Genomic DNA, 55,443 nt, shown 5'->3' on the forward strand with positions numbered 1-55,443 from the left:
GCGATGTTCCACCAGTCGAAGTGGCGCAGGGTGGTGGCGCCATAGGAGCCGTTGCTGGGGATGGCGTTCACCGCGGCGAAGAGCGCCTCCAGGGGGCGGCTCAGGGTGGCGGAGTTGCGGATGTTGCGGAAGCTCACGTCACCGATGCCCGCCGTGTCCGCGATCTGCTGCGCGGTGGTGAAGGGGCGGGTGTTGAGCAGGTTCACGGCGCCGTTCCACGCGTCCGGCAGGACGTCGTGCAGCTCCGAGTCGTCGATGCTGTTCACCAGCGCCACGATGGCGGTCTGGTCGTCACGGGAGATGGCGATGCCGTCCAGGATGCCGACGCAGTCCGCGTCGATGTAGTCCAGGGTCCGGGCGCCGCCTTCAATCTGCTTGAGCCGGGTCGGGCCGACGAGCGACACGGAGGACAGGTCCGCCAGCGACGTGAACGGCGCGGTGGCGCGACGGTTCACGATGTTGGTGACCACGTTGCTGGGCAGGTAGCGGTCCAGGACCGCGTACGTCGCCGTGTTCGCGAACTCGAGGATGCCGGAGCACTCGATGGCCACGTCGACGTTCGTCTGGGTGAGGATGGGCGCCTGCTGCTGCTCGACGGCCGGGGTGGAGGGGGCGGACTCGGAGGGAGTCTCCGCCTGGGTACCGGGACCGCAAGCGGCGAGCATGCTCACGGCAAGAAGGGCTGTGCCAAGACGACGCATCAGGAACTCCTGAATGGGGGGAGGTGCTGCGATGAGACGCGGCTCAATACACCAAATCCGTCTGACACACCCCGCCCGTCGCGCGACTTGTTCATGTCACATTTCAGTCACCGCCGATTGATTCCGCTGGGAGCATTCCGCGCGGGCACCAGGGTGAGACTTCCTGACGTGAGAGCACATGCCGAGGGGGTTCCGTCCCGTGTCCGGATGGAGTGACCTTCCAGGTCGAGTGGACTTCATGCGACCCTCTGGGTCCATGAGTCCGGAAGGGTCACAGGTGTTCCCGGCGGCGCTCCAGCCCGGCGCGGTGGTGGGGTGCTGGCGCGTGCTGGGGGCGTTGGGGGTGGGCGGGTACGGCGCGGTCTACCGGGTGGAGCCGCTGGACGCGCCGGGGCGGAGCTTCGCGCTCAAGCTGTCGCTGCATCCGGATCCCGCCCGGGCGCTGCGGGAGATGGCGCTGCTGCTGGACCGGGCGTGGCACCCGAACGTCGTGCGGGTGCATGCCACGGGGCGGTGGCCGGATCCGGTGGAGGGGCTGCCGTACTTCGTCATGGACTGGGTGGAGGGGCTGGCGCTCCACGTCTGGGCGGAGACGGTCAACCCCACGTTCCGGCAGGTGGCCATGGTGGGGGGCTCGGTGGCGATGACGCTGGGGGTGTTGCACGCACGGGGCGTGCTGCACCGGGACCTCAAGCCGGAGCACCTGTTGATCCGCACGCGGGGGCAGGTGCCGGTGCTCATCGACTTCGGCGCGGGGGACCAGGCGGGGGCCATGACGCTCACGACCACCACCCTGCCCCCGGGCACGCTGCACCTGCGCAGCCCGGAGGCCATCCGCTTCCAGCAGCGCCACTGGAGGCAGCCGGAGCTGCGCTATCCGTACAGCGCGGCGGATGACCTGTATGCCCTGGGGGTGTGCCTGTACCGGGCGGTCACCGGGCACTACCCGTTCCCGCCGGGGCAGGAGCCGGAGTTGCTGTCGGTGGCCATCACGGAGCGGCTGCCGCCGTCGCCCCGGGACATCAACCCGCAGGTGCCGGAGCCCCTGTCGCGGGCCATCCTGGGGCTGCTGGAGAAGGAGCCGGAGCAGCGGCCCCGCACGGGAGAGGCGGCGCATTCGGAGCTGATGCGGGGGCTGCTCTCCGGTGGGGCGGCGGCGTTCGAGGCGCACCTCTTCGATGAGATTCCGGGCAAGCCGAATCAGATTCGCCGTCCGGCCTGGCCGGAGCAGCCGTACCTGACGCCCGCGCCCCGGCCCCGGGCCGCGCCGGTGGTGGCGTCGGCCCCGCGCCGGTTGCCGGCCTGGGGCTGGGTGGGGGTGGCGGTGTGCCTGGGGTTGCTGCTGGCGGGACCTGGGACCTGGGAGGTCCTTCTTCGGGGCTGGACTCGCCATACAACCCCACGGGTCCCAGAGAGTGTTTCCGCCCCGGTTGGTCATAAACTGGCCAGCGCACCGGACAGCCCGCACAGTGTTCCTGTCGCCGCCCAGCCGCTCGCGAGCCCTTCCCCGGCGACCGCTACCTCCATGGTGGCACTTCCCAAGGAACACACTCTCGTGACGACAAAACCCTCTGTTCCACCGTCTCCGAAGACTGGTCGCACCCTCAAGACCGCGGCGATTGCGTCCTGCGTGGCGGGCATGGCCTGCGCCAGCGCGCCCCTGGTGGATCGCCCCACGCCTCCCGCCGAGGACTGTCCGCTGGATGCGCAGGAGGCCATGCAGAAGCTGAAAATCGAAGGCCTCCAGTGGTCCGCCATGTTCGAGCCGAGCACGCGCGCCGATGGATTCGTCACGGTCCGCGAGGGACGTGCCGCTGTGTACACGCAAGGCAGCGGGGGGCGTGTGCATTGGGGCTCCATGCTGACCGGTACGCTCTACGTCGGCTCAAAGCGGGTCTACGGTCGGTTCACCCAACTGCGGCAGAAGAAGACAGGTGAAACATTTCCCGTCTGTATCGAGCTCTGGTTCCTCGACGACAGCACTCGGGGCATTCCTCGCAGTGAAGGGGGAGACGAGAACACCGCGGTCGTTCCCAACATGATGTCCGTGCGTGGAGTGTGGCGATACGACGAATAGGAGGACACATGCTCCTGTTCTTGCTTCCGTTTCTGGCAGCCGCGGATGGAGGGGTGTCCGCCGATGCAGTCACGCCGCTTCCCGACCAGGTCTGTCCTGTTGTGGGATTGGCGGCGATGCTCTCCAAGACGACCCTGGATCAAAGGGGAGTCAAGGCATTGGAATTGAGGGGGCTCTCGGGCGTGGAATTCCAGGTCAGGAGCTTCCGCTCCGCCCGCCGGGTCTCGGTGCAGCTGGAATTCTCCGGGCCAATGCCACTGTCAGGCAAGGTCGCCAGGGCGAGCCTCATGGGTCCGAATCATCAGCCCTTGACGATCGTGGAAGTGATTGAGGTTGCGCCCGCCCCTGAAGACGGAATCGCCCGGATCATCGTGGAAGCCGAAGCCCAGCCCCGGGAGGCGCACGGTGTCTACACGCTGGAACTCCAGGACGCGGAAGGCACGCGACTGCTCGTCCAGCCAGGAGTGCGGTTCCCTTCCATCTGATCAACCCACGCCGGTCAGGGCATGACAGGCCGCATGAGACCGGCCTTGGCCAGCAGCGCGCTGACACGGTGGCCCTGCTCGACGTGCTCGGGGTTCCTCGCGGAGATGCGCTCTGGCGAGAGGATGATGAGAGCCCCCCTGTCCTCGACGGGCTCGATGCGGACCGGCGCCGGGAGCGGTGGCACCGTCCCCCGGCGTCGCGACTGGTACGTGACCCAACCCACGAACGCACCCGCGGTTGAGTCCGCGTTCATCTGCTTACGGTATTCATGGGATCCGGCAAAAGCCCAATCAGGGTCGAATGCGAGCGCCATGCTTCGAAGCACGCCGCTCAACACAGGCATTGAAAGCAGCCGCTCCGTATGAGGCCCCTTGTTCGGAAGGGACATGAGGCAGAGATTGGCGTTGACCTCGCTAAATGCCCCACAAACCGTGTTCAGGTCCACTCTGTCAGTCCCCAGTCCGCCATTCACAGACAAGAAACGAAAGCCGAGCGACTCAAAAACCGGCCCGCCCTTTTCTCGATTCACACCGCGCCGGAACAACTCGGCGAGCGTGGCGACATCGGGTGGCATCAGCGGGTACTTGCGCACGTCCTTGAGTGACCGGGTGGACTTGTACCAGGTCGTCAAGAGCGGGTCATATGGGGAGAGCAGGTTGAGGAAGTCCGCAGTGCGCCGGGCGCATTCCTCGGGAGACTCTTTGCGCGGTCCCCAATAGGCGCCTGCGTAATACGTCTCAGGCCAAGCAGTGGTTTCGGAGCTGGCGGTCACGCGGTTTCCTTGGCGCGCTGGGTAGCGATGTTCAGGACACGGACGGCGAGCAGTTCCTTATGCTGCTCGGAATACGTCGTCTGCGCGAAGGAAGCCTGAAGGAAGAGTTCAAAAGAGCTGTTACGTCGCTTGCTCGGGATGTACGGCCCTTCAATCATCCCCTGAAAGATGCGCGTGACCTCTTCGGCTTGCCTGAACGAAGCGGGATGTACGGCATCAGCGAGCGTGACCGGCGACTTGTCCCCTTGGGAGAAGAAGAGGCTCGCAGCCTTTCGCTTCTGGAACCCGCCGATGAATTGACGCGTGCCTACCATCGCTGGTGCGGGCGCAAGAAGCAGGGCGAAGATTGTCTGCGCCTTCTCGAAGAAGGCCCTCTGTTGGGAAGTGATGGCAAGTACACCCTGGCCATGGCCATCGCCATGGACTCCGTGTGGGCAGAGACCGCCGATGCCCTTGAAGGAATGGCCCATCCCACGGCCGTCCTCGCCACTATCACTTCGGCGGCGACGGTCTACATGCTCCTGTGGGCGCTTCCCGAGCCCTTGTCGAAGGGCCTGGCAGCCATCCTGACAGCGACCGCCATGGCGTACCTGGGCGTGGACACCGTGTGGCGGATTCTCGATGGCTGGATAACCCTGGTCCGCAGCGTTGATCAGGCCACTACCTTCGATGGAATCCGTGATGCGGGAGAAGCCTATGGCCAGGTCCTGGGGAAGAACGCTGCCCGCATCTTCGTCATGTTGGTGACCGCGGCGCTGGGCCAGACCGCTGGGGAATTGGCCATCCGAACCTCCTCACTGCCTGGATCCGCGCCAGCAGCACTCGCAGTCGAAGCCGAGGCAGGCATCCAGTTCTCCGCAATCAGTGGTGTGGAGTCCGTGGCGATGACAGCCGAGGGCTTCACCATCGCTCTGGCGCCGAACGCGGTAGCAATGTCATCGAGAGGCAATGGCGGGCGCCGCACCGAGAAACATCACATGGCGACCCTCCGCAATGAGAAGTCCACATTGCGCGGTGGCCCCTGGACACCTCGTTTCAGGGACCTCTTCAAGAAGGCAGGGATGGAACTGAAGGATCCGGAGAATGTCGTTCCCGTGCCCGGGCACCGGGGTCCGCATCCCGAGCAGTACCACCGGATTGTCTTCCGCGAGTTGGAAGGCGCCATGCGTGGGTGTCGGTCCGTTTCACAGTGTCAGGCCCTCCTTCAAGCGGTGCTCCGGACACTGGCCCGTGAAATCAAGCAGCCTGGGACCGAACTCAACCTGCTCGTCACGCAAGGCACACCGAACTAGAGATACCCCATGAGCCGCCGCTTCTTCGAACTCCATGACGACGTTCAGTGGCCTGGGCGTTGGCACCTCACCCATCCGACCCATCCGGACGGTTCGGAGTTGGCGGACCCCTGGCAGTTCACGGAGGGACGCACCATCGTCGTCCCTCCCAGGCTCCGGGTTCCCATCGACGTCCCAGGCCACGCACTTGATTTCTCCCTCGCGGGACTGAGCGTTCCCGTCGTCCACGTCCGGGTCGCCGACGTCTTCCTCGAAAGAGCCCCCCGGGACGTGCAGCTCCTACCCGTCGAGGTCCCCGGCCATCCCGACCAGTACTGCGTCCTCGTCGTGACCCGGCTCCTGGAGTGCATCGACGAGCACGCATCCCGAGTGCGGTTCTGGAGTGCGGAGGATGGCATCCCGGAGAAGGTGGGGCAGTACTCCTCCGTGCGGGATCTGCACGTCGATCCCGCTCGCATCGCGGATGCACGCGTCTTTCGAGCCAGGGGTTGGCCAGGTCCCCTCCTCATCTCCGAGGAGATCAAGCACGGCCTGGAGGCACTGAAGGCCACGGGCGTCCTGTTCACGCCGGTCTAGAACCCCGTCGATAGCGCGATCTGCTCCGTGCGCTCCACGTCCGCGGCCACCTGCGCCAGCTTCTCGCGGATGGCTCCGGGCGCGTCCGGCCCCAGGAAGAGCCGCAGCGTCGGGACTCCCGCGGCCACGGCGTCCACGATGGCCTTCGCGGCCTTCACGGGGTCGCCGGGCTGCGTTCCGGCGGACTGCGCCACGTAGGCGCGCATCGGGCCCACCGTCTCCGCGTAGGGCGCCAGCTCCGGCATCGGCCGGTAGGACGGCCCCAGCAGCTTCGTGCGGAACATGCCCGGCTCCACGATGAGCACCTTCACCCCGAATGACGCGACCTCCTTCGCGAGCGACTCCGACATCCCCTCCAGCGCGTGCTTGGCCGCGCTGTAGGCGCTCACGCCGGGATACGTGACCAGCCCGGCCAGGCTCGACACCTGCACGAGGGTGCCGGTCCTGCGCTCCCGCATGTGCGGCAGCACCGCGCGCGTCATCGCCACCGCACCGAAGAACAGCGGCTCGAACACCGCTCGCAGCTCCGCGTCGCTCGTCTCCTCCACCGCGCCCAGCGTCGAGTACCCCGCGTTGTTCACCAGCACGTCGATGGCGCCGAAGCGCTTCAGCGCCGCCGCGATGGACTCCTGGACCTGCTCCGCCTTCGTCACGTCCAACCGCACCGCGAGCACCCGGTCCGGGGCCCGGGCCACCAGGTCCTCCAGCGTGCGCGGATCCCTCGCCGTCGCCACCACGCGCTCCCCTCTCGCGATGACCTCCTCCACGATGCTGCGGCCAAACCCAGACGACGACCCCGTGACGAACCAGACCTTGCCTTGTGCGCTCATGACTGCCTCCGTGGCCCATGAAGTACGCCCGTGCCCTCCGCTCCGAAACGCGTCGTCTCTGGATGCACTTTGTAGCTACGCTAAGGAATGCGCGACGACCTCTCCGGCCTCATGGCGTTCCTCGCGGTGGCCCGCAGACGCAGCTTCACCGCCGCCGCGGCGGAGCTCCGGGTCACTCCCTCCGCAGTGAGCCAGAGCCTCCGGGCCCTCGAGGCACGCGTCGGGGTGCGGCTCCTCCAGCGCACCACCCGCAGCGTCGGGCTCACCGAAGCCGGCACGCGGTTCCTCTCCCAGCTCGAACCCGCGATGCACGGCGTGCAGGAGGCCTTCGAGTCCCTGGGCGAGCTGCGCGACCGGCCCTCCGGACTCCTGCGCCTGACCCTGCCTCGCTACGGCTACCAGGAGGTGCTCGGTCCGCGCCTCGCGGAGTTCCTCACCGCCCATCCCGACATCCGCGTGGACATCCAGCTGGACGACGCACTCGTCAACATCGTCCAGCAGGGCTTCGACGCGGGCTTCCGCTTCGGTGAGCTGGTGGAGCGCGAGATGATCGCCGTCCCCGTGAGCGGCGACATCCCCATGTTCGTGGTGGGCGCACCGTCGTACTTCGCGACGCGCGGCAAGCCGAAGCACCCTCGCGACCTGCGCGACCACGACTGCATCAACTACCGCAGCCGGACCACCGGCGGCATCCTCCCCTGGGGCCTCACCGACGGCGGCAAGCGCATTGACGTCGCCGTCGCGGGCCGCGTGGTGCTGAATGACGCGGAGCTGGTGTTGGAGGCCGCCGTCGCCGGGCTGGGGCTCGCCTATGTCCCGGAGAGCCGCGCCCGGAGGCTGCTCGCGGAGAAGCGCCTGGTGCGCGTGCTCGACGCGTACTCCCCCACCCTCCCCGGCTTCTTCCTCTACTACCCGAGCCGGACCCACGTGCCGCCCAAGCTCAAGGCGCTCATCGACTTCTTCAAGCTGAAGCGGCGGCGCTGAGTCCGGCCGACACCGGCGGCGCCAGCCACGGGGCCGCCAGCGCTTCGGCCTCCTCCAGCAACCGCAGGCGCCGGGCATCGTCGGGGAACGGCGCCACCGACGTCCCGGGCAGCGCGTCGTACGTGCGCCCATCCAGCACCCGCCCCGCCGCCGCCTTGCGCTTGCCGCCCCACTGCTTGAAGAAGAAGGCCACGCCCGCCGCGGCGCACTGCTCGCGCACGGAGCGCACCCACTCCGGGTCCAGCGGCCGGGCCTTCGCGCCGCTCTCGCCTCCGACGATGACGCCGTCCACGCCGGTGAAGTCCACCGTGCCCAGGTCCTCCAGCAGCGGTTCGATGGACAGGAACCGCACCCGCGCGGGCGCCGCCCGCAGGTGCTTCACGCGCGGCAGGCCGTACTTCCGGTCCTCCACGCTCACGCCCCACCACACGTTCGGCAGCCTCGCCGCGAACGCCAGCCGCGTGGACAACAGCCGCTGCATCCGCTCCGCGCGCTTCGTCAGCACCTGGAACGTGTGCCAGTCCGCCAGCGCCATCACCCGCGCCACCGCCTCGATGTACGCCTCCGGGACGTCGTCCAGGAACAGGTCGCTCATCGAGTTCACGAACACGCGCTTGGAGGCCTTCCAGCGCAGCGGCTCGGCGAGCTTCCCCGGAATCAGCTTCAGGTCGAAGCCCTGCTCATAGGGATGCCCGGGCACGCCCCGGAACCGCTCCGCGAATGTCTCCGCGTAGCAGTGCTTGCACCCGGGGCTCAGCTTCACGCAGCCGCGCACCGGGTTCCACGTCGCGTCCGTCCATTCAATCTTGGAGTTGTCAGCCATGGCGTCCGGAAGGAACACCCGGCCCGCCTGCTCCCATCCCCTCCGCCTCCAACCCCTACTTCGCCGGAGGCGTGTCCACGCTCAGCGACTTCGCGCGCTTCTCCACCGCGCGCAGCGTGTCCACCACCGCGTCCTTCTGCCCCACGTTGGCCAGGAACCCCGGGATGGACCCCGCGGGGTCCACCGTGAACTTGTAGACGACCGAGGACGTGCCCCCGTCCTTCGACTCCACCCTCCAGCTGCCCTCGTTCAGCCGCAGGCGCACCACGTCCCGCCTGGCGGGGAACGCGTCCGGCTCCGCCTTCCAGCGCTGCTGGTACACGCCCGTCCCGTCCGGCGCGACCTTCGACTCCGTCACCACGTGGCAGATGTAGTCGCGCGAGGACACCACCGGCAGGTCCAGCCGCGTGTACGTGAGCCGCCCGCCGTCATCCGTGGGCCGCACCACCCGCGACTCCTTCACGTACGGCATGAAGAGCCGGTACGACTCCTGGTCCTCCAGCGCCGCCTGCACCTGCGCCGCGCTCGCCTTGAGCTCCCCTTCCGCCCAGATGTCCTTCGCCTTCGTCCCCGGACGGGGCCGCACCTTGATCACATAGGGCGTCGTCGCCACCGTCTCCCACTCCTGAGCCCCCGCCACGCCCGCCGCCAGCACCACCGCCAGGGCCAGGCCCCAGCGCCGCGTCATTCCCGACATGTGTCTGCCCTTTGGTTCCGCGCGTGCCCGGCCTTCGCGGCGCGTGCGTCACCTGTATCCCATCTTTCCGACACCCGAACGCCCCGAGCCTGCCCACGAACCGACGTGGGCACACAGGCCGCTCGACTTTGCGTGCAAGCCTTGGCAAGCCTTGCTCCCATGCGTCCTCACTTCTCCGGTCCCCCGCCCGAACGCGGCCTGTTCTGCAACCGCACGCTCAACATGCGTGCCATCAAGGCCGTGGGCTACGACATGGACTACACGCTCATCCACTACCGCGTGGAGGCGTGGGAACGCCGCGCGTACGAATACATTCGCGACCGGCTGGTGGAACAGGGCTGGCCCGTGGCCGACCTGACCTTCGACCCGATGCTCGCCATCCGCGGCCTCATCATCGACACCGCCAAGGGCAACCTGCTCAAGGCCAACCGCTTCGGCTTCGTGAAGAAGGCCCTCCACGGCAGCCGCCCCATGGACTTCGAGTCCCAGCGCGAGGCCTACAACCGCACCGTCATCGACCTGGCGGACCGGCGCTGGGTGTTCCTCAACACGCTGTTCTCCCTCTCCGAGGCCTGCATCTACGCGCAGCTCGTGGATCGCCTGGACGCCGGCCAGCTCCCCGGCCCCATGGGCTACGCGGACCTCTACGAGCACGTGCGCAAGAACCTGGACGCCACGCACATGCAGGGGCGCCTCAAGGCCGAAATCATCGCGGACCCCGAGCGCTACGTCATCGACGACCCGGAGACGCCGCTCGCGCTGCTGGACCAGAAGAACGCGGGCAAGAAGCTGCTGCTCATCACCAACAGCGAGTGGGCCTACACGGAGCCCATGATGCACTTCGCCTTCGACCGGCACCTGCCCGAGGGCATGACCTGGCGCCAGCTCTTCGACGTCGTCATCGTCAGCGCGCGCAAGCCCGAGTTCTTCACCACCCGCTCCACCCTCTTCGAGGTGGTGGAGGCCAACGGCGAGGCGCTCCTGCGTCCGCACTCCGGGCCGCTCGACAAGAGCAAGCCCTACTTCGGCGGCAGCGCGCTGGAGCTGGAGCGGCACCTGGGCCTGTCCGGCGACGAAATCCTCTACGTGGGCGACCACATGTTCGGCGACGTGCACGTCACCAAGAACGTGCTGCGCTGGCGCACCGCGCTCATCCTGCGCGAGCTGGAGGACGAGGTGCGCGCCATCGCCGCCTTCCGCGCCACCGAGGTGCGCATCGGCGAGCGCATGCTCCAGAAGGAGCGCCTGGAGGCGGAGAGCTGCCAGGTGCGCCTGGAGCTCCAGCGCCGCCGCCACCAGTACGGCCCGCGCACGGACGCCGCCGAGGGCGACCTGGTGACGCGCCTCGCGGAGCTGCGCACGGAGCTGGAGGCGCTGGACGCGGAGCTGGGGCCCATGGCCCGCGCGGCCGGCGAGCTGTCCAACCCGCACTGGGGCCTGCTCACCCGCGCCGGCAACGACAAGAGCCACCTGGCGCGGCAGGTGGAGCGCTACGCGGACATCTACACGTCGCGCGTGAGCAACTTCCTCTTCGCCACGCCGTTCGTCTACCTGCGCAGCCCGCGCGGCAGCCTCCCGCACGACCCCAGCCTCCCCGGCGGCACCCCGGTGTTCACCACCGGGGATGGCGCGGGCAGCGGCCCCACGGAGTAGTCGCCGGCCGGCGGGCGCCTACTGCGTGAGGCGCCAGAGGGCCTGCAGGTCCGCGGGGAGGTTGCTGGCGACCTTGTCCGCCTCGCCTTCGGTGATCTGGTCCTGGAAGGCGCGCAGCACCGCGCGGACCACCAGCTCCGCCTGTTCCATGGGCAGCTGGAGGTCCTCCGCCACGGACGCGACGAACTCCTCGCGGCCGAAGCGGTGGGGGCGCGGGGGGCGCTCGTCCGGGGGCGGCAGGAATTCCACCAGCATCCGCGGCAGCTGGGACTCCAGGTTGCGCGCCCCGTTGGGCATGAGCCTGCGCTCCAGCGCGCTCAGCACCGACACGGCGGCGGACTCCGCGAGCGCGGGGGGCAGGGCGCTCAGCTCGCACAGGTGGCGGAGGAACGCCGCGTAGGTGGCGCGGACGTGGGCTTCGTGGCGCCGTGCGTGGCGCTCCTGCTTCTCGGTGTCGGTTTCGTGAGCCTGGGCCATGGGCACACCTCGGGCGATGGGGGGGACGGGACCTCTCCGGAAGGTGGCCACCCCGCCCCCCGCCAGCGCCGGGCAGGCAGGCGGGCCCCACCCCCAGACGCCCCACCCCCGCCCGGCCGCCGGGGGAATCCCCTGGAAATGCCAGGGGTTACTGAACACGTGTCCAGACCTCCGAACGGAGGGGGACCTGGCGACCCGGCGCGTGAACCGGGCATGTCAGACCCCTCGCGTAGAAATGATCGCGTGAGCCACTCGACCCCGCCATCGTCTCCGTCGCGAGTCCTGGAGCAGCGCAATCTCCTGGGAGGCCTGGACCTCCTGCCGGTGATGGGCCCGGGCAGCCGCAAGCGCGCGCGTCAGTTCCACGTGCCGACGGAGCGGAAGCTGGGGTTCGCCGCCGCGCTGGCGCTGGTGGTGGAGCACGGGCGGGAGAAGGCCAAGGAGACGGGCACCACGTCCATGACGCGCTGCCCGCGCTGCGGCCACGTGGGCCCCACGGAGCAGGACTTCGGCTTCCGCATCATGAGCCGGGGCCAGCGCCGTCCGCAGTCCTGGTGCCGAGGCTGCCGCGGCCAGCACGTGGAGCCGGTGAACGCCTCCCAGCCCCGCCCCGAGGACGGCTGGCTGTTCCCGCCGGAGCCCGCGAGCAAGCAGAAGGCGAAGGCGGGCAAGTCCGGCAAGCCCAAGGCGAAGAAGCGCGCCCGCCGCGACAACGAAGACCTCACCTGAGCGCCGCGCGGTACCCGCCGTGCCCGGGGTGATTCCCAGGCCGGGAATGCCGCCGCACGCGTGCCCCCTGTCATCCCGCGCCACCGGGCGCTCGCGTTCCGCATGCTCCCGGAGCGGCCCCTGTCCCGCCCGTCGCCAGGGATGGCATCACCCCGCCGGGGTCCCTACCTCTCTTCCAAGGAGGACCTCCATGTCCGTGCGGACCCGAGTGGCAGGCATCAAGAACAAGCGACGCGTGGATCCCCATGCGGCCCAAGCCAGTGTGCAGGCCAGCAAGGGGCGCAAGACGCTGCCTCATGACGACGCGGCGGCGCTGCTGCGGCAGAAGGAGCTGAAGCGCGTGACGCTGGGCCCCGCCGCCAGCGACCACGGCCCCAAGCGCAACAACCGGGGCACCGGGCTGCGGGGACGCAAGAAGGCGCCCAGCCAGATCCACATCAAGCGCGCGGGCGGCCCGCATGACCGCTCCCGGCTGCACGGGGGCTGAGCGCGAAGAGCCACGGAAAATGACGATGCCCCGCGTGGGAGACGGAAGTGCCCTCTTCGTGAGGGGACCGCCTTCCACCGCGGGGCGCGGTGCGTCTGGCCTTGAAGCGCCGGTCAGTAACCGACGTAGCCGCTGCCGCTGTTGAGGCCCTGGATGCCGGGGACGTTGGACACGGAGCCGTAGCGCTCGATGGAGTAGCGGACGCCGGCGATGATGTTGTCCACCGGGTTGCGGATGTTGTCGTGGCCGGGGAGCTTGTACGCGTCGAACGTCGGCTGGATGGTCTGCATCAGGCCGATGGACGGGGTGCCCTTCTGGGCGTTGGAGTCCCAGAGGTTGATGGCGTTCGGGTTCCCGCTGGACTCGTGCTGGATGATCTTCGCGATGTCCTGGGGGTTCATCTTGTCCGTCGGGACGCCGTTGGCCTTGAGGATGTCCATGGCCTGCTTGATCCAGTCGCCAACCTGGCCCGGGGGCACGTCACCCACGGCCTGCGAGCCCTGCGTCTGCTGCGTCCCGCCCGTCAGGTTCGGCCCGTTGGAGGCGCCCTGCGCCTGGAACTCATCCTTGCTGCCCGGGATGTTGAGCGTCGCCCCCGCGTAGATGAGGTCCTTGTTGGTGATGTTCGGGTTCGCCTTCACCAGCGAATCCACGTCCGTGTTGTAGCGCTTGGCCAGCGCGCTCAGCGTGTCACCAGACTTGATCTTGTAGTCCATGGGGGGAGGGACCTTTGCGATTGCCGAAAACGTCGATGCCTGATTCTCGGAAATTGGGTCCCGGAGTTTCGCCTACACTTGCGGTTTTGTAGGTGCTTTCACGCGGAGTCCAGCCCGGGACCGACTTCCTGGACGCCTCCGGTGGGACCGGCGCCAGAACAGCCCCAGCAGGACGGCGAGGGTCGCGCCCAGGCCTCCGGGGCCGCTGGCGCACCCGCTGTCCTCTCCGTCCTCCGGTGTCCGGGGGTCGGCGGTGGCCTCGCAGGGGGTGAAGCAGCGGCAGGCGTCGTCGCCGTCCACCTCCAGGCGGGCGCACACCCCCTGGGCGCCGCAGGCCGCGTCCTCCGTGCAGGCCGCGCCATAGGTCCCGGCCTGGAGCGCGGGCAGGAGGCACCGGGCGGGGGCGTCCCCGGCGCTGACGCACAGCAGCCCGGCGGGACAGTCCGCGTCGCTGGCGCAGGCCTCCTGGCAGAGAGCATCCAGGGGACGGGGAGAGGCCGGGGCCGGGGGCGGGGCCTCCTCCAGGAAGGGGCGGAGGAAGTCCCCCAGGGCGTCCACCCGCACCTGGACGGCCTCCGTCCGGCAGGCCACGTCGCCGCTGACGGTGAGGCCCTGGAGCACCTCGTTCCCGGGCGGGCCGCCCAGCACCGGGCCCCCGCTGTCCCCCACGCAGGTCATGGCCGGGGCGGGGCCGGCCTGGAACGCACTGGCGGTGACGCCGGTCACCTGGAGCAGCCCCTGGCGCCGCTGGCCCGAGGGCAGGGCCGCGTCCTTCGTGTCCCCGTAGCCCACCGCCCGCACCGGGTCTCCCGGCGCCACCGGGACGTCGCTCCCACCGGGGAGCCGGAAGGGCGCGACGTCCGTCACCGGCACCGCCAGCCGCAGGAGGGCGGCGTCCCAGGCGTGCGTGGCGGGGACGTAGTCCGGGTGGGCCACCGCCCGGGTGACCCGCACGAACCGCCCTCCGGGCCCCGGCTCCGGGAGCAGCGTGGGGCCCAGGAAGACCTCATAGGGGCCCGCCTCCCCGAAGACGGCCAGGCAGTGCGCCGCCGTCAGCACCACGTCCGGGGCGATGAGGGCGCCCGAGCACAGGAGCACCGGCGGCTCGCCTCCGCAGCGCGTGCGCCGGGCCACCAGCGCCACCGCCGCCCCGTCCCCGGGTGCGTCCGTCCCCTGGACGAGGCCCGGACTCCGGGTGCGGAGGGCTTGCCCGGGGGGCTGGGGGGCAGCCGGGCCACAGGCGGGCAGGCAGCCGAGCACCAGGGAGGCGCCGAGCGCAACCACCCCCGGGGGTCGGCATCCTGTCCGTTGCCGAGCGGACGCGGTGGACCGTTTCGCCATGGGGCGCATCATAGGCAACAGGGGTCATGGGAATGGGGGGGCCCCCGCGTTACCTTGCCCCCGGGGGACGTGAACCGGATAGAGTCCGTTGCACGTCTCCCTGCCCCGAGGGGCGGAAGGCTTGTCTGCCTGCCTTCTCCGCCGGAGGGGACTGCCACATCGAGTGGCCCGCCACATCTTCACGGGTGGTGGGTCTGCAACCCTTTTTGGAGGATGTTCACATCATTCGCGAACAGAGAAACAGCAGCCGGGGTCCCAACAGGGACCAGAGAACCAACCGCCGCATCCGCGCGCGGGAAGTCCGTGTCGTGGGCTCCGATGGCTCGCAGCTCGGGGTCATGACCATCGAGGCGGCGCTGGAAAAGGCCCGCTCGGAGTCGCTCGACCTGGTCGAAGTCAGCCCGATGGCCAAGCCGCCGGTCTGCAAGATCATGGACTACGGCAAGTTCAAGTACGAGGAGAAGAAGAAGGCCTCGGACGCGAAGCGCACGCAGGTGGTCATCCAGCTCAAGGAAGTGAAGCTCCGTCCCAAGACGGAGGAGCACGACTACGAGTTCAAGGTGCGCAACACCCGCCGGTTCATCGAAGAGGGCAACAAGGCCAAGGTCGTCATCCAGTTCCGCGGGCGTGAAATCACGCACAAGGAGTTGGGCAGCGCCATCCTCGATGACGTCATCAAGGACCTGAAGGACGTGGCCGTGGCGGAGCAGCTGCCGCGCATGGAAGGCCGGCAGATGTACATGATCCTGGCCCCCACGCCCAAGGTCGCGCAGAAGGCGCGCGAGCAGGCGCGGCAGGCCGCCGCGGCCGCCCGCAAGTCCCCGCCTCCTGGCACGGGCAAGAAGCCCCAGGCGGCCGGTGCGCCGGGTGCGGACGCTGCCTCCACGGCGCCGGTCGACGCCGACGGCGGTGGCGACAGCGACGCTGGCGACACGGACGAAGCGCCGGACGCCGCGCCCGCGACGACGTAGCCGCACGCACGCTCGCGTCTCCCCTCACCGGGAGACGCGCCCACGGGCGGTGCCCCTCGGGATGTGTCCCGGGGAGACCGCCCGCGTTCGTTTCCTCGGACCGCGCTGCCTGAGGGGAAGCCCCTGCCCCGCTAGCCGGGCAGGACCCGGGTGCGCCGGCGGCGGCCCCACTCCATCAGGATGAACGTCATGCCCACCGCGAGCATCGCGCTGGCACCGCCACACCCGGCGGCCATCGCCTGCTGGGAGGAGCTCGTCGCGGCGCTCGCCAGCGCGCCGGGGTCCTGTGGGGGCTCGAACCCGGAGCCGCCGGTGGCGGTGAACCGCTCGCGCTCCCGCGCGTCGTCGGACGGGGCCTGCTTCGCCGCGACGGCCTGGGACTTGAGCGACGACGCGCTGGTGGAGAAGAAGGACAGCCGGTAGCTGGAGCCGGAGGACGGCTCAATGCCGAAGAAGCACACCAGCGGCACGCCCGAGGGCAGCACGTCCGGCGCCGCCGGGTAGCCCGCGAAGCCGGACACCGACGCCAGCTCCTTGCCCGCCCCCGCCTTGCCGCTGGAGGACAGCGCGCGGACCCACAGCCGGTAGCCGGAGCCGTCGCTGCGCGGCTGGTTGTAGAAGAGGTACAGGCTGCTGCCCGCGCGCACGAGCGCGGGCTGCGTGGCCCAGTCCCCGTCCTCCAGCACCCTCACCGCGGAGCCGAAGCTGGAGCCGTTGAAGCGGCGGTACATCAGCCGTTCGGAGTTGTCCTTGTAGACCAGGTGCAGGCCGCCATTGCCGTCCGCCACCGCGCTCATCGCGGCGCCGTGGTAGATGCCGTCGGAGAAGGCCGTGCGCGTGGAGGACCAGGTGGACACGGCCGCGCTGTCGTCGCGGATCCGGTAGTGCGTGGTGTCGTGGCCGTCGTGCGAGCTCCACAGCATCATCAGCCGGCTGCCCAGGCTGATGAGCCGCCCGCCGCCGCGCTTGGAGATGTCACGCGCGAGCGCGGACTGCGTGCGGAAGGTGGAGCCGCCGTCGCTGCTCACGGAGATGGCCAGCGTGTTGCTGGCGTCCTTCTCCCGGAAGAAGGCCTGCACCCAGAAGCGGCCCTTGGAGTCGCGCGCCAGCTCCGCGCGGTAGTACGCGGTGCTGGAGCTGGTGGAGTCGAAGACGCGCACGGGCTTGTCCGGCAGCCAGTGGTTCCGGGACGCGCTGTAGCGCCACCACTGGAAGTACACGTCGCGGGACGTGGAGCCGCCGATGCCCTGGCTGTCCGGCGTCTCCACCGCGTAGACGAGCGCCACGTCCCTGCCCACCGCCACCAGGTCCGCGCGGTCGTAGGTGGAGCCGTCGTGGATGACGCCCTCCTGCTTCCAGCTGCCGCCGCCGTTGTCGCTGCGGAACAGGCGCAGGCCGTGCCCGTCCTGTCCGCCCTGCTGCACGGCCGCGAGCAGCACGGAGCCCTCACTGCGGGACACGCGCACGATGTGCCGGTGCGCGGGCAACGTCAGCGCGTTGCCTCCCCGCACCGGGATGGCCGTGGGCGGTGTCGCCGCCGTCATGCCCGCCAGCAAGAGCCCTGTGAGTGCTGCCCAACCCATTCCCACCCCCTCCGTTGGATTCCTCGCTGGGAAGCTGGTCGGCGGGGAGGGGGGAAAGAAGCTGGGAAAAAGAGGTGTTGCCTGCTCGCCTGCTCCTCGACGGGGGCTGACGCGGAAGCCTTGCCGCGGCGGGAGCGTCGTTTGCTGAACGTGGAGGGAGGCTTCAGCCGCGCGCCGCGGCCCTGCCGCCGATGTGTTCGCCCGCGTCCGGGCGCAGCCGGCGGAAGAGCGGCCCGGCCAGCGACGACACCATGCCGATGGCGAGGAACGGCAGGACGAAGCGGTCCGGCGTCAGGCGCACGTCACCGCCGCCGCGCGCCACGTGGAGCATCAGGCCGCCGAAGCTGATGCCCACGCTCAGCGCCATCTGCTGCGTCACCACGGCGATGGTGGAGCCGTTGCTCACCGCCTCCCGGGGGAGGTCCGCGTAGGCCACCGTGTTGGTGGCGGTGAACTGCAGGGAGCGCATGAAGCCGCTGCACACGAGCGTGACGATGATGAACGGGATGGGCGTCCCCAGCCCGAAGAAGGCGGGCACGGCCGTCAGCGCGGCGGTGAGCAGGTTGGAGGCGATGAGCGTCTGGCGGAAGCCCACGCGGCGGATGAGCGCGGGCGCCACCGGCTTGCACATGAAGGCGCCCAGCCCCGTGCCGATGGTGACGAGCCCCGCCTCCAGCGGCCCCCAGCCCAGGGCCACCTGGAAGAGCAGCGGCAGGAGGAAGGGCGTCGCCCCCAGGCCGATGCGCACCAGCGCGCCGCCCAACATGCTGGCGCGGAAGGTGTCCACCTGGAACAGGCGCAGGTTGAGCACCGGGCGCGGCGTGCGCAGCGCGTGCCGCACGTAGGCGGCCAGCGCCCCGAGCGCGACCAGCGTGATGCCCACCTGCGCGGGCCACGGCACCAGGCCGATGCCCACCGTCTCCGCCGCGCCCATCAGCGCGGTGATGGCGACCACGGCGATGGCGAAGCCCTTCGTGTCGAAGGGGCCGGGGTCCGGCTGCTTCAGCGGAGGCACGAAGCGCGCCACGGCCCACATGCCCAAGAGGCCCACCGGCACGTTGATGAAGAAGATCCACGGCCAGTCCGCGACGGCCAGGATGAAGCCCGCGAGCGGCGGCCCCAACAGCGGCCCCACCAGCGCGGGCATGGTGAACCAGCTCATCGCGGACACCAGCTTCTCGCGCGGCGCCGAGTTGACGACGATGAGCCGGCCCACGGGCGTCATCAGCGCGCCGCCCAGCCCCTGGAGCGTGCGGGAGGCGACGAGCTGCGCGAGCGACTGGGAGAAGCCGCACAGCACGGAGCCCGCGAGGAACACGACCATGGCGGTCATGAAGACGCGGCGCGGGCCGAAGCGGTCGGCGATCCACCCGCTCGCGGGCGCGAGCACCGCCAGCGCCAGGATGTACGACGTCAGCGCGAGCTTGAGGTGGACGGGGTCCGTGCCGAACGCCACGGACAGCGTGGGCAGCGCGGTGGACAGCGCCGTGGAGTCCAGGAACTCCATGAACAGCGCGCTGGCGACCGCGATGGAGGCCAGCCGGGTGCCTCGGGAGGAGGACGTGTGGGAAGGTCCGGTGGAAGCAGTCGCGGTGGAAACGGACACGTTCTTTTCTATGCGCACGCGGCACGGCGCCTGTCACGCCCGCGTGAAGGCCGCACCGAGCATCGCAGAAGTCCGCGTACTCCCAGCGCGAAGCGACGAGGGCTTCCGGTGAGGCTGGCGTCTGGCGGTCCGCAGGGCAGCCAGGCAGGCCCGCTGGCACCTAGGAGCCTCAGGGCTCCGGCGGTTCGTTCCGGGCGGCGTCCGCCAGCGTGCGGGCCTCTTCGCGCAGCTCATCCAGCCGGACGCGGTGGCGCTGGAGCATCGCGTCCACCTGTTCGACGCGGACCTTGTCCCCGCGCGCCTTCGCTTCCTGCCGCTCGCCTTCCAGCCGCGACACGTCCCGCCCCAGCAGCGTGGCGATGTGCTCCGTCTTCTCCAGCTTCCAGCGCGCCGTCTGGGGCTGCTCCTCCGCGATGGGGTCGTTCGCTTGCGGCGGCGCGTTGGCCACCTCCGGCTCCGGCGGCACGTCCCCGGGCGCGGGCGGCACCACCGTGGCGTGGGGCGGCGCGGGGTCCGGCGTCCGCACCGGCACCGCGCGCCTGGGCGACACCTGGGCCGCCGTCACCGAAGCGGGGCGCGGGTCCGGCGCCGGGGAAACGCCAGGGCCGGACGGGGCAGGCGCCTCGCGGGCCGGCCACAGCATCACGGCGCTGAGCGCGGCCACCAGCACGACCGCGCCCCCCAGCATCACCCGCTTGCGGTTCCGCATCGTCCAAACCCCCTACAACCGAAGGCGCCAGCCGTCACCCTGGCGCTCCACCCGGAAGAGGAACGGCTCCGAGCGCTCCGTTCCTCCCTGCGACACGCGCGCCCGCACGAGCACCGCGTCCGGGTTACGACCATCCACCTTCGCGTCGAGCACGTCCACCAGCCCCAGGCCGTGCTCGCGCAGGTCCTTCACCGTCTCCTCGCACGGGGGCACGCCCTGCCCGGTCACCAGCAGGGGGCCCAGCACCGCGCAGTCCCCCGACGGCAGGGCCTGGAAGAAGCGGCGCACCACCGCCTCCCCGGCCTCCGCCTTGGAGGACGTCGTGGACGGACAACCGAGCACGCCGAGCACGCCGAGCACGGCCAGCCACAGCCCCACCGCGTGTCTCACCGCGCGTCCCATCCGGCTTTCAGTAGCAGTTGGGCGCGAACAGCTCGTCGTCCGACGCGGACACGAACTGGTCATCGCAGTAGCCCGACGCCAGCACGTGGCCGTTGCGCACGCAGCCGTCGTGGTTGGTGGCGTCCAGCGTGTACTGCGTGTCGCCACCGCAGCCGCCGCCGCAGCGGCCGAAGCAGTTGCCCATCACCTTGGGGCGCGACCAGTGGTCGGGCTCGCCGCACACCCAGGTGCTGCCGTTCAGGTAGTACTCGTCGCCGCTGCACGTCGTGTGGTCACCCAGCTGGGCGATCTGCTGGTTGCGTGCGTTGTCGAAGCCGCCCACGTTGCAGTCGTGCTTCGCGTACGAGTACCAGTTGTACGTGCCGCCACAGCTGCCCGTGTTCTTGCCGCCGCACTTCGCGTAGCTGCACAGCATCGTGTAGCCGCGGTTCTGCTCGCCCATCACCGTGCGCTTGAGCGTGACGCTGGTGGGCTGCTGCGCCCACAGGCCCACCGCGCGGCGCAGGTACATGGCCTCCGGCGCGGCCGCGTCACCCTGGGGCAGCCCCTGGTTCAGCGCCCCGTAGAACGCGCTCAGCACCTGGCGGTCCTGCTCCACCACCTGCGTGTCCTGCGTGTTCGCGTCCGCGAAGCCGTCCAGCGTGGACACGCCCGACGCCGGGTCCATCAGGCCCGTCAGCGTCATGCCGTGCATGCGCACCTCCAGGCGGTACACCCCGGGCTCCACCTCCCGCGAGGCGAAGGACACCGTCTGCCCGTCGTGCGCCCAGGTGCCCTCGGTCAGCCCCGTCCCGGCGGTGAGCGACAGCCCCTCGGGGGACGCCGGCGGGGCCTCCGTGCCCGCGCCACCACAGCCCCACAGCAGCAACGCCGCGACCGCACCACCCAGTGCCTTGCGCATCCGTTTCACCCTCCGGCCAGGACAACTTCCAAGAATTCGAGGCGAGCGCGGAATTACCGGGCGGCTGGACGGGACACAAGGCGGGGTGCGTCAGGGGGGGCGCCCGGGCATCCGGACGGTCCCGGAGGGCCGCCTGGCTGTTCACGGCGGACGGGCGCGGAGGGGCGCGGATGTGGCATGACGGGCCCGCGAAGCAGGTCGTTCCCCTTGTGGAGGAAGTCCCCTTGAAAATCCCCGCGCTCACCGTGGTGGCGGCGCTCGCCGCGACGGGTTGCTCCAACGGCAGCATCACGCAGAACCGCGAGGCCATGGCCCGCGTGGCCGCAAACTCGGCGAAGCCCCAGGTGGCACCCACCAAGGGCTCGGAGCCGCTGGCCGGCACGCCGGACGCCTTCAAGGCCCTGTGCAAGGCGGACCTGGAGCGCGCGCAGGCGCAGGTGGCCGCGCTGAAGAAGCTGGACCCCAAGACGAACAGCCAGGGCGTCCTCAAGGCGTACGACGAGGCGCAGACGGCGCTCATCAACGCGGCCAACCGCTCCAGCCTCACGCACGAGGTGCACCCGGACGCCGCCATGCGCGACGCGTCCCGCGAGTGCGAGCAGCAGGTGGACGCGGCCAACGTGGCGCTGTCACAGGACCGCGGCGTCTATGACGCGCTGTCGCTGGTGGACCTGTCCAAGGCGGACGCGCCCACGCAGTACTGGATGAGCCGCACGCTGCTGGACTTCCGCCGCGCGGGCGTGGACCGCGATGAAGCCACGCGCGCCCAGGTGAAGACGCTCAACGAGGAGATCCTCAAGCTGGGCCAGCAGTTCGGGCAGAACATCGCGGAGGACACGCGCAGCGTGGCCTTCACGCCCAAGGACCTGGACGGCCTGCCGGAGGACTACAAGAAGGCGCACGCGCCCGGCGCGGACGGCAAGGTGGTCATCACCAGCAACTACCCGGACTACTTCCCGTTCATGACGTACGCGAAGAACGCGAAGGCGCGCGAGAAGCTGTGGCGCACCTACCGCCAGCGCGCGTTCCCCAAGAACCAGGCGGTGCTCGCGCAGCTCATCGAGAAGCGCGACGCGCTGGCGAAGCTCCTGGGCTACGACAACTACGCGGCCTTCACGACCGAAACGCGCATGACGCGCACGCAGCAGGCGGCGGCGGACTTCATCGACCAGCTGGCGCAGGCCACGGAGGCCCGCGCGAAGAAGGAGATGGCGGACCTGCTGGCGCGCAAGAAGAAGGACGTGAAGGGCGCCACCGCGGTGGAGCCCTGGGACCAGGACTACTACGAGGACCGGCTGCGCGCGGAGAAGTTCGGGTTCGACTCGCAGGCGGTGCGGCCCTACCTGGAGTACGCGCGCGTGAAGGACGGCGTGATGGGCATCACCTCCAGCCTGTGGGGGGTGGCCTTCCAGCCGGTGAAGGACGCGAAGACGTGGCACGCCGACGTGGAGGCGTACGACGTGGTGGACAACGGCAAGCCGCTAGGCCGCATCTACCTGGACATGCACCCGCGCGACGACAAGTACAAGCACGCGGCGCAGTTCGACCTCGTCACGGGTGAGGAGGGCAAGCGGCTGCCGGAGGGCGTGCTGGTGTGCAACTTCCCGCGCCCCGGCGACCTGATGACGCACGACGAGGTGGAGACGTTCTTCCACGAGTTCGGCCACCTGATGCACGCCATCTTCTCCGGCCACCAGAAGTGGACGCCCATCTCCGGCATCTCCACGGAGCGCGACTTCGTGGAGACGCCGTCCATGCTGCTGCAGCAGTGGGCGGAGCAGCCGGAGGTGCTCAAGAGCTTCGCCAAGCACCACGAGTCCAACGAGCCCATCCCCGCGGAGCTGGTGGAGAAGCTGCGCGCGTCGAAGGAGTTCGGCCTGGGCCTGTACGCGCGCCGCCAGCTGTTCCTGTCCGCGGTGAGCCTCCAGTACTACTCGCGCGCGCCGGGCTTCGACACGTCCGCGGTGCTCTCCGAGCTGCAGAAGAAGCTGTCCCCCTTCCGCCACGAGTTCCGCGACGGCACCCACTTCGAGCTCGCCTTCGGGCACCTGGATGGGTACTCGGCCGCGTACTACACGTACCTCTGGTCCTCCGTCATCGCGAAGGACCTGGAGTCGAAGTTCCAGGAGGCCGGCTACCTGGACCGCGACACGGCCATGCACTACCGCAAGACGGTGCTGGAGCCCGGCGGCTCCAAGCCCGCCGCGGAGCTGGTGAAGGACTTCCTCGGCCGGCCGTACGCCTTCGAGGCCTACCGCGCGTACCTCGACGGCGCCCCGAAGACGACGGGCACCGCGAAGGAAACGAAGTAACGCTGTCGCTCGCATGAAGCGCCGCGCGCCGCCTGCCCCGTCCTCCGGGGCAGGAGTCGGCGCGCGGTGCCTTCCCGGTCCACGGGCGCTGCCCGGCCGCGGAACTCCCCTTCCCCACCCTGTCCCCCGCACATGCCCATCCCCGTCCCGGGGACGGAGCCCGGCGTCGCCCTGTCGTCACGGGGGCGCTGGTGAGCGTCTTGCTTTGAAGCACGCCCACCGGGGCCCTTTCGAGGCCCGGAGGAGGCGTGCTCGAGGTGACGGCCTGCGGTCGGAGATGGCGGAAGGTGGGCCTCGCGGCGGCGGCGGTGGTGCTGGCCGTGAGCTGCAACGGGACGCCTCCCAAGGCGCGGGTGCTGCCGGGGCCGGACGCGCCCGGTCCCACGGATCCGCAGGACGCGCAGTGCCGTGCGGCGGCGCGCGACCCGGGCCGCGTCACGCTGCACCGCCTCAACCGCGCTGAATACAACAACACCGTGCGCGACCTCCTGGGCGACACGGGCTCGCCCGCGAGCGACTTCCCGCCGGACGACCACGGCTTCGGCTTCGACAACAACGCGGACGTGCTCAGCATGTCCCCGCTGCTGATGGAGAAGTACTCGCACGCGGCGCAAGCGCTGGTGGAGGCCGCGTGGGCGCGAGGCGCGTTCGGCGCCTGCGTGCTCGACCCCGCCAAACCGGAGGCGTGCGCGCGCCAGCTGTTGAAGACCTTCGCGCGCCGCGCCTGGCGCCGGCCCGTCACCGCCGAGGAGGTGGAGCGGCTGGTCGCGTTCGTCACGCTGGCCCGGCAGCAGGGGGACGCGCCGGAGGTGGGCGTGAAGCTGGCGCTGCGCGCGGTGCTGGTGTCGCCCCACTTCCTCTTCCGCGTGGAGCTGGACCCCTCTCCCGCGTCCACCGCGCCGCACCCGGTGAGCGACCTGGAGCTGGCCAGCCGCCTGTCCTACTTCCTCTGGAGCAGCATGCCGGACGAGGCGTTGTTGCAGGTGGCGGAGGGCGGCCACCTGCACGAGCCGGAGGTGCTGGAGGCGCAGGTGCGGCGCATGCTGGCGGACCCCAAGGCCCGCGCGCTGGTGGACAACTTCGCGGGCCAGTGGCTCTACACGCGCGCGTTGGACTCCGCGCAGCCGGTGTCGCGCTACGGCTTCGACGAACCGCTGCGGGACGCCATGCGCCAGGAGATGCAGCTCGTCTTCCAGGAGTTCGTCACCGGCGACCACCGCCTCAAGGACCTGCTGGACGCGCCCTTCACCTACGTGAACGACCGGCTGGCCACGCACTACGGCCTGCCCATGCCGGGCACCCAGACAATGACGCGCGTGGAGCTGACGGGCCACCCGGAGCGCGCGGGCCTCTTCGGGAAGGGCTCGCTGCTCACCGTCACCGCCAACCCGGACCGCACGTCGCCGGTGAAGCGCGGCGTCTGGGTGCTGGAGCAGCTGCTGTGCAAGGCGCCGCCCCCGCCACCGCCCGACGCGGGCGGGCTGGCCCCGGCGGTGGACCCTACGCTCAACATCAAGGCGCGCATGGCGGAGCACCGCGCGAACCCGGGCTGCTCGGGCTGTCACGCGCTGATGGATCCGCTGGGCTTCGGCATGGAGAACTTCGACCCGGTGGGCCGCTGGCGCACGAAGGAGGAAGGCGGCGCGCAGGTGGACGCCAGCGGGGAGCTGCCCGGGGGCAAGACGTTCCAGGGCGTGGTGGAGCTGCGCGCGGTGGTGAAAGAGGACCCGGACCTGTCCGCGTGCATGACCCGGCACCTGCTCACCTACGCGCTGGGGCGCGGCGCGGAGGAAGAGGACCGCTGCACCGTGCGCGACATCTCCCAGCAGGCCGAAGGCCGGGGCGGACGGCTCACCGACTACATCCTCGCCATCGTCCGCAGCGACGCGTTCCTGCGGCGGCGCGGCGAGGCGGAGGCACCCAAGCCATGAACCGCACCCCTGTCCTGTCCCGCCGGACGCTCCTGCGTGGCATGGGCGCGCTGATGGCGCTGCCCCTGCTGGACGTCATGCGCCCGCGCACGGCCCGCGCCGCCACGCCGGCCCCGCGCCGCTTCGTGGCCTTCTACACGCCCTGCGGCATCCACATGCCCAAGTGGACGCCCGGCGGCGAGGGCGCGGACTACTCGCTGACGCCCACGCTCGCGTCGCTGGCGCCGGTGAAGGGCGACGTGCTGGTGCTGAGCGGGCTGGACAACCTGCCCGGCCGGCCTGACGGCGACGGTCACCACGCCGCCGCGACGGCCGCGTTCCTGTCCTGCGTGAAGGCGCGCAAGACGGAGGGCACCAACATCCGCACCGGCATCTCCATGGACCAGGTGCTGGCGAACGCGGTGGGCAAGGCCACGCGCTACCCGTCGCTGGAGCTGGGCATCGACCAGGGCCGGGGCATCGGCAACTGCGACTCCGGCTACGCGTGCCCGTACGCGAACAACATCGCGTGGGCGGGGCCGTCCACGCCCGTGCCCAAGGAGACGAAGCCCCGCGCGGCCTTCGAGCGGCTGTTCGCGGACTTCGACCCGAACGCCACGCAGGAGGAGCTGGCGAAGCGCAAGGCGTACGGCCTGAGCATCATCGACGCCGTGCGCGACGACGCGAAGGCGCTCCAGGGGAAGCTGGGTACCACCGACCGCAGCAAGCTGGACGAGTACTTCACCGGCGTGCGCGAGCTGGAGCTGCGCGTGAACGCGATGGACGGCGCCGGCCCCACGTGCGGCACCGCCGTGGAGCCCGCGGACAACGAGGACGTGCGCGAGAAGACGAAGGCGATGCTGGACCTCATCGTGCTCGCGTTCCAGTGCGACCTGACCCGCACGTGCACCTTCATGCTGGGCAACGCGCGCAGCCAGCGCGTGTATTCGTTCCTGGGGCTGTCCGGTGAGCACCACGCGTACTCGCACCACCAGCGGGCCCAGGCCAACTACGACGCGCTGGCGAAGATCGACAAGTGGGAGGTGGAGCAGTACGCGTACCTCCTCCAGCGCATGAAGGGCGTGCAGGAGGAGGGCGGGACGCTGCTGGACCACAGCGCCGTGTACTTCTCCAGTGAGATCGCCGACGGCAACATGCACGAGCACAAGAACCTGCCCATCCTGCTCGCGGGCCGCGCGGGGGGCGCCATCGCGCCGGGGCGGCACGTGCGCTACCCCGGCCAGCCGCTGGCGAACCTCTACATCGCGCTGCTCAACATGTTCGGCGTGCCCGCGACGACCTTCGGGGACGACGGCACGGGGCCCCTGTCCGGCCTCGGCGCGTAGGGCAGGAAGGCGCTCGGGCACCCCGGGGGCCGCCTGCTCCGCTCAGTGGAGCTGCGCTCGGGGCGCGCATGCGGAATGATTCCGCGCATGGCTCTTCCTGTGTCCCGTCGCGGGCTCGCCGTGTTGCTGCTGGCCCCGCTGCTCGGCTGTGGCTCCACCGCGAGCGCGCAGCGCCCGGTGTCCTCTTCCACGAAGCAGGCCGCGGCCAACGCCGCCGCGCGCAAGGTCCCCTCTGCCACGCCCGCGCCGCCGGAGGGCACGCGCAAGCCGACGCCCTCCGCCGCGGAGCTGAAGCGCGACATGGTGGCCGCGCACAACGAGGCGCGAGCGAAGGCCTCACGGCCCACGCCGAAGCCGGCGCTGCCCGCGCTCACCTGGTCCGACGAGGCGGCGCGCAAGGCGGAGGCCTACGTGAAGGAGTGCCGCTTCGAGCACAACCCGGACCGGGGCACCTTCGGAGAGAACCTGGCCGCCGCGACGCCGGACACCTGGACCACCGCGCAGGTGGTGAAGGGCTGGGCGGACGAGTCCGCCGACTACGACCACGCCAGCGGCAAGTGCAAGCCCGGGAAGATGTGCGGGCACTACACGCAGGTGGTGTGGCGCACCACGAAAGCGGTGGGCTGCGCGACGCGGCTGTGCACGAAGAACTCGCCCTTCGGCGGGAACGTGAAGACGTGGCAGCTCTGGGTGTGCAACTACGCGCCGCCGGGCAACTGGGTGGGCGAGAAGCCCTACTGAGCCGCGAGCGTGACGACCTCGATGCCGTTCGCCGTGCCCACGGCGAAGCGGCGGTGCGCGGAGTCCAGCGCGAAGGGCGGCGGGGGCGGCAGGTGGTGGCGGATGCTGGCCAGCACCTTCCCCGTGTCCAGGTCCTCCCAGCGCTGCACCACGCGGCCGGTGGTGCGGGACACGAGCTTCGGGTGGCCGAAGAAGTCCACCACGTGCTCCGCGTCCACGACCATCAGCGGGCCCGCGGGCTCCTCCAGCTCCACCTCCGACAGCTGCTTGCGCTCCGTGAGCGAGTACGTGCCCAGGTAGAACCTGTCGCCGTCGCGAGACTCGTCCACGCGGACGAAGACGAGCGTGTCCTTCGCACCGAAGGCCACGGACGTGAGGAAGATGCCGCCCTCCACGCCCTCCATCAGCGCGGCGCTGTCCAGCGACGCGGGCTCCTCCAGCGCGCGGGGCACGTCGAACACCGACGCCGCGTCCACCGGGTGCCAGATCCACCCCGCGCTCGCCAGGTAGCGCCCGTCCGGGCTGAACTGGAGCCTCGAGTGGAAGATATCCGCCGGGGTGTTGTCGCGCTTCGTGAGGCGCTCGCCCGTGGCGGCGTCCTCCAGCTCCACCACGCAGTACGACTCCGGGCAGTGCGCCAGCAGCGTGCGTCCGCTGGGCAGCGTGTGCAGGGCCACGGGGTAGTCGTGGACGTGCGCCTGGTAGAAGTCGCGCATCAGCTGCCGCACCACGCGCGTGCCTTCGAGCAGCAGCCCCGCCGTCCCCAGCGATTCGTACAGCACGCTGTAGCGGCCATCCGGGGACACCACCGCGCGGTCGAAGCGGTAGGCGTAGCGGATGTGCGGGTCGTCGGTGGTGCCGTCCAGACCGTAGCGCACCATGCCGCCCACCGGGTCCACCAGCGCGTCGCCGCTCCAGCACAGGGAGGACACGGCGCCCGGGGTCTTCAAGGTCTGTCTCTGGAAATCCATGGCGCCGGGGACGGGGGTGCCCGGCGCGTCCTGACCGGAGGGGGAAACCTCAGGCCGGAATCATCGTCAGCAGCTGCTGGGCCTTCGTGCGCAGCTCCTTGTCATTGCCCTGGAGGACCTGCTCCGCGTGGTGGCGGGCCTTCGCCGGCTCCCCCAGGCGCAGCGCCAGCGCCAGGTTGAAGTGCGTGGTGGGGTCCGTCGGATGCGCCTCCAGCACCGGGGCCAGCACGCGTGCTGCGAGCGCCGGGCCCTCCTGGGGAACGTGCTCCAGGTAGTGCACCGCCAGGTCGTTGGGCGCGCCCGTGTCCGTGGGCGCTCGCGCGACGGCCTCTTCCAGCAGCGTGCGCACCCGGCCGTGCTGGCCCGCGACGTCCAGCGCCCGCGCGAGCTGCCGGCGGGCCTCCACCGACTCCGGGTCGCGCTGAAGCACCTCTTCGAAGAGGGGCAGGGCCTCCGCCAGCTTGCCAGCGAGCAGCGCGGCCATGGCGTGCAGGCCGATGAAGTTGGGGTTCTCCGGCTCCAGCTTCCGCAAGCGCAGCGCGGCGGCCAGGGCGTTCTGCGTGAGCCCCCCGAGCAGCGACAGGTTGAAGATCTCCTCCCAGAGGGCCGCGTCGTCCGGCGCCAGCGTCAGCGCGTCCCGCAGCTCCTGGAGCGCGAGCCCCAGGTCCCCCGTCTCCAGATACGCCCGCGAGCGTTCCCACTGCGCGCGGTAGGACTCCTTCGCCATCGTGACCCTCAACCCCGGAACATCTTGTGGAACAGCCGCATGAACATGCCCGACTTGGGCGCGGTCTCCGGGCGGCCGGAATGCTGTTGCTGCGCCTGGGACTGGAGGTCCAGCTTCTGCTTCAGCTTCTTGAGGTCCGGATCGATGGAGAAGGTGCTGAACTCATCGTTCCCTTCAAGGGCTGTCTGGATCTTCCGCGCGCGGGATTCGTCGTGGCTCATGTCGCGTCTCCTGACCGGGTCCAGACCCTAGCACGGGGCACACCGGGCCCTCCTCATCCGGACAGCCCTCCTGTCCGCTTGCCCGCACACCCACCCGCGCGCGGATAATCCCTCCCATGCGACGCCCTTCCCGCTTCCGTCCCCTCTCCGCCGTCGGTCTGCTCACCCCGTTCCTCCTGCTCGCCTGCATCCCTGACGGGGACCCGGACGACTCGACCGCGGACGCGGGGCTGGATGGAGGCCTGCTGGCCGACGGCGGCACCGACACCGACGCGGGGACCGTGGAGCTCTCGCAGTTCGCCCGCGACATGCTGGAGGCCCACAACGCGGCCCGCGCCGCCGCGAAGCCCACGCCGTCCCCCGCGCTGGAGCCGCTCACGTGGGACCCCGCCGTGGCGGAGGTCGCCCAGAAGTGGGCGGACAACTGCGTGTTCGAGCACAACCCGAACCGGGGCAACGCGGGAGAGAACATCGCCTGGTCCAGCCCGGGCTACTGGGACACGAAGGGCGTGGTGAAGGCCTGGGTGGACGAGGTGGCGGACTACGACTACGCGAAGAACACCTGCAAGACAGGCGCGCAATGCGGCCACTACACGCAGGTGGTGTGGCGCAACACCCGCCGCCTGGGCTGCGCCATGCAGCGCTGCACCAAGAGCGGCTCCACGTCGGACTTCTACGTGTGCAACTACGCGCCGCCGGGCAACTACGTGGGCCAGCGTCCGTACTGAAGGACGCTGACCCCACCGTGAGCCCTCAGCGCTTGAGCGTGCGCGCGAGGAACGCGGACGTCTCCGCCCAGGCGGACGCGGCGGCGCGCTCGTCGTAGCGGGCGCCGGACGGGTTGGCGAAGGCGTGGTCCGCGTCGTACTCCACGATGCGGCTGCGCACGCCGGCCTCCTCCAGCGCCTTCTCGAAGGCCTGCACCGTCTCCGGCGGGATGGACTTGTCCTTCGTGCCGAAGATGCCCAGCACCTGCGCCTTGATGGTGGACAGCTGCTGGGGGTCCGTCACGGGGTGGCCGTAGTAGATGACGGCCGCGCTCAGCTCCGGGATGGCCATGGCGGTGCGCAGCGACCAGCCACCACCGAAGCACCAGCCGATGCTGCCGGTGCGCGGGGCCTGGATGCGCGGGTCGCCCTTGAGGAACGCGTGCGCGGCCAGCAGCGTCTTCGTGGCCTGGTCGTCGTCCACCTGCTTCACCAGCGCGAGCGCCTCGTCGGGGTTGGTGCCCACCTTGCCGTGGTAGAGGTCCACCGCGAGCGCCGCGTAGCCCTCCGCCGCCAGCCGGTCCGTCCAGGCCTGCACGTGCTCGTTGAGGCCCCACCACTCGTGGATGACGATGATGGCGGGCAGGGGGCCCTTCGCGTTCGGGGGCAGGCTCAGGTAGGCCTTGGAGCCGTCGGACAGCTCCACCTGCTGGCCCTTGCGCTCGGGGGCGGCGTCCTTGCGCAGGGTGTGCATGGCCTTGAACTCCTCCTCGGAGACAGCGCCCGTGGCGGACGGCGTGCGCGACACCTCCGCCGGCTTGCCCGTCGCGCAGGCGCCCAGCATCAGCGCCGCCGCCAGCACCCACGTGAGCCTCTTCATGTCCGGCCTCATCGTCGTCCGTGTCCTTTCCGGGCCCGCGCTTGCCGGCCCGCTCCGCGTGCGCTTCCGGGCGTAGCGCGGCGGAGGCGGAGGCGCCAGTGCGTTGAAGCTCTGGACGAAGCTCCGGAGGCCGGACGCGAAGAGGGCCGGCGCGAGGGAAGTCCCCCACGTCCGGCCCTCGTTCTCACCCCTCCCGCGAGCGGGAGGCGGTGGCTACTTCGTCGCCGGGGGCGGCTTGGTGGCCGGGGGCGGCTTCGCGCCGGGGGCCGGGGGGGTGCCCATGCCGCCGGGCATGCCGGGCATTCCCGGAGGAGCCTCGGGGGCCTTCACGATCTCCAGCAGCTCCACGTCGAACACCAGGGCGGCGCCGCCGGGGATGTTCGGGGGCGCGCCGCGGTCGCCGTAGGCGATGTCGGAGGGGCACACGAGCTGCGCCTTGCCGCCGACCTTCATCTTCTGGAGGCCCTCGGTCCAGCACTTGATGACGCCCTGGAGCGGGAACTGCGTGGGCTCACCGCGCTTGTAGGAGGAGTCGAACTCCTTGCCGTCCGCGAGCGTGCCCTTGTAGTGCACCTTCACGACGTCGGAGGCCTGGGGCTGGGGACCGGTGCCCGCCTGGGTCTCCTTGTAGATGAGGCCGGACTCGGTCTTCACCGCGCCGGGCTCCTTGGCCTTCTCCTCCAGGAACGCCTTGGCCTTCTCCTTCTCCGCGTTGGCCTTGCGCAGCGACCGCTCGCGCGCGAGGTCCTGGAGCTTGGGACCGTAGGTCTCCAGGTCCACGTCGGACTTCTGGCCCGTCACCTGCGCGGTGAGGCCGGCCTTCACGAACTCCAGCTCCTGCGGGGTCATGTCGAACACGCTGATGCTGCGGCCGATGGACAGGCCCAGCGCATACAGCGTCTTCTGCTCCTCGGTCTGCGGAGCGCCAGCGGCGCCCGCCGTCGTGGTGCCGGTGGCGGAGGTCTCGCCCGGCTTCGCACCCTGGCCCTGGCAGGCCGTCAGGCTCAGCATCGCCGCGATCAGGATCGTCTTCTTCATCATGATGTCGTCGCCTTTCCTTTGGCTCAGCGGCGGCCGACCGCCCCCCGCTGCATGCCTGGGGCGCGGTGTACTACAGAAAGTGCCCGGCATCCTCTTGGGAACCGTGCTTTCCCCGGAAGGGGGTCCACGCAGGTAGGACAACCGGCCGCCGGCCCCCCAAACCGGCGGAAAGGCTCCGGATTCCCGGCTACCGGGAGGAGCGTCCGCCGAAGGCGGCCTGGGCGACCAGGAGCAGGACGATGGCACCCAGGATGGCGCCGCCGAAGCCGGTGGGCTCCGGGTCGCGCCAGTTCGTCCCCCGCCAGACGGACGTGAGGAAGCCGCCCACGAAGGCCCCGGCGACGCCCAGGAGCGTGGTGCCGATGCACCCCAGGCGCTGGTTCCCCGGCAGCACGGCCCGGGCGATGAGCCCCGCGAAGAAGCCGAAGATGATCCACCCCAACAGCCCCATGACGTCCTCCCGTGCGGCGAGTGAAGGCCCGCAATGTGGCGCACGGGAAGCGAGGGCGGAAGTCCACCCCCGTGTGGCATAGGCTGCCGCGCGACCCATGAGCCCCCTCCGCCGTGCCACCCGGGATGACAACGCCGCGCTGCTGGACCTGTTCGGCGACGTGCCCATGACCGGGGACCTGGTGCTCAGCACGCAGCGCTCTCCCGACTACTTCGGCCTGTTTGCCATGCAGCGCGGCGAGGCGGAGGTCTGGACCCACGGGGACCCCTCCCGCCTGGACGGCATGGGGGCCATCCACGTCCGCGACGGGTGGCTGGAGGGCCGGCCCTGCCGAGTGGGCTACCTGGGCGACCTTCGCACCCGCTTCTCCGCGCGCCGCGCCCGGGGTCTGGCCCGGTTCTATGGGCCCGTCCTGGAGGAGACCTCCCAGCGCCACGGCGTGGACGTCTTCCTCACCGCCGTCATGGCCTCCAACGCCGCCGCGCTCCAGGCGCTCGTGCGCCGCGCGGCCTCACGGGAAGCGCAGCCGCACTACCACCTGATGCGCGCGTTCTCCGCCGTCTCCGTCCAGTTCGTCCTGCGCCGCAAGCCGCGCCGCGGCCGCTACACCGTGCGCCGGGCCACCGCCGCGGACGTGCCCGCCATGGCCGCGCTGCTGGACGCGGACCACCGCTCGCGCCCCTTCGGCTACCGCTATGACACCGGGGAACTGGAGCACAGGCTCGCGCGCTGGCCGGGCTTGCGCGTGGAGGACTCGTTCCTCGCGTTCGACCCGGCGGGACAGCTGGTGGGCTGCACCTCCGCGTGGAACCCGGACGCCGTGAAGCGCTACCGCGTGCTCGCGTACCGGGGCGGCATGAAGTGGGTGCGCCGGGGCTTCAACGCGCTGGCCACCGTCACCGGCGCGCCCCGCCTGCCCGCGCCCGGCGGCGACTTCCGCTACTTCTACCTCTGCAACACCAGCATCCCCTCGGAGGACCCCGCCGTCCTGCGCGCGCTGCTGGACGCCGTCTACGCCGCGTTCCACGGCCAGGGCTTCCACTTCTTCACCGTGCAGCAGGACGCCGCAGACCCGCTGGCCTCCGCCTTCGACGGCTTCCTCCAGCGGCGGCTGGACTTCCACCTCTACGCCGTCACGCCCGCCTCGCGCCCCCCGAGGACCTTCCCCGGGGGACGCACCGGCTTTGAAATCTGCCTGCCCTGACGCTCACACCACGCGCGTCTTCCAGCGCCCGCGCCGGAACAGGACGATGCCCAGCACGGACATCGCCGCGAAGGCCGCCGGCACCGCGAGGTACGCGCCCACCGGGCCCAGGCCCAGCGGCTTCGCCAGCACCCACGCCAGGGGCAGCTCCAGCGCCCAGAGGCACCCCAGGTCGATGAGCGTGGGCGTCCGCGTGTCCCCCGCGCCGTTGAACGCGGAGGTGATGACCATGCCGTACGCGGCGGAGAAGAAGCTCAGGCTGAAGACGCGCAGCGCCGTCGCGCCCTCCTCCACCACCGCGGGGTCCGTCGTGAAGAGCCCCAGCAGCGGATGCGCGAAGACGAAGAACAGCACCCCGATGGTGCCCAGCACCATCAGGTTGTACCGGCCCGCGAGCCACACCGCCTTCGCGCCCCGGTCCGGGTCCCCCGCGCCCATGCTCTGTCCCAACAGCGTGGCCGCCGCGTTGCCCAGGCCCCACGCGGGCATCAGTGCGAACATCACGATGCGGATGGCGATGGTGTAGCCCGCGAGCGCCGTGCTGCCGAACGACGCCACGATGCGCACCAGCACCACCCAACTGGACGTGCTCACCAGCGCCTGCACCATGCCCGCGCCCGACAGCCGCAGCATCGCGAGCATCGTCGCGGGCTCCAGCGCCACGTGCTCGCGACGCACCTGGAGCCGGCCGTTCGAACGGATCAACCGGTAGAGCTGGTACACCACGCCCGCGCTGCGGCCCAGCGTGGTGGCCCATGCCGCGCCCACCACGCCCATCTCCGGGAACGGCCCCAAGCCGAAGATGAGACACGGCGCGAGCAGGATGTTGAGCCCGTTGGCCAGCATCAGCACGCGCATCGCGATGGCCGCGTCGCCCGCGCCCCGGAAGATGGCGTTGATGAGGAAGAGCAGCAGGATGCTCACCACGCCGCCCATCATCACGCGCGTGTAGCCCACGCCGTGCTCCAGCACCCACGGCGAGCCACCGAGCGCCGCCAGGATGGGCCGGGCGAAGACGATGCCCGTTACGGCCAGCACCGCGGAGATGACCACGCCCAGGCCAATGGCCTGCACCGCCGTGCGCCCCGCCCGCTCGGTGTCCTTCTCTCCAATGCGGCGGGCCACCATCGCCGTGGCGCCGATGCTCAGGCCCATGCCCGCGGCGTAGATGATGACGAGGATGGACTCGGTGAGGCCCACCGTGGCCACCGCCTCCGCGCCCAACCGGCCGACGAAGGCGACGTCCACCACGGCGAACACCGACTCCATGCACATCTCCAGCACCATGGGCACGGCGAGCAGGAAGATGGCCCGCCCGAGCGGCAGCCGCGTCAGGTCCTGTTCCGTGCCGTGCAGGGCCTCCTTCACCAGCGTCCAGACGCCCTTGTCCACGGGCGCGGGGACCTGGGCGTTCCGGTCCGCCAGGGGTGTCTCTTCCACGGGGTGAGGCCTTTCGAGAGCGAGGGAACTTCCTACCGCGAAACGCCCGCACGTGGCGCCCAGCGACGCGGCTTCCTACGCACCCTGCCACCCACTCCTGACATCTGAAGGTGCGGCACCCACCCCCGCCAGGGCAGCGTGCGAGCGTTGGCTGCCGGACGACGCGTCGCGCCCCGGGACAACATGCCCTTCCAGAACCCGGGAGTAGCTTGCTGCATCCCGATGAGTCCCTCACCCGCGACCGCTTCCCTCCTGCCCACCGCGGTAGGTCCTCATTTCACCCTGGCCTCGTCCGCGCGACTGCTGGGCACCACGCAAGTGGGGCCCGGGGCCATCATCTCGCGGGGCGCCGTGGTGCGCTCGGTGGGCGGCTCCGTGACGTTGGGGGCCTTCTCCACGCTGCGCGAGGACGCGGTGGTGGTGGGCACCCCTGAGCGCCCCACCTCCATCGGAGAGAAGACCGTGCTCGGTCCTCGCTCGCTCGTGATGGGCGCACGCGTGGGGTCGCTGTGCGACATCGGCGACGGCGCCATCCTCATGCCCGGCGTGACGTTGGGTGACCGGTGCCTGGTGGGTGAGGGCACGGTGCTGCCGCCCGGCATGGTGGTGCCGGATCAATCCGTGGTGCTGGGCCGGCCGGGGCAGGTCTTGCGGATGCTCTCCGCGGAGGACCTGGCCCACCTGCAGCAGCGCCGGGGCGGTGACCTGTCATTGCCCTCCGCTCCATTGACTTCCTTCTCCGCGCGCGACCGCGCCGAGGACGCCCCCATGGGACAGCTGTACGCCTTCCGCGACCGTCACCCCTTCGTCCACCCCACCGCCACCCTCTTCTCCTCCGCGGAGGTGTCCGGCGACGTGGTCATCGGCGCGGGGGCCATCATCGGCGCGGGGGTGAAGATCACCGGCGACCTGAACGGCCCGGTGCGCATTGGCGCGCGGGTGCAGATCCTGGAGAACACGGTGCTGCACCTTCAGCCAGACACCATGCTGGTGCTGGACGAGGGCGTGGTGGTGGGCCCGGGCTGCGTGCTGCACGCGTGCAACCTGGGCGCGGGCACGGTGGTGGAGCCCGGCGCCATCCTCTGCGAGGGCAGCCACCTGGGGAAGGGCTGCCACGTGGGCGCCGGCAGCCTGGTGAAGGCGCGCGCGGTGTTCCCGGACTACGCGCTGGTGGAGGGCTTCCCCGCGACGCAGGTGGGCACGCGCACGTCACCGCCGGAGCCGCCGCGCTGGGTGCTGCGGCCGGAGGACCTGCCGGGCCTGCGGCGCATGGGGTGAGCTGGGTTTGCGTTGGCCGGAGGCCGTGGGGCATGGTCCCCGGCCATGGATCCGGTCAACTCAATCATCGAGATCGCAGGCCCGCTGCTGCTGGGGCTGGCCAGTGGTGCGCTCTTCCGGAAGTTCGTGTACCCGCGCGTCCTCGCGCGGCTGGGGGCCCTGGCCTCGTGGGTGACCTCTCCCGCCAACACGTGGGTGCTGGTGGGGCACCTCTGCATCGCGCTGGGCGTGGCGGCGGCGTGCCATGCGTCCAATTCCGTCGCGACGCTGATGTGGCTGCATGAGCACCTGCCCGCGCCGCCCTTCGCGCTCACGCAGGAGTTGCTCCACGGGTTCTTCCTGGGGGCGACCTTCTTCTCCGGGTACTACCTGGCGATGTTTCCCTCCTCGGGCTCCGAGGAGGAGCAGGCCTCCGGCACGGTCTAGACCCAGAAGACCACGTCGCGCTCCGCGTCCTCGGGGCCGGGGCCGTGCGCTCCTTCGCGCAGCCAGCGGCGGTAGGCCTCGATGTCCGCGTGGTGCAGGTCCGCCTCCGTGCCGGAGTACACGCCGCCACCGGGGCCGTCCGTCAGTCCCTGGCGCTGCGTCTCCATGATGACGACGTCCTGCTGGATGACCTGCCGCGTGTACCAGCGCACCAGCGGTGTCAGCGCGCGGCCCACCCACGCGCCCGGCACGTCCACCGGCAGCCGGTAGCTGATGGCCGTGTACACGAGCGTGTCCGTGGCCCCGATGGGCGTGCACTGCGAGTTGATGGCGAAGCCGCTGTCGCCCCACTGGTAGTCCACGCGCGTGACGTTGGGGACGATGAACTCATCCGTGTGCACGAGCGGCAGGCCGCGCGGGTTGAACAGGCGTCCCAGGCCCGTGAGCGCGTCCTCCTCCTGGTGGTAGGTCATCCGCACGCGGCCCGCGTGGCGCTTCACCGTGGAGGGGACGCGTTTGCGCGTGGGATTGCGGAACCAGCCCCGGTGCACGAAGGACGTGTGCGGCACGTCCATGAAGTTCTCCACCAGGTTCGTCACGCCGTTCGCGAAGCGCGTCACCATGAAGTAGACGGTCCAGCCGCGCTCGCCCCAGTAGGGGACGCGGAAGGGTTCGGCGCGGGCCTGTGTCACGTCCGCGCCCAGGTAAACATAGACAAGCCCGTCCTGCTCTCGCGTGGGGAAGCGCGCGAGCCGTCCCAGGTCGCAGGGTGCGGGCTTGAGCCCTTCGTGCGCGCAGGCGTGCGCGTCCAGCTTCTCTCCACGCTGGGGCGGGCCCAGCGCGGGGATCTCCACCACCGCACCGGACGCGTCGTAGACCCAGCCGTGATACGGGCAGCCGAGCCGTCCGTCGAACACGTCGCCCTTGGACAGACGCGCGTTGCGGTGGAGGCAGCGGTCACGCAGCGCGGTGGGAGCGCCGTCCGGTCCCCGGAAGAGGACGAGCCCCGTTCCGAACACGGTGCGCGCGAGGGGGCGGTTCGCGGGCAACTCCGTGGAGAGGCAGGCCACGTACCAGAAGTCCTTCAGCGCGCCGCAGCGGGTGAGGTCGGCCTCGGCGTCCAGGTCCACGGTGCGCACCGTCATGACGTTCCTCTTGCGAACCATTCCGTCCAGCCGGGTTGGCGGTGCAGGTCCATGGGCTTGATGTCCCCCGCGCGCTGACCAAGCTGGATGCACCGGGCCTCGTAGCGCCGTGCGCCTTGTCTCACACGCACCGCGCGCACGGGACCGAGCTGTCCCAGCTCCCGTGCGTAGCGGTAGTGGTGTCCTTCACACAGCAGACGCTCCACGTTCGCGGCGATGGTGTCGGACGGCTGATCCTTCTCAAGGAACAACCGGTAGGCCGGCGGTGTCCCCCACTCCGGCGCGAGCATGGCGAAGGCAGGACGCGTAGGGCCCAGCACGGCGTCCAGCACCGTGCCCACTCGGGCGGCGGAGAGCTTTTCACCGACGAGGTCGGATACCGCGTCCGCTCGGCCGAGGAACCGCAGGCAGGGCGTCGCGTGCACGAAGCCTTCCACTCGGACGAGATCCCCCAGCCGGTAGCGCAGCAGCCCACCGGACGTGGAGAGGAGTACCGCGTAGGTGCGGCCCGCCGTCAGCTCCTGTGCCAGGAGTGGCCGTGTGTCGGGATGCTCCGGATCCATGAACTCGACGAAGTGGCTTCGGACCGCGAGCACGGGGGCTGGTGCTTCAAAGAGGGGCACCGTGATGACGCCCTCCGTGGCGAGCAGGCCCTTGCCCTGGACCTCGACTCCCGGGAAGCGGCGGCATGCGCCGGCCACCGCGTGCGCGGCCTGGGCGTCCGTCCACATGCTCAAGAGCGCGAGCCCCGGCCACAGCGTGCGAGCAGAGGGCAGGCCTTCTCGCAAGACGGCGCGCAGCACCTGGGCCCGCGGTGTGTCCCGCACGCCCTGGAGCCCCTGCACGAGCTTCGTCCAGGCGGGGTCGCTGCCCACGGGCGTGCCATCCGCATCCTGGTCGGGGGGCCGCAGCGTGCCGCGCTCCAGATCCTCCGCGAGCCGTTCGCCGTGCCGCTCCAGTGCGTCCATCAGCAGCGTGAGGAAGCTGGGATTCCAGACGCTGATCAGCGACAGGTTCGAGCACCGCGCGAGGAACCACAGCGTCACGTAACGGCAAGGCTCGACGTGCGGCGCCTGTCCCACCGAGCCCGGCACAGCGAAGACGCGCGAGAGCAGCGGCTGCAACGGACGCGGGAACCACGCGCTGTCCTCCGCCGAGCCCACCGGGATGCCTCCCGCAGTCCGGTGCTGCCTCCGTCCCAGCGGAGAGATGGACCAGTAACTGGGGCCCTCGCGCACCGCGGGGCGGCGCAGGAACACCTCGTGCAGCATGGGCGCGAGCGCTCGCTGGAACTCGCGCAGCAGCCCGCGTGTCACCGGCACCCGCTTGGACGCGCCGGAGGAACCACCGGACAGCTCGAAGCGCAGTACGGGCTCGCGGGTGAGGACGTGTGCTTCTCCTCGCGCGATGCGCTCCACGTCTTCCGCCACCGTGTCCGGCGTGGACACCGGCACCGCGTCCTGGAACTCCCGCGCCGTGCGGATGCGCCCGAAGTGGGCCACGCGGTTCGCCTGGGCCGTGTCCTCCACGGCGCGGAGGATGCGCGTGAGGCATTCCGTCTGCGCGGCCTCCGGCTCCCGCAGCGCATGACGGAAGCGCAGTGCGGAGGGCGTCAGCGCCGCCATCGTCGCGCTCAGCATCCCGTGCGAAGTCAGCACCTCACGTCCCCACGCGGATCCGCGAGGCATCTCGCTCACGGCGGGACCAGCGGCGCAGCTGCCCCCAGACGCTTCGCGCCAGCGCCCTGGCCAGGTCCCAGCCGCGGATCTCCACCAGGCACACCAGCTCCTCGCCCTCGGCGTGACCGGGGTTGCGTTCGGCGAAGTAGGCGATGTGTGGATGGGCCGCCGCGTCGCGGTCGATGGGCGAGACGCCATCCCGCACCCGGTAGTGCTCGCCGTCGAAGCACAGCGTGCCCTTCGCCGCGTCGTACTGCGTGCCGAACCACCGCGTCGCCAGTCCCCGCAGGAACTCCGAGCGCCCCTCCGGCGGCGTCCAGTCGCGTCGCGGATGCGTGCGCGGGAAGTAGTTCACCGCCAGCAGGTACGTCTTGTATCCGCCCGACAGCAGCAGCCAGTACAGCGGCCTCCACGGACGTCTCAGCTTGCGCGCGAGCAACAACCTCCCGAACACCACCTGCAACGTCTTGTGTCCCCACCAGTCCGGGTGGATGACCGTGTCGCCCGAGTACAGCACCTCCACCCCGTCCTCCTCCGCCACCCGCACCGTGCTGAAGCCCACCAACTCCCTCGTGCGCCGGGCGTGCAGCAGGAACACCCACTGCTTCGCGTCCAGGTCCGCGTGGAAGCGCTCCGCGCTCACGCCCACGTAACAGCACTGCATCAGCGCCAACATCCGGGCCCGAGTGCCGGCGTCCAGCTCCTCGCGCCGCACCGTGGTGCCCTTCATCGCGGAGAGCATCGCCTCAGGGCCCTCCCCGCAGCGCCGTGGGCGCGGGAGGCTGGCGCACCTCCTGGTAGCGGTCCGCCTCCAACATCACCTCCTGTGGCTCCGCGCCATACCAGTGGATGACCGCCTTCACCGGCCCCGCGTGACGGCCCAGGCCGAAGTGCAGCCTCGGATCCGCCGACGCGGAGAAGCCTCCCATCAGCCCCACCTCGCGCACCTGCTCCACACGCTGGCCGTTGTCCTCGTAGGACACCACCACGCGCGTGCCCACCGCGCTCCGGTGCGTGCGCTGACCGTCGCCCACCAGCGACAGCCCCACGAAGTGCGCGTCCGGCTTCACGTCCGTGGCGCTGGCTCGCAGCGTGTTGCGGTACAGCGACAGCGGCGCGTGCTGATTCGTGATGAGCACGTCCAGGTCGCCGTCGTCATCCAGGTCCGCCATCAACACGCCTCGCGAGTTGTCCGGCGCCTCGATGCCCACCTCCCTCGCCACGTCCACGAAGTGGCCCGGGCGCGCGTCGCCCAGGTTGAGGTACACGCGGCGTGCCTCGTTCGGATAGAGCACGCGGCCCCGGATGTCGCCCCACTTGTCCGCGTACGTGTGCACCTCGGGGCCGGACTGCATCAGCTTGTGGTTCACGTACCAGTAGTCGTTGCGCTGTCCCTCCGGGATGCGCCACTGCGGCGCGTCCAGGCGCGCGTCCACCATGCCGTTGGCCTGCACCAGGTCCGGCCACCCGTCGTCGTCCAGGTCCCCCGCCGCCGCGCCCCAGCCGAAGCGGCGCTCGTTCAGCGCGCCCCGGAAGGTGGCCTCGTCCTTGAAGCGGGGAACGAACGCGTCCTCGCCCGGCCCCACCATCCACAGGAGGCTGCCCTCCGCCTGGAGCGAGTGGTGCACGTTGGACACGTACACGTCCAACCAGCCGTTGCGGTCGAAGTCCGCCACGCTCGCGTTCATGCCCTTGTACGTGTCGCGGCCAATCTCCCCGAAGCGCTGGCCCACGAGGTGGCGGAAGTGCCGACCTCCCTCGTTCAGGTAGATGTCGTCCGGTCCGAAGTCGTTGGCCACGTACAGGTCCGTCCACCCGTCGTGGTTCAGGTCCACCGTGCTCACCGCGAGCGACCAGTGCGTCTCCTTCAGACCCAGCGCCTCCACGTCCTGCTTCTCGAACGTGCCGTCCCCGCGTCCCCGGTAGAGCGCGTTGCGCCCGCCGTTGTTCGCGTCGTGCCAGCCGTCGTGCATGAAGCGCAGCATGCGGCGGTCGCCTGCGTACTCCGGTGCGGGGAGCTGGAAGAGGTTGAGCGGCGGCGGGTCCGGGTAGTCCGGCAGGTGCGTCGTCATGGCGTTGAGCACCAGCAGGTCCAGGTGCCCGTCGCGGTCGTAATCCAGGAACGTGAGCCCCAGGCTCACCGCGTGGTCCGTCACGCCCGCCGCTTGCGTCACGTCCTCGAAGCCCGCCGTGCCCGTCTCGCGCAGCGTGTTGCGCAGCAGGCGCACCGGCCCGAAGGCCACCGCCACCGCGAGGTCCAGGTCCCCGTCCCCATCCCAGTCCACGAACGTCCCGCCGCCCGCCAGGCCCTCTTCCTTGTAGCGGGTGGCGAAGCGCTCCAGCGCGGGCACGGGGACGCGCTCGAAGCGCAGGCCGCCCAGGTTGCGGTAGAGGCCCGCGTGGTGCTCCGGCGTGCCCAGCGGGTGCGTGAGGAACAGGTCCAGCTTGCCGTCCCCATCGAAGTCCCCGGTGGCCACCGCGTCTCCCACCGCGACCAGCCACTTGGCGACGTGGGCCACGCGCGGATCCAGCTCCTCCAGCGTGTGCCCCATCCGGGAGTCCAGGCCCGCCTGCTTCAGGTCCTGCGCATCCAGGTGGAACGCGAGCGGCGCCGAGCGCTCCCCCTGCGCCGCCGACACCGAGTAGCCCGTGGCCAGCACCGCCCCCAGCCCTCCCACCACGCCCACGCGCTTGAGCATGTCCGGGGCCAGGAGCTGGCGCAGCGCCGCGCCCCGCGTGCGCCACAGCTCACGCGCGTGCATGAACACGAAGCGGCAGGTGGCCACGGTGAGCGCCGCGTAGAAGAACGTGTAGACGCTCTCCTTCAGGTGCAGCACCAGGTCCACGCAGGTGATGGCCAGCGCGACCCCCACCTGCGCCTTGCGCGTCCCCGGTGACGTGGCGGGGTCCGTGAGCATGTAGAAGACGAAGATGAAGAACGATGGCGCCCCCAGCGTGCCCAGGAACAGCACCTCCGGCGGCAGGTGGTGGCGGAGGATGAACGCGCGCAGCGCCGTCTGGAGCGCGTAGAAGGACAGGAAGCTCACCACCAGCCAGCCGCGCCCCACGCGGAAGAAGAACAGCACCAGCGCCGCCATCACGATGAAGGCCGACAGTGCGACCTCCCCGTTGGCCCACTGGTACGCGGGCGCGGCGGTGATGAGTTCGCGCGTGGTGAGCAGCGACACGGCCACCGCGAACATCGACGGGTTGAAGACGTGCCGCCCCTGGAAGGTCAGCACGTACTTGGAGCCGATGGCCAGCCACACCGGCAGCCACAGGAGCGTGCTCGCGTGCGAGTAGTTCAAGAGCAGCGCCAGCGAGCAGCACGAGATGTACGCGGAGAGCGGCAGCTCCTTGCGCCGCTTGAGCACCCAGCCCAGGGCCGCGTCCAGCAGCGTGCCGGAGACGACCAGGAAGGCCATCTGCCCGGGGCTGCGGTTGAAGCCGAAGAAGGTGAAGCCCAGCACGCCGTAGAGCGTGAGCAGCGCCGCGAAGGGCAGCCTCGGGTCGTTCCAGCGGGGAAACACCCAGCCGCCCCACTCCACTCGCGTGCCCGCGAGGGCCTGCGGCGTCGGCACATCCACACTCATGATTGACCGTCCCGGTGCACGCGCGGAGCGTGCCGTGCCCGTCTCCGGGTGTCCAATCCCTCGGGGGCTTGCGTCCAGCGGCCATGCGTGGAGTCCTGGCGCCCGATGTCCTCTTCCCTGCCTCGCCGCGCGGCGGTGCCTCGCGAGCTGCTCGTTCCGGCCACGCCTTCAGGCCTGCTGCGCCTGGCGGCCGCCGAATGGGCGGGGATGGCCTTGGGATGGGCGGTCATGGCGTGGGCTCCTCCGGTGCTCGCGCCGCTGGCGGTGCTCGTCGTCGCGGGACGGCTGCATGCGCTGGGCGTCCTGCTTCATGACGCGGTCCACCTGCCTTCGCGAAGACGCGAATGGCGACTGTGTCTGCTGGAGGCCGTCGCGGGCTACCCGGTCGCGTCCACGCTGGCGGCGATGCGCTACCACCATCTTCGACACCACCGCGATGCGGGCCTGCCGTCGGATCCCTACCGCAAGCCTCCGGACGGCGGCTGGCTGCGCACGGCGTGGCGATGGCTGCTGCTCGTGGGCGTGATTCCCGGTTGGGTGCTGCGCGGGCCCGTGGGGCTGTGTGCGTGGGTGCTGCCTTCGCTGCGCACGGCGTATGCGCGCGTGTTCCTGCAGGACCGCTCTGGACGCGTGCTCACGCGGGACGCGGAGGTGGCGGCGTGTGCCCGGGCGGAGAGTGGGCAGGTGCTGTTCCACCTGGGCGTGCTGGCGCTGGCGGCGCGGTGGCCTTCCGCGGTGCTGTGGGGGTACGCGGTGCCCTTGCTGGTGGCGTCGGGGTTCAACGCGTACCGGTTGCTCGCGGAGCACACCGCCGCGCCGGTGCAGGGACGAACCCTGGAAGATGTGTTCGCGTGCACGCGTGACCACGGGCTGGGATGGCTGGGGTGGTTGGGATTGGCGCCCCGATACGTGGGGCTGCACGTGGTGCACCACCTGCATCCGCAGGTGTCCCTTACGCACCTGCCCCGGCTTCGCGCGTGGTACGTCGAGCGCTTCCCCCTCCACTATCCCCGGCCTCGTTCCTACTGATGCTCTCTTCGTCGACGCGGGTGTTGCTGGGGGTGGCGTTGCTGGCGTGCGCGAGCGCGGCGGTGATGTTCCGGCGCCGGCAGAACGCGCAGGGCGGCCGGGGTGGGCGCATCTCCGGGCCGAAGCTGGCGTGGCTGCTGTACGCGGTGTTCCTCTGGTTCCTGGTGTGCCCGCTGGTGGCGCTGGATGCGTCCGTGCCGGTGGAGGCGCGCATCGTGCTGGGGGCCTTCGCGGTGTCCATGTGGCTGCGCGGCGCCGCGGAGCTCTACATGCTCTATGTGTCGCGCAACTGGCGGCCGCCGTATGGCGTGGGCCATGACCTGGGGTGCATCGCGCTGGTGGGGGCGGGGCTCGTGTACACCGGGGAGAAGTGGGCCGGGGTGCTCGATGGGCGCGACGTGTGGTCGCTGGCGCTGGTGGGGTTGGTGCTGGTGACGCTGGTGGTGGAGGTGGCCTACGCGGCGCTGTTCCATCAGGCCGTGGAGGGACGCACCACCGGCGAGGACGGCGTGTGGTTCGCGGACGCGGAGCAGGCGCGGTTCCGCCGCATCAACCGGCTGACGCTGGCGCTCAACGTGCCGCTGTATGTGGCGCTGGCGGTGTGGCTGGTGTTCGGGATGCGGTGATCAGACCACGGACTGGCGCCAGGCGCGGGACAGGTGGCCGGGGTGGGACTGGTTGAAGCGGTGGAGCAGTTCTTCCCGGCCGTGCTCCAGCAGGTACGTGAGCTCCCGGGGCATGAGCGTCTTCACGGTGACCAGCCGGACCTGTCCGTCCGGCATGGTGAAGTGGGTGGGGAGCGTGGGTGTGTCCATGCCCAGGAGCACGGCGACGCGGCCGTCTTTCGTCAGGAGGGGTTCGGGCATGTGCTCTCCGCCCACTTCCATGGAGAGGATGCCGGTCCTCGCGGGTTCGCGCAGGTGTTCGTGGCCCACGAGCTCGTTGGCGATGCGCTCCAGCAGCGTCACGGGCCATCTGGCTTGGTCTTCGTCGGTTTCGAGTGCGAGCTCCAGACCAAAGCCTACGGAGGGCTCCACGGCCTCCACGAAGAAGTCGGAGAGGCCGTCTGTCACGAAGAGCGTGCGTCCCTCGGGGCGGTGGATGACGCGCCAGACCTGCCGCTTCGCGGGCCAGCCACCTCCGACGACGATGGGGAGGATGGCTTTCTCATCCAACGTGCCCAGGGTGCGCCAGAACGCGGTGCGGGCCGTTTCGGTCCGGTCGTAGAGCGCCTTGAGCTTGCGGTTGTGTTCGCGCTGCTCGGGGCTGACAGGACTGGGGCCCGTGACTTCCTCGAACCTCATCCCCGTGACTCCAGCACGCTCCACCGCATCTTTGATGTCCTCAGAGACGATGAGCGCAACGGTCCATCCCCAGGGTCGAAAGACCTTGGCATCGCCGACCTTCGCCGGATCGATGCGCATGCGGGAGACAGCCCGATACGTTCCCACCTTGTCGGGTTGTCCATCTTCCGGATGCCAGAACTGAACCTCTCCGGAGCGCTCATCATCGATACATCGGATGTTCCGTGTCGCGACGAGGATGAAGTACGGCTCAATCTGTCCCTCGACCTCGACAGGAATGACCTGCACGTCATCCGGTGCCAGTTCGCTGAAGATGTTCGCGACCCGCCGGTGAACAACAGGGGCTCCCCCCACGCTCGTCGTCGCGTAATCCAGGAGCGCGCCTGGATGAGAGATGGGAATCCTGAGGTGCTCCTTGATCTGGACAGGACATCCATCCGCGAACTGCCAGATGTCGTCGATCTCCTGTCCCTGGGAGTTCGTCGCCTCGCCTGGCAGCCAGCGATCCTGGATGTCCATGTCGTCCAGCAGCTCGAAGTACCGCATCGTCATCGGCTCCATCCGTCAATTGCGAACAACCCAGCCATGAAGGTCTGTGCCCTGCCGCAGAATTTCCCGTCCCAGGTTTTGGAGCTCCCTCGTCAGGGCGCTTCGACATTGGGCGATGCTCTGACATCTTCCCAGGGCCGTCTTCAATCTCTTGAGGATGGCCTCATGGTACTCCCGAGGATGTGGGCCTTGATGGCCGGGAACACGGACGGTGTTCACCTCGTCATCCAGGGACATCCCCGCACGGTCGAAGAGTTCCTGAAACCTGGGTGACCAGGGGCCACCATCGCGCGTCGCTTCCCACCACTTGTTCGTGGCGATGTGATGCACGTGAACTTCAACAGGCGCTGGGACATTGGGCCCCTTCGCGGACATCGCCACCGCGTTGGGCGCCAGTGCGATCGTCACTTCACCGCTCGCGGACACCGCGACCGCGGAGACTTCCGCCGCTGCCACCAGCCGGAAGCCTCCCTGCTCCGCGCCCACCAGCGCGGCCTGCGCCGAACCCGGCAGCGTCGCGACCCTTGTCGCAAACGTCTGCGCCGTGCTCCCCAGCGCCGCCATCGCCAGCATCACGAAGGCCCGTGCCGCCTGCTTGCCCATCACCTCGCCGTACTTCTCTCCCGCGTCACGAATGCCGTCGAGCGTCCGCGCGTCCTTCACCTCCGCGGCCAGCACCTTCCAGCCCTGGATGAGGCTCCACACCGTGTCCCAGCCCAGGTACGCAATCAGCGCCACCGTCAGCGTCGCCGCGACGCCCTTCGTCAGCAGCGGCTCCGGCACCAGCCACAGCGTGAAGTACACCGCTCCCGTCGTCGCCAGCAGCGTCACCATCGCCTCTGGGTCCACCATCCCCTCCAAGGCTTCGGCCGTCTCCTCCCACACCGAGTCCAACGCGATGCGGAAGGCCAGCGTCCGCCTGCCCTCCTCATCCAGCGTCAGGCTCCTCTCCAACAGGTGCAGGCAGTCCCCGGATAGCCGCTTGCGCACGCACCAGCGCCCGTAGGCAGCCTCCAGCTCCGTGCCACCCTGCGACACGCGGACGCGGCCCTGCCTCGGGTCGACCACGGACACGATGCCCAGCGAGGCCCGCGGACGCTCCGCTCCGGGACTCAACAACCGCAGCGCTTCCCTCCTGGGTTGCACGGACACCGGCGCACCTCGCGCCAGCGTCCGCACCGCCTCCTCGAAGGTGTCTCCGTCCAGCGCCACGGGCCTTGTGTCCGTGCGCGGTGTGTACTCACGCGCCCGGCCTTCTCCCGTGTCCAACCTCAGCGTCCGTGACGTCGCGCAGCCCGTCACGAACAGCGCCCACAGCACGCACAGCCAGCGCGCTGGCATGTCCGTGTCCGCTCAGCTCTGCAGCGCCACTCCCAGCTCCGCGTCCCCGTGCTTCAGCCAGGTCCTTGCCGCGGACTCCTGCCAGAAGCGGCGGAGGATCTTGTCCGTCCCGCTCCCGGAGGCCACCCGGTTCAATTGCAACGCGACGATCTGGTTCTGCACCAACTCCGCCACCCGCGTCACGCCGGAGCGCAGCCCGTACTCCTGCACCCGCTTGATGAGATCCGCCGCCTCCGGCGACGCCGGCCGGAACGTGCGCAGGTCCGCTTCGATCTTGATGGGCTGCCCCGCTACCTCATCCGTCGCGGCGCGCAGGTCCACCACGAAACGCTCCATCTCCTCCAGCCGGATGTAGCCCTCCAGCGCGAAGCTCACGATGGATTCCGCTCGGTCCACGTCGATTCGATACATCGAGGCCCCCTTCGTGAGACTGCGTCGACCCTTCTCTCCCATCCGGCGTCCACGTGCCAACGTCCCGAGGGATGAGTCCCCTATTCAGGACTCCACGCCCAGCTGCTCCAAAAGGAGGGTCAACCCGCGCGCCGCCGCCTGCTGCCGCACCTGCCGCCGGTCCCCTCCAAACCGGTGACGCTCCACCACCGCCGCCCTCCCCCGCCGCTGCACCGCGATGAACACCAGCCCCACCGGCTTCGCCTCCGTCCCGCCCCCGGGCCCCGCGATGCCCGTCTCCGCCACCGCCCAGTCCGCCCACGAGCGCTCCAGCGCCCCCGCAGCCATCGCCGCCACCGCCTCCGCGCTCACCGACCCGTGCGCCTGCAACAGCGCCAGCGGCACCCCCAGCTGCTCACCCTTCGACTCGTTCGAGTACGGCACGAACCCGCGCTCCACCACCGCCGACGCCCCCGGCACCTCCGTCAGCGCCGCGGCCATCACCCCGCCCGTGCACGCCTCCGCCAACACCAACCGCACCCCCGCCTCCCGGCACCTCCCAATCACTTTCGGCGCCACCGCCTCCAGTTCGCTCACGCGCCCTCCCCGGGCACCGCCGCCAGCACCGACACCAGCACGTCCCCCCGGAAGGTGATGCCCACCGTGCCCTCCTCCAAATACAGCCCCACCGCCGGGTGCACGTCCCCCGGGCACACCGACTCCAGCCCGCCTCGCGACGTGAAGCCCGCGCGCCGCAACCGCTCCCACCAGGCCGTGGCCGGCTCATGGCGCTCGCACCGCTCCGACTCGTTCACCGTGCCCACGATGTCGTCCACCTCCCGGCCGAAGAACCGCTTGATGGCGCGCCGCTCCGCGCCCGGCACCTCCAGCGTATCCAGCAACTGGAACACGCGGGAGAAGTGGTTCCACGCGTTGATCAACCGCTCACGCGCCGGGGCGCGGTGGTGGTCCACGTGGGGCTCGCACAGCACCACCCCCACCGGCCCCAGCGACGCCAGCCGCGAGAGCACCGCGTCGCGCGCCTCCACGCCCGACGTCTCCTTCTCCGCCACGTGGTGCAGCGCGAACGCCGCGTTCACCACCAGCGGCCGCTTCACGCCTCGCAGCGCCGCCCACGTCGCCGCGTCCAGGTCCTCCACCGGCGACTCCAGCTTCACGAACTCCAGCGACAGCCCCACCTCCTCCGCCACCGCGAGCACCGCGTCGCGCGCCTCCACCAGGCTCGTGCCGCTGGGGTCCACGCCCACCACCGTCAGGTGCCGGGGCAGCGCGCCCGCCTTCGCCAGCGCTCGCAGCAGGTTGCACTCCTGCCGCCCCTGCCCGATGCCCACGTCCAGCAGCGTCGCCTCCGCGTGCCCCCGCAGGAAGTCCGCGAGCAGCGCGTTCGCCACCGCGTCCGCCGCGGACGCCAGCGGCAGGTGCTTCATCAACCGCCGGAACAGCTCGATCTGCGGCGCGCCTCCGTCCACCTCCGAGGCCCGGTACGGATGCAGCGCCCCCGTCGCCCCCTCCAACCTGCGCGACAGCGCCGTGGCGAACACGGCGTAGTTCTCGTCTTCCGGAATGCGCTCCGCGTCCAGCAACCGGTAGAGCTCCGCCAGCGCCTCCACCGCCGCCAACGTTCGCGCTGACAACGCATGGTCCATCGCCCGGAGCAGCAGTTCGTCCTTCGGCGTGCGCATGCGCCCTCCCCGCGAAGCCGTGGCCGTGGCTTCCGCTCGACATGAAAAAGTGTAACGACCGCCCAGGTCGCGGCTCCAGTAGGCGGCACCGCGGGGACACATGGCCGTGCGCGTTCGCACAGCGCGCCCGCCCTCGGGGACGGACTGGCGCGACGCGAACTCCGTGGCAGGTGCACCCCGGGCCGATGCCATTCGTGGCTCCAGAACCCGTACACTGCCCGCGAGAAGGCACAGCCGGGAGGTTCCTCCCGGGTTGGATGGCATCCGCGAACCGACTTCCGATCCGGGCCGGTGAAGTCAGGGGCTCCCGGGTTGAAGCCATGAAGGCATGCGGTGTCCGCGATCAGACCGGAACCCTCCGGTGCTGGCGCGAGTGACAGTTTCGTGGGGGTCCGGTGTTGAAGCGCCCGCTCATGTCCTTCCCCCACGCGGTCCCCCTGGTGCTGGCCCTCGCGCTGCTGTCCGGCGCGACCGCCCGCGCGCAGGGCGTCCCCTCCGCCACCAGCGAGCCTCGCGCCGTGGAGGTGGACGTCCACGCCACCGACGCGGGCCAGGCCCTCTCCGCCGAGGACGCCGCGCGCCTGGGCCTCTCCGCCGACGCGGGTGACACGACGCTCGTGCCTCCCAGCCTCACCGCCGACGCGCCCGCCGCGTGGCCCGAAGGGCTGGAGGGCACGCCGGGCGAGGTGGAGCTGGAGCTGCTGGTGGACGTGGAGGGCCGCGTCGCGGAAGCGAAGGTGGTGCGCGCCGCCGCCGAGCCGCGCCTCACCGACGCGGCGCTCGCCGCCGCCCCGGGCCTGCGCTTCACCCCGGCCACGCTGGGCAGCACCCCCGTGGCGGTGCGCCTGCCGTTCGTCTACCGCTTCACGCCGCCCGTGCAGGTCCCCGCCTCCACCACGCGCCTCACCGGCGAGGTGCGCGCACGCGGCACGCGCCGGCCCCTCACCGACGCGGCCCTCTTCCTGGACGGCGCGCCCCAGCCCGCCGCCACCACGGACGCGCAGGGCCGCTTCGCGCTGGACGTGACGCCGGGCGCGCACACGCTGGAGGTCCGCGCGCCGGGCCACGCGACGACGGCGTTCGCGGAGACGCTGGCGCAAGGCCAGACGCTCCAGGTCGTCTACCGGCTCCAGCCGCGCGAGGTGAACCCCTACGAGACCGTGGTGCGCGACGAGCGCCCGCGCACGGAGGTCACCCGCATCAGCCTGCACGAGCAGGAGCTCCGCGAGGTGCCCGGCACGCTGGGTGACCCGTTCCGGGTGGTGATGCTGATGCCGGGCGTGGGCAGCCTCGCGTCAGGCATCAGCTACCCGGTGGTGCGCGGCAGCCAGCCCGCGGCCACGGGCTTCTTCCTGGACGGCGTGCGCATCCCGATGCTGTACCACCTGCTGCTCGGGCCCGCGGTGGTGCACCCGGACTTCATCGACACCGTGGACTTCTATCCGGGCTCGCCGCCGGTTCAGTACGGCCGCGTGCTGGGCGGCGCGGTGGAGGGGCGCATCAGCCGTCCTCGCGAGGACCGGCTGCACTTCACCGCGTACGCGGACCTGCTCAACGCGGGCGGCTTCATCGAGCAGCCCTTCGAGTCCACCGGCACCAGCGTCACCCTGGCGGGCCGCTTCAGCTACTCCGCGCTGCTCATCTCGCTGGCGGCCAATGCCTTCCAGAGCGAGGAGGCGGAGCAGCTGCGGGCAGGCTTCTGGGACTACCAGGCGCGCATCGAGCAGAAGGTGGGCCAGGGCCGCCTGCGCCTGTTCGCGCTGGGCAGCTCCGACGACGTGGGCATCTCACCGGAGCTGCGCGAGGGAGCGAACGGGGGCGGCGTCGTGTCGCGCTTCCACCGCATCGACCTGCGCGGCACGCACCCCGTGGCGGAGGGCGAGGGCGAGGTCGGCGTCACGCTGGGCTGGGACGGCCTGGGCCTCAACGGGGAGCGGACGCGGACCACCCCCGGAGGCGCCTTCACCCGCGAGAACGTGGGCGAGTACGGGCTGAGCCAGGTGAGCGTCGCCGCGCGCGCGGCATGGCGCCGCGCGCTCACGTCCTCGCTCGACCTGGCCGTGGGCGCGGACGTGGAGCACCGCCGGTCCGCCACCACGCTCACCGGCACCGCGCGGCCCCCGGGCTGGCGTCCCTCCGACGACGCGGATCCGCTCAAGCGGCCCAGCGCGCTGGCCACCTTCTCCGGCGCGTATGCGTCCGCCACGTGGAAGCCCTCGGGCACCTGGGTGGTGACGCCGGGCCTGCGCGTGGACGCGTACCACCTGGTGCCGGGCATGACCTTCACCGCGGTGGAGCCGCGCCTGTCCGTGCGCCACACGCTGACGGACACCCTCACGCTCAAGGGCGGCGCGGGCCTGTACCACCAGCCGCCCACCGTGCTCGTGCACGTGCCCGCCATCGACACCGCGAGCCTGCGCTACGGCCTCCAGTCCGGCGCGCAGTTCGACGTGGGCGCGGAGTGGAAGGCCTTCGAGGGGCTGGAGTTGAGCGCGGATGCGTACTTCAACCCGCTGTCCCGCGCCGTGGAGTTCGACCTGGTGGACGTGGCGGAGAACCGTCGGCGCCGGGGAAACCTGGGCGAGGACCCCGCCACCACCGGCTACGCCTACGGCTTCGACCTGATGGCGCGCCACCCGCTGGGCCGCCACTGGTTCGGCTGGGTGTCCTACAGCTTCCTGCAGAGCAAGCGGAAGGCGCGCTTCGCCCGCGTCGGAGACGACAACCGGGTGGTGGAGAGGGTGGAGGGCACGCTGCCCTTCGCCTTCGAGCAGGCGCACAGCCTCAACGCCGCGCTCAGCTACAAGTTCGGCGACAGCTGGACGGTGGGCACGGTGGTGCACTTCAACACCGGCCGTCCGGAGACGGGGCAGATCACCTCCCAGACGCAGCGCGGGGTGATCCTCGACGACGGCTCGAATGGATGGGTGCGGCAGGACTTGGACCGCACGGAGCGGCTGGCGCCGTTCTTCCGCGTGGACGCGCGCATCGCGAAGGCGTGGGCCTACCAGGACTTCTTGTTGGAGGCGTCGCTCGACGTGCTCAACCTCTCCGCGCAGCAGGAGGTGGTGGCCTACGAGTACCGCTTCGAGGGCGGCGACTACGAGGGCTCCCCCCACAAGGACGTCCGCCCCGTGCGCTCCCCCGTCCGCATCCCCGTCATCCTCCCCCTCTTCGGCCTCAAGGCGACCTACTGACATGCGACGCGCACTCGTCACCTCCCTGGGACTCCTGGCCTTCGCCACCGCGGGCTGCGAGCGCCATCCCGAAGACCCCATCTTCGCGTACGGCCGCGCGCTCCACCGTGACGGCACACCGCGCTCCGGCGAGACGCTGACGCTGGAGCGGCTGGACGAAGACGCCTTCGCGCCGCTCGCCACCGCCACCACGGAGGCCTCGGGCGACTTCACCCTGGAGATGCTGTACGGGGACACCGTGAAGGATGAGCTGTACTTCAGCACCCTCCACCGGCTGCGGTTGGCGCTGCCCCTGGAGGCGGACGGCAGCGGGACCTTCCTCACGTTCACCCTGCAGGACGACGTGGAGCTGCCCACGCTGAAGCCGTGGGACGCGCACCCGGTGGTGGGCACCCGCGACCAGGGCCCCACCGTGGCCTTCCCGCCCGCGCCCCCCGCGCCTCCCCTGCCGGAGACGGCGGACACGCTGGAATTGCAGGACGGGGACACCGGCGAGTTCGTGCCCATCCTGCCCAGCGAACCGGAACCCCTGCTGTGGGTCACGTCCGGCGGCGAGCTGCTCTGGCGGCAGAAGGGCACGGAGTCCCCGTGGGTGCCGGGGCCCTACGTGATGGAGGACTTCGCCAGTCCCCGCGTCCAGCTGCGCGCCGCCAGTGCGGGTTCGTGGCTGTTCGAGCCCCTGGGCGGCGAGTCCAGCTCCGTCAACTTCCGGCTGGAGTGGCGCACCGGCGCGGAGCCGCTGCCCCCCGGAACGCTGCGCCCCATCAGCCGCGGCGCGACGTGCGAGCCGTCCTTCGCGGATGTCTGTCCATGGACGGATGGCCTGCTCACCCCGGTGGACTTCTGGGAGAAGGAGACCGACCCCCGGTACCACAGCGTCGTCATCACCCTGCCCCAGCCGACCCTGCCCCGCCGCGCGGTGGTGCGCGGGCTGAGCTACCCGCATGGCTGGGGTGGCAAGGATTGGCTCGTCCTGGAGGGCAGTATGGATGGCGAGCAATGGCAATCCCTGGCGCGCGTCACGCTGCGGGACCTGAGCCGGCTGGAGCTGTCCCTGCTCGATGCGCGGTTCGGCTTCTTCACGGAGCCGCTCGGGGGAGAGTCTCCCTATGGGGATGGGCCCATCCGCCTGGGCGCCCAGGAGCCGGTCTTCCAGGACGTGCCCCTCTCCGGCACGGCGCCCGTGCGCTTCGTGCGGCTGTCCGTGGAATCCCTTATCTACGACGGCACCTCCCCACCCGCTGAGTTCTATACCCTCTCCGAGGTGTCCATCTTTGAATAGTCTTTGCGGGAGCCAATCCAACCCATGGAGATTGCTTGGGTGGGATGGAGCACGGGAGTTCTTCCCAATCGAATAAATCAAGAAATAAAGGGCGAACCGTTCTTCTCGTGTAGCTCCGCTCATTCGTGCCCGAGGAGGGCCCCATGATTGCGCTGACCTGGACGTATGGGCAGCTCCTCAAGGGACTGACGGAGCGGGTGCGCCGGGTGTTCCTGGTGCAGGTGCTCATCCTGGCGCCGGCCTTCGGGGTGCTGGAGCTGAACCCATCAGGTCCTTCGCGCCAGGGGCTGTCGCTGACACGCCTGGCCCTGTGGGGCTGCGCGGTGGGAGTGTTGTGGGCGCTGCACCGGTATGCCCTGGGGGGCACCCGGGTGGCTTCGTGGCAGCGCGTATTGTGGGTGACGGCGCTGTGCTGGCTGGGCCAGTGGCTGGGCGGCTTCGTCACGGAGGAGGCGCTGCCCGGCTCGCTCCAGCAGTGGCACGGGGCGCGGTGGATCCACGTGGGGTTCAGCGTGCTGTTCTTCTGGGCGGCGACCGCGCTGCTCTACCGGCTGGCCGCGCCGGTCCCCGAACCGGACGTCGTTCCCGCCGCTCCTGACGCCGCGCCCCCACCGCCGTCCGGCAAGAAGGGCTTCACGCGCGCGGAGCGTCCAGCGGGAGCCTGAGCCTCGCCCGGCAGCCCCGGCCGTCGGTGCGGTTCTCCAGGCGCAGGCTGCCGCCGTGGGCTTCGGCGATCTGCCGGCTGAGCGCCAGGCCGATGCCATTGCCCTGGGGCTTGGTGGTGAAGAAGGGCACGAAGAGGTTCGCGGTGTCGGCGAGGCCCGGGCCTTCGTCCTCCACCCAGACCTCCACGGCGCCGGGCGCGTGCACCGCCCAGGAAACCCAGACACCGCCCGTGCCCCCTTCCGACAGGACCGCGTCCACGGCGTTGCGCACCAGGTTGATGAGCAGTTGTTCCAGTTGGTCCGCGTCTCCGGACACGGTGAGGACGGGGCCGGGGCGCACGGCGACTGCACGGCGCGGCTCCAGCTCCGCCACGCGCCGCACCCAGGGCTCCACCTCGACGGCCCCCAGGGTGGGCGGGGGCAGGCGCGCGAGCCGGGCGTGGGCGGACATGAAGCGCGACAGGGCTTCCGCGCGGCGGGCGATGATGCCCAGGCCGTGACGGGTGTCCTCCTCCCAGTCCGCGGGGCGCGGCACCTGGGCGACGGTGTCCCGGAGGGCGTCCGCGATGGACTGGATGGGGGTGAGGGAGTTGTTGATCTCGTGGCTGAGCACGCGGACCAGCCGGCGCCAGGCTTCGCGTTCCTCCTCGCGCAATGCCAGACGCAGGTCGGTGAGCACGACCAGTTGGTGGGGCTGGCCGCCCTCGCGGAAGGTGCCTCGCCACAGCTCGTAGGGGCCGCCGTCCTGCTGCGCGAAGACGCGCGTGAGGCGGCGGGGGGCGGGGCCCTCCAGCAGCTCACCCCAGCCGAGGGCCTCCGCGCGCTGGCCCAGGAGCTGTGCGCGCGGCAGGCCCACGAGCCGGGCGCCCGCGCGGTTCACCAGCTTGAGGGTGCCGGAGGCGTCGAAGGCGAGCACCGCGACGTCGATGGCCTCCATCACCTGGCCCAGCAGCGCGCCGGCCTCCAGCGCGCCCAGGCGCTGCTCGCGCAGGGTGTCGCCCAAGGCGTTGACCTCCAACATCACCTCACCCAGCGGGTCCCCCGCGCGTCCACCCCGGCCGCGCACGGAGTAGTCCCCTTCGCGCAGCGCCGCGAGAA

At 70.6% G+C, this 55,443-nt stretch carries 52 protein-coding genes (2 of these 52 running past the window's edge); 22 read left to right on the forward strand and 30 right to left on the reverse strand.

The genetic code is table 11. From position 1 onward, the window contains the following. Positions 1–701 carry the 5' portion of a hypothetical protein gene (locus tag AABA78_RS31875; protein ID WP_338268990.1) on the reverse strand. The gene continues 337 nt to the left of window position 1, outside the view, so the window shows 701 of its 1,038 coding nt (coding positions 1–701); the start codon lies at positions 699–701; the stop codon falls past the left edge of the window. 238 nt (positions 702–939) lie between these two features. On the opposite strand from AABA78_RS31875, the gene AABA78_RS31880 reads away from it, so the two are divergent. Together AABA78_RS31880 and AABA78_RS31885 are read left to right on the forward strand one after the other, a co-directional pair. Next, the gene (locus AABA78_RS31880; RefSeq protein ID WP_338268992.1) at positions 940–2,778 is read left to right on the forward strand and encodes a serine/threonine protein kinase; all 1,839 of its coding nucleotides are present in this window, start codon (positions 940–942) and stop codon (positions 2,776–2,778) included. An 8-nt stretch (positions 2,779–2,786) separates the two neighbouring features. Then, positions 2,787–3,263: a hypothetical protein gene (locus AABA78_RS31885; protein WP_338268994.1), complete on the forward strand. Its 477-nt coding sequence runs from the start codon at positions 2,787–2,789 to the stop codon at positions 3,261–3,263. A gap of 14 nt (positions 3,264–3,277) precedes the next feature. On the opposite strand, the gene AABA78_RS31890 is transcribed toward AABA78_RS31885, so the two are convergent. After that, positions 3,278–4,036 (reverse strand): immunity 52 family protein, encoded by a 759-nt coding sequence (locus AABA78_RS31890; RefSeq protein WP_338268996.1) that lies wholly within the window; start codon positions 4,034–4,036, stop codon positions 3,278–3,280. A 17-nt stretch (positions 4,037–4,053) separates the two neighbouring features. Here AABA78_RS31890 and AABA78_RS31895 point away from each other — a divergent pair, with 17 nt between their 5' ends. Together AABA78_RS31895 and AABA78_RS31900 are read left to right on the forward strand one after the other, a co-directional pair. Beyond that, positions 4,054–5,328, forward strand: a complete 1,275-nt coding sequence (locus AABA78_RS31895) for an AHH domain-containing protein (protein WP_440588518.1) — start codon at positions 4,054–4,056, stop codon at positions 5,326–5,328. 9 nt (positions 5,329–5,337) lie between these two features. Then, on the forward strand, positions 5,338–5,904 hold the full coding sequence (locus AABA78_RS31900) for an imm11 family protein (protein ID WP_338268999.1): 567 nt from the start codon (positions 5,338–5,340) through the stop codon (positions 5,902–5,904). Here AABA78_RS31900 and AABA78_RS31905 read toward each other — a convergent pair. Then, positions 5,901–6,734, reverse strand: coding sequence for an oxidoreductase (locus AABA78_RS31905; protein ID WP_338269001.1), 834 nt, complete (start codon positions 6,732–6,734; stop codon positions 5,901–5,903). The genes AABA78_RS31900 and AABA78_RS31905 overlap by 4 nt on opposite strands. Positions 6,735–6,821: 87 nt before the next feature. On the opposite strand from AABA78_RS31905, the gene AABA78_RS31910 reads away from it, so the two are divergent. Continuing rightward, entirely contained in the window at positions 6,822–7,718 is an 897-nt protein-coding gene (locus tag AABA78_RS31910) for a LysR family transcriptional regulator (RefSeq protein ID WP_338269002.1), read from the forward strand. On the opposite strand, the gene AABA78_RS31915 is transcribed toward AABA78_RS31910, so the two are convergent. Both AABA78_RS31915 and AABA78_RS31920 read right to left on the reverse strand, forming a co-directional pair. Further along, entirely contained in the window at positions 7,696–8,541 is an 846-nt protein-coding gene (locus AABA78_RS31915; protein ID WP_338269003.1) for a DUF5131 family protein, read from the reverse strand. The two genes, AABA78_RS31910 and AABA78_RS31915, sit on opposite strands and share 23 nt — an antisense overlap. A 55-nt stretch (positions 8,542–8,596) precedes the next feature. Then, positions 8,597–9,238, reverse strand: coding sequence for an SRPBCC family protein (locus AABA78_RS31920; RefSeq protein WP_338269005.1), 642 nt, complete (start codon positions 9,236–9,238; stop codon positions 8,597–8,599). A 159-nt stretch (positions 9,239–9,397) separates the two neighbouring features. Between AABA78_RS31920 and AABA78_RS31925 the strand changes: the two genes are divergently transcribed. Then, positions 9,398–10,891: an HAD-IG family 5'-nucleotidase gene (locus tag AABA78_RS31925; RefSeq protein WP_338269006.1), complete on the forward strand. Its 1,494-nt coding sequence runs from the start codon at positions 9,398–9,400 to the stop codon at positions 10,889–10,891. Between the two features lie 18 nt (positions 10,892–10,909). Here the strand turns inward: AABA78_RS31925 and AABA78_RS31930 are convergent, their stop codons facing one another. Then, the gene (locus AABA78_RS31930) at positions 10,910–11,368 is read right to left on the reverse strand and encodes a DUF2267 domain-containing protein (RefSeq protein WP_338269008.1); all 459 of its coding nucleotides are present in this window, start codon (positions 11,366–11,368) and stop codon (positions 10,910–10,912) included. Between the two features lie 213 nt (positions 11,369–11,581). On the opposite strand from AABA78_RS31930, the gene AABA78_RS31935 reads away from it, so the two are divergent. Next, entirely contained in the window at positions 11,582–12,097 is a 516-nt protein-coding gene (locus AABA78_RS31935; RefSeq protein ID WP_338269010.1) for a hypothetical protein, read from the forward strand. A gap of 190 nt (positions 12,098–12,287) precedes the next feature. Further along, positions 12,288–12,584, forward strand: coding sequence for a hypothetical protein (locus AABA78_RS31940; protein ID WP_338269011.1), 297 nt, complete (start codon positions 12,288–12,290; stop codon positions 12,582–12,584). A 113-nt stretch (positions 12,585–12,697) separates the two neighbouring features. Here the strand turns inward: AABA78_RS31940 and AABA78_RS31945 are convergent, their stop codons facing one another. Further along, positions 12,698–13,300, reverse strand: a complete 603-nt coding sequence (locus AABA78_RS31945) for a transglycosylase SLT domain-containing protein (protein WP_338269012.1) — start codon at positions 13,298–13,300, stop codon at positions 12,698–12,700. A gap of 72 nt (positions 13,301–13,372) precedes the next feature. Then, positions 13,373–14,584 carry a S1 family peptidase gene (locus AABA78_RS31950; RefSeq protein WP_338269013.1) on the reverse strand — a complete coding sequence of 404 codons (1,212 nt, stop codon included), beginning with the start codon at positions 14,582–14,584 and terminating at the stop codon, positions 13,373–13,375. A 278-nt stretch (positions 14,585–14,862) separates the two neighbouring features. On the opposite strand from AABA78_RS31950, the gene infC reads away from it, so the two are divergent. Beyond that, entirely contained in the window at positions 14,863–15,612 is a 750-nt protein-coding gene (gene infC / locus AABA78_RS31955; RefSeq protein WP_338269278.1) for a translation initiation factor IF-3, read from the forward strand. 131 nt (positions 15,613–15,743) lie between these two features. Here infC and AABA78_RS31960 read toward each other — a convergent pair whose 3' ends face one another. From AABA78_RS31960 to AABA78_RS31980, 5 genes are all read right to left on the reverse strand, one after another. Then, entirely contained in the window at positions 15,744–17,195 is a 1,452-nt protein-coding gene (locus tag AABA78_RS31960) for a sialidase family protein (RefSeq protein ID WP_338269014.1), read from the reverse strand. A gap of 163 nt (positions 17,196–17,358) precedes the next feature. Beyond that, positions 17,359–18,801: a DHA2 family efflux MFS transporter permease subunit gene (locus AABA78_RS31965; RefSeq protein WP_338269016.1), complete on the reverse strand. Its 1,443-nt coding sequence runs from the start codon at positions 18,799–18,801 to the stop codon at positions 17,359–17,361. Between the two features lie 169 nt (positions 18,802–18,970). Continuing rightward, positions 18,971–19,510: a hypothetical protein gene (locus AABA78_RS31970; protein WP_338269018.1), complete on the reverse strand. Its 540-nt coding sequence runs from the start codon at positions 19,508–19,510 to the stop codon at positions 18,971–18,973. 12 nt (positions 19,511–19,522) lie between these two features. After that, the gene (locus tag AABA78_RS31975; RefSeq protein WP_338269020.1) at positions 19,523–19,912 is read right to left on the reverse strand and encodes a hypothetical protein; all 390 of its coding nucleotides are present in this window, start codon (positions 19,910–19,912) and stop codon (positions 19,523–19,525) included. 7 nt (positions 19,913–19,919) lie between these two features. Next, positions 19,920–20,813 (reverse strand): hypothetical protein, encoded by an 894-nt coding sequence (locus AABA78_RS31980; RefSeq protein WP_171421008.1) that lies wholly within the window; start codon positions 20,811–20,813, stop codon positions 19,920–19,922. A gap of 308 nt (positions 20,814–21,121) precedes the next feature. Here AABA78_RS31980 and AABA78_RS31985 point away from each other — a divergent pair, with 308 nt between their 5' ends. The 4 genes from AABA78_RS31985 to AABA78_RS32000 all read left to right on the forward strand — a co-directional run bounded on the left by AABA78_RS31985 (position 21,122) and on the right by AABA78_RS32000 (position 27,122). After that, on the forward strand, positions 21,122–23,125 hold the full coding sequence (locus AABA78_RS31985; RefSeq protein ID WP_370469496.1) for a M3 family metallopeptidase: 2,004 nt from the start codon (positions 21,122–21,124) through the stop codon (positions 23,123–23,125). 287 nt (positions 23,126–23,412) lie between these two features. Then, the gene (locus AABA78_RS31990) at positions 23,413–25,056 is read left to right on the forward strand and encodes a DUF1592 domain-containing protein (RefSeq protein ID WP_338269024.1); all 1,644 of its coding nucleotides are present in this window, start codon (positions 23,413–23,415) and stop codon (positions 25,054–25,056) included. Next, positions 25,053–26,381, forward strand: coding sequence for a DUF1552 domain-containing protein (locus AABA78_RS31995; RefSeq protein WP_338269026.1), 1,329 nt, complete (start codon positions 25,053–25,055; stop codon positions 26,379–26,381). The genes AABA78_RS31990 and AABA78_RS31995 overlap by 4 nt, the downstream gene beginning before the upstream one ends. 87 nt (positions 26,382–26,468) lie before the next feature. Continuing rightward, on the forward strand, positions 26,469–27,122 hold the full coding sequence (locus AABA78_RS32000; protein ID WP_338269027.1) for a CAP domain-containing protein: 654 nt from the start codon (positions 26,469–26,471) through the stop codon (positions 27,120–27,122). On the opposite strand, the gene AABA78_RS32005 is transcribed toward AABA78_RS32000, so the two are convergent. The 3 genes from AABA78_RS32005 to AABA78_RS32015 form a co-directional block, all read right to left on the reverse strand. Further along, the gene (locus AABA78_RS32005) at positions 27,116–28,072 is read right to left on the reverse strand and encodes a WD40 repeat domain-containing protein (RefSeq protein ID WP_338269029.1); all 957 of its coding nucleotides are present in this window, start codon (positions 28,070–28,072) and stop codon (positions 27,116–27,118) included. The two genes, AABA78_RS32000 and AABA78_RS32005, sit on opposite strands and share 7 nt — an antisense overlap. A gap of 70 nt (positions 28,073–28,142) precedes the next feature. Next, entirely contained in the window at positions 28,143–28,820 is a 678-nt protein-coding gene (locus AABA78_RS32010) for a tetratricopeptide repeat protein (protein WP_338269031.1), read from the reverse strand. Between the two features lie 8 nt (positions 28,821–28,828). Next, positions 28,829–29,041 (reverse strand): hypothetical protein, encoded by a 213-nt coding sequence (locus tag AABA78_RS32015; RefSeq protein ID WP_171421279.1) that lies wholly within the window; start codon positions 29,039–29,041, stop codon positions 28,829–28,831. Positions 29,042–29,157: 116 nt separating this feature from the next. On the opposite strand from AABA78_RS32015, the gene AABA78_RS32020 reads away from it, so the two are divergent. Beyond that, the gene (locus AABA78_RS32020; protein ID WP_171421280.1) at positions 29,158–29,769 is read left to right on the forward strand and encodes a CAP domain-containing protein; all 612 of its coding nucleotides are present in this window, start codon (positions 29,158–29,160) and stop codon (positions 29,767–29,769) included. Positions 29,770–29,794: 25 nt separating this feature from the next. Here AABA78_RS32020 and AABA78_RS32025 read toward each other — a convergent pair whose 3' ends face one another. The 3 genes from AABA78_RS32025 to AABA78_RS32035 form a co-directional block, all read right to left on the reverse strand. Then, positions 29,795–30,628, reverse strand: coding sequence for a dienelactone hydrolase family protein (locus AABA78_RS32025; RefSeq protein ID WP_338269034.1), 834 nt, complete (start codon positions 30,626–30,628; stop codon positions 29,795–29,797). Between the two features lie 213 nt (positions 30,629–30,841). Then, positions 30,842–31,666, reverse strand: a complete 825-nt coding sequence (locus AABA78_RS32030) for an FKBP-type peptidyl-prolyl cis-trans isomerase (RefSeq protein WP_338269280.1) — start codon at positions 31,664–31,666, stop codon at positions 30,842–30,844. A 190-nt stretch (positions 31,667–31,856) separates the two neighbouring features. After that, on the reverse strand, positions 31,857–32,120 hold the full coding sequence (locus AABA78_RS32035; RefSeq protein ID WP_120527673.1) for a GlsB/YeaQ/YmgE family stress response membrane protein: 264 nt from the start codon (positions 32,118–32,120) through the stop codon (positions 31,857–31,859). 97 nt (positions 32,121–32,217) lie between these two features. Here AABA78_RS32035 and AABA78_RS32040 point away from each other — a divergent pair, with 97 nt between their 5' ends. Continuing rightward, positions 32,218–33,324: a GNAT family N-acetyltransferase gene (locus tag AABA78_RS32040; RefSeq protein ID WP_338269036.1), complete on the forward strand. Its 1,107-nt coding sequence runs from the start codon at positions 32,218–32,220 to the stop codon at positions 33,322–33,324. Positions 33,325–33,327: 3 nt separating this feature from the next. Here the strand turns inward: AABA78_RS32040 and AABA78_RS32045 are convergent, their stop codons facing one another. Continuing rightward, entirely contained in the window at positions 33,328–34,764 is a 1,437-nt protein-coding gene (locus AABA78_RS32045) for an MATE family efflux transporter (RefSeq protein WP_338269038.1), read from the reverse strand. Between the two features lie 222 nt (positions 34,765–34,986). Here AABA78_RS32045 and AABA78_RS32050 point away from each other — a divergent pair, with 222 nt between their 5' ends. After that, positions 34,987–36,042: a DapH/DapD/GlmU-related protein gene (locus tag AABA78_RS32050; RefSeq protein WP_171416500.1), complete on the forward strand. Its 1,056-nt coding sequence runs from the start codon at positions 34,987–34,989 to the stop codon at positions 36,040–36,042. Between the two features lie 45 nt (positions 36,043–36,087). Continuing rightward, complete coding sequence (locus tag AABA78_RS32055; protein WP_338269040.1) at positions 36,088–36,468, forward strand: hypothetical protein; 381 nt, start codon at positions 36,088–36,090, stop codon at positions 36,466–36,468. Here AABA78_RS32055 and AABA78_RS32060 read toward each other — a convergent pair. The 4 genes from AABA78_RS32060 to AABA78_RS32075 are packed head-to-tail and all read right to left on the reverse strand — an operon-like array spanning position 36,465 to position 42,885. Then, positions 36,465–37,613, reverse strand: coding sequence for a Rieske 2Fe-2S domain-containing protein (locus AABA78_RS32060; protein WP_338269042.1), 1,149 nt, complete (start codon positions 37,611–37,613; stop codon positions 36,465–36,467). The genes AABA78_RS32055 and AABA78_RS32060 overlap by 4 nt on opposite strands. Beyond that, positions 37,610–39,253 (reverse strand): GH3 family acyl-acid amido synthetase, encoded by a 1,644-nt coding sequence (locus tag AABA78_RS32065; protein WP_370469497.1) that lies wholly within the window; start codon positions 39,251–39,253, stop codon positions 37,610–37,612. Before AABA78_RS32065 ends, AABA78_RS32060 begins: the two co-directional genes overlap by 4 nt. Before the next feature lie 19 nt (positions 39,254–39,272). Beyond that, entirely contained in the window at positions 39,273–40,034 is a 762-nt protein-coding gene (locus AABA78_RS32070) for a hypothetical protein (protein WP_338269045.1), read from the reverse strand. A 4-nt stretch (positions 40,035–40,038) separates the two neighbouring features. Continuing rightward, positions 40,039–42,885, reverse strand: a complete 2,847-nt coding sequence (locus AABA78_RS32075; protein ID WP_338269047.1) for an FG-GAP-like repeat-containing protein — start codon at positions 42,883–42,885, stop codon at positions 40,039–40,041. 105 nt (positions 42,886–42,990) lie between these two features. Between AABA78_RS32075 and AABA78_RS32080 the strand changes: the two genes are divergently transcribed. Both AABA78_RS32080 and AABA78_RS32085 read left to right on the forward strand, forming a co-directional pair. Next, positions 42,991–43,914 carry a fatty acid desaturase family protein gene (locus tag AABA78_RS32080; RefSeq protein WP_338269048.1) on the forward strand — a complete coding sequence of 308 codons (924 nt, stop codon included), beginning with the start codon at positions 42,991–42,993 and terminating at the stop codon, positions 43,912–43,914. After that, positions 43,914–44,540, forward strand: a complete 627-nt coding sequence (locus AABA78_RS32085; RefSeq protein ID WP_338269050.1) for a hypothetical protein — start codon at positions 43,914–43,916, stop codon at positions 44,538–44,540. Before AABA78_RS32080 ends, AABA78_RS32085 begins: the two co-directional genes overlap by 1 nt. Here the strand turns inward: AABA78_RS32085 and AABA78_RS32090 are convergent, their stop codons facing one another. The 5 genes from AABA78_RS32090 to AABA78_RS32110 form a co-directional block, all read right to left on the reverse strand. Continuing rightward, a complete protein-coding gene (locus AABA78_RS32090; protein WP_338269051.1) occupies positions 44,541–45,770 on the reverse strand; it encodes an imm11 family protein in 1,230 nt (409 codons plus the stop codon). A gap of 12 nt (positions 45,771–45,782) precedes the next feature. Next, on the reverse strand, positions 45,783–47,108 hold the full coding sequence (locus AABA78_RS32095; RefSeq protein ID WP_338269053.1) for an AHH domain-containing protein: 1,326 nt from the start codon (positions 47,106–47,108) through the stop codon (positions 45,783–45,785). Positions 47,109–47,120: 12 nt separating this feature from the next. Then, a complete protein-coding gene (locus AABA78_RS32100) occupies positions 47,121–47,519 on the reverse strand; it encodes an STAS/SEC14 domain-containing protein (protein WP_171416475.1) in 399 nt (132 codons plus the stop codon). 84 nt (positions 47,520–47,603) lie between these two features. Then, entirely contained in the window at positions 47,604–48,095 is a 492-nt protein-coding gene (locus AABA78_RS32105) for a CinA family protein (protein WP_338269056.1), read from the reverse strand. Next, positions 48,092–49,201: a GRAS family protein gene (locus AABA78_RS32110; protein WP_338269057.1), complete on the reverse strand. Its 1,110-nt coding sequence runs from the start codon at positions 49,199–49,201 to the stop codon at positions 48,092–48,094. Before AABA78_RS32110 ends, AABA78_RS32105 begins: the two co-directional genes overlap by 4 nt. 413 nt (positions 49,202–49,614) lie before the next feature. Here AABA78_RS32110 and AABA78_RS32115 point away from each other — a divergent pair, with 413 nt between their 5' ends. The 3 genes from AABA78_RS32115 to AABA78_RS32125 all read left to right on the forward strand — a co-directional run bounded on the left by AABA78_RS32115 (position 49,615) and on the right by AABA78_RS32125 (position 54,345). Next, the gene (locus AABA78_RS32115) at positions 49,615–52,398 is read left to right on the forward strand and encodes a TonB-dependent receptor domain-containing protein (protein WP_338269059.1); all 2,784 of its coding nucleotides are present in this window, start codon (positions 49,615–49,617) and stop codon (positions 52,396–52,398) included. 1 nt (position 52,399) lies between these two features. Further along, on the forward strand, positions 52,400–53,680 hold the full coding sequence (locus AABA78_RS32120) for a hypothetical protein (RefSeq protein ID WP_338269060.1): 1,281 nt from the start codon (positions 52,400–52,402) through the stop codon (positions 53,678–53,680). A gap of 143 nt (positions 53,681–53,823) precedes the next feature. Further along, a complete protein-coding gene (locus AABA78_RS32125; RefSeq protein WP_338269061.1) occupies positions 53,824–54,345 on the forward strand; it encodes a hypothetical protein in 522 nt (173 codons plus the stop codon). On the opposite strand, the gene AABA78_RS32130 is transcribed toward AABA78_RS32125, so the two are convergent. Beyond that, positions 54,314–55,443, reverse strand: partial view of a sensor histidine kinase gene (locus tag AABA78_RS32130; protein ID WP_370469498.1) — the 3' portion only. 181 nt of this gene lie beyond the right edge of the window; only the last 1,130 of its 1,311 coding nucleotides appear in the window; its start codon lies beyond the right edge, outside the window; the stop codon is at positions 54,314–54,316. The genes AABA78_RS32125 and AABA78_RS32130 overlap by 32 nt on opposite strands.

The sequence above is a fragment of the Corallococcus caeni genome (assembly GCF_036245865.1).
Lineage (GTDB): Bacteria > Myxococcota > Myxococcia > Myxococcales > Myxococcaceae > Corallococcus > Corallococcus caeni.

What these genes read in the sequence shown, in the direction of transcription:
- AABA78_RS31880 (WP_338268992.1), top strand. Translation starts at nt 940, where the DNA reads ATGCGACCCTCTGGGTCCATGAGTCCGGAAGGGTCACAGGTGTTCCCG.
- AABA78_RS31885 (WP_338268994.1), top strand. Translation starts at nt 2,787, where the DNA reads ATGCTCCTGTTCTTGCTTCCGTTTCTGGCAGCCGCGGATGGAGGGGTG.
- AABA78_RS31900 (WP_338268999.1), top strand. Translation starts at nt 5,338, where the DNA reads ATGAGCCGCCGCTTCTTCGAACTCCATGACGACGTTCAGTGGCCTGGG.
- AABA78_RS31905 (WP_338269001.1), bottom strand. Translation starts at nt 6,734, where the DNA reads ATGAGCGCACAAGGCAAGGTCTGGTTCGTCACGGGGTCGTCGTCTGGG.
- AABA78_RS31910 (WP_338269002.1), top strand. Translation starts at nt 6,822, where the DNA reads ATGCGCGACGACCTCTCCGGCCTCATGGCGTTCCTCGCGGTGGCCCGC.
- AABA78_RS31915 (WP_338269003.1), bottom strand. Translation starts at nt 8,541, where the DNA reads ATGGCTGACAACTCCAAGATTGAATGGACGGACGCGACGTGGAACCCG.
- AABA78_RS31920 (WP_338269005.1), bottom strand. Translation starts at nt 9,238, where the DNA reads ATGTCGGGAATGACGCGGCGCTGGGGCCTGGCCCTGGCGGTGGTGCTG.
- AABA78_RS31925 (WP_338269006.1), top strand. Translation starts at nt 9,398, where the DNA reads ATGCGTCCTCACTTCTCCGGTCCCCCGCCCGAACGCGGCCTGTTCTGC.
- AABA78_RS31930 (WP_338269008.1), bottom strand. Translation starts at nt 11,368, where the DNA reads ATGGCCCAGGCTCACGAAACCGACACCGAGAAGCAGGAGCGCCACGCA.
- AABA78_RS31935 (WP_338269010.1), top strand. Translation starts at nt 11,582, where the DNA reads ATGTCAGACCCCTCGCGTAGAAATGATCGCGTGAGCCACTCGACCCCG.
- AABA78_RS31940 (WP_338269011.1), top strand. Translation starts at nt 12,288, where the DNA reads ATGTCCGTGCGGACCCGAGTGGCAGGCATCAAGAACAAGCGACGCGTG.
- AABA78_RS31945 (WP_338269012.1), bottom strand. Translation starts at nt 13,300, where the DNA reads ATGGACTACAAGATCAAGTCTGGTGACACGCTGAGCGCGCTGGCCAAG.
- AABA78_RS31960 (WP_338269014.1), bottom strand. Translation starts at nt 17,195, where the DNA reads ATGGGTTGGGCAGCACTCACAGGGCTCTTGCTGGCGGGCATGACGGCG.
- AABA78_RS31970 (WP_338269018.1), bottom strand. Translation starts at nt 19,510, where the DNA reads ATGCGGAACCGCAAGCGGGTGATGCTGGGGGGCGCGGTCGTGCTGGTG.
- AABA78_RS31975 (WP_338269020.1), bottom strand. Translation starts at nt 19,912, where the DNA reads ATGGGACGCGCGGTGAGACACGCGGTGGGGCTGTGGCTGGCCGTGCTC.
- AABA78_RS31980 (WP_171421008.1), bottom strand. Translation starts at nt 20,813, where the DNA reads ATGCGCAAGGCACTGGGTGGTGCGGTCGCGGCGTTGCTGCTGTGGGGC.
- AABA78_RS31985 (WP_370469496.1), top strand. Translation starts at nt 21,122, where the DNA reads ATGGCCCGCGTGGCCGCAAACTCGGCGAAGCCCCAGGTGGCACCCACC.
- AABA78_RS31995 (WP_338269026.1), top strand. Translation starts at nt 25,053, where the DNA reads ATGAACCGCACCCCTGTCCTGTCCCGCCGGACGCTCCTGCGTGGCATG.
- AABA78_RS32000 (WP_338269027.1), top strand. Translation starts at nt 26,469, where the DNA reads ATGGCTCTTCCTGTGTCCCGTCGCGGGCTCGCCGTGTTGCTGCTGGCC.
- AABA78_RS32010 (WP_338269031.1), bottom strand. Translation starts at nt 28,820, where the DNA reads ATGGCGAAGGAGTCCTACCGCGCGCAGTGGGAACGCTCGCGGGCGTAT.
- AABA78_RS32015 (WP_171421279.1), bottom strand. Translation starts at nt 29,041, where the DNA reads ATGAGCCACGACGAATCCCGCGCGCGGAAGATCCAGACAGCCCTTGAA.
- AABA78_RS32020 (WP_171421280.1), top strand. Translation starts at nt 29,158, where the DNA reads ATGCGACGCCCTTCCCGCTTCCGTCCCCTCTCCGCCGTCGGTCTGCTC.
- AABA78_RS32025 (WP_338269034.1), bottom strand. Translation starts at nt 30,628, where the DNA reads ATGAAGAGGCTCACGTGGGTGCTGGCGGCGGCGCTGATGCTGGGCGCC.
- AABA78_RS32030 (WP_338269280.1), bottom strand. Translation starts at nt 31,666, where the DNA reads ATGAAGAAGACGATCCTGATCGCGGCGATGCTGAGCCTGACGGCCTGC.
- AABA78_RS32035 (WP_120527673.1), bottom strand. Translation starts at nt 32,120, where the DNA reads ATGGGGCTGTTGGGGTGGATCATCTTCGGCTTCTTCGCGGGGCTCATC.
- AABA78_RS32040 (WP_338269036.1), top strand. Translation starts at nt 32,218, where the DNA reads ATGAGCCCCCTCCGCCGTGCCACCCGGGATGACAACGCCGCGCTGCTG.
- AABA78_RS32050 (WP_171416500.1), top strand. Translation starts at nt 34,987, where the DNA reads ATGAGTCCCTCACCCGCGACCGCTTCCCTCCTGCCCACCGCGGTAGGT.
- AABA78_RS32055 (WP_338269040.1), top strand. Translation starts at nt 36,088, where the DNA reads ATGGATCCGGTCAACTCAATCATCGAGATCGCAGGCCCGCTGCTGCTG.
- AABA78_RS32060 (WP_338269042.1), bottom strand. Translation starts at nt 37,613, where the DNA reads ATGACGGTGCGCACCGTGGACCTGGACGCCGAGGCCGACCTCACCCGC.
- AABA78_RS32065 (WP_370469497.1), bottom strand. Translation starts at nt 39,253, where the DNA reads ATGCTGAGCGCGACGATGGCGGCGCTGACGCCCTCCGCACTGCGCTTC.
- AABA78_RS32070 (WP_338269045.1), bottom strand. Translation starts at nt 40,034, where the DNA reads ATGCTCTCCGCGATGAAGGGCACCACGGTGCGGCGCGAGGAGCTGGAC.
- AABA78_RS32075 (WP_338269047.1), bottom strand. Translation starts at nt 42,885, where the DNA reads ATGAGTGTGGATGTGCCGACGCCGCAGGCCCTCGCGGGCACGCGAGTG.
- AABA78_RS32080 (WP_338269048.1), top strand. Translation starts at nt 42,991, where the DNA reads ATGTCCTCTTCCCTGCCTCGCCGCGCGGCGGTGCCTCGCGAGCTGCTC.
- AABA78_RS32085 (WP_338269050.1), top strand. Translation starts at nt 43,914, where the DNA reads ATGCTCTCTTCGTCGACGCGGGTGTTGCTGGGGGTGGCGTTGCTGGCG.
- AABA78_RS32090 (WP_338269051.1), bottom strand. Translation starts at nt 45,770, where the DNA reads ATGACGATGCGGTACTTCGAGCTGCTGGACGACATGGACATCCAGGAT.
- AABA78_RS32095 (WP_338269053.1), bottom strand. Translation starts at nt 47,108, where the DNA reads ATGCCAGCGCGCTGGCTGTGCGTGCTGTGGGCGCTGTTCGTGACGGGC.
- AABA78_RS32100 (WP_171416475.1), bottom strand. Translation starts at nt 47,519, where the DNA reads ATGTATCGAATCGACGTGGACCGAGCGGAATCCATCGTGAGCTTCGCG.
- AABA78_RS32110 (WP_338269057.1), bottom strand. Translation starts at nt 49,201, where the DNA reads ATGCGCACGCCGAAGGACGAACTGCTGCTCCGGGCGATGGACCATGCG.
- AABA78_RS32115 (WP_338269059.1), top strand. Translation starts at nt 49,615, where the DNA reads ATGTCCTTCCCCCACGCGGTCCCCCTGGTGCTGGCCCTCGCGCTGCTG.
- AABA78_RS32120 (WP_338269060.1), top strand. Translation starts at nt 52,400, where the DNA reads ATGCGACGCGCACTCGTCACCTCCCTGGGACTCCTGGCCTTCGCCACC.
- AABA78_RS32125 (WP_338269061.1), top strand. Translation starts at nt 53,824, where the DNA reads ATGATTGCGCTGACCTGGACGTATGGGCAGCTCCTCAAGGGACTGACG.